Raw genomic sequence first — 56528 nt, 5'->3', positions numbered from 1 at the left:
CACCTCGATCTCGCTGTCATCCTTGACCTTGGAGACCTTGCCGATGAGGCCGCCTTGCGTCACCACCTGATCGCCCCGGCGCAGCGCGCCGATCATGGCCTTGTGCTCCTTGAGCTTCTTCTGTTGCGGACGGATCAGCAGGAAATACATGATCGCAAAGATCAGAATGAGCGGGATAAACTGGCCAAAGGCTTCCATGGGGTGTCCTCTATTTGGGGCGTGAACAGGGGTTCACGAATTGCCGGGGAACCTAGGCGCGAGGCGGGGCATTTGCAAGGCGCGAAAGCATGGCGCAGCCCCGGTTTCTGGTGCATAACGCCGCCCAAGCGATTCACAGTTAGGTTTGAGGACCAGCGCCATGCACGATATCCGCGCCATCCGCGAGACCCCCGATGCCTTTGACGCAGCCCTTGCGCGGCGCGGAATGGCCCCGGTCTCGCCCCAGATCCTCGCTCTAGACGAGGCGCGGCGCACCCGCATCCACGCGGCCGAAACCGCTCAGGCCGAGCAGAACCGCGCCAGCAAAGAGGCCGGCGCCGCCAAGGGCCGCGGCGACGAGGCCGAATTCGAACGCCTGCGCGCGCTGGTCTCTGCCAAAAAGGATGAAATGGCCGCGATGCAGGCCGAGGCCAAGGCGCTCGACACCCAACTCACCGACCTTCTGATGGCCCTGCCAAATCTGCCCTTTGACGACGTGCCCGATGGCGCGGACGAGAGCGGCAATGTCGAGATGCGCCGCTGGGGCACGCCCGCGCATTTCGATTTCCAGCCCAAAGAGCATTACGAGATCACCGGCGTTCAGCCGGGGATGGATTTCGAAACCGCGGCCAAACTCTCCGGCGCGCGCTTTGTCGTGCTCTCGGGCAGCATCGCCCGCCTGCACCGCGCCTTGGCGCAATTCATGCTCGACACCCATATCGAGGAAAACGGGTTGCAAGAAACCTGGACGCCCGTTCTGGTGCGCCCCGAGATGATGCTGGGCACCGGGCAATTGCCGAAATTCGGCGAGGACAGCTATGAAACCACCAATGGCTGGTGGCTGGTGCCCACCGCCGAGGTGACGCTGACCAATATCGTGCATGGCGAGACGGTCGATGCCGCCACCCTGCCGCGCCGCTACGTGGCCCACACCCAATGCTTCCGCTCCGAGGCCGGTAGCGCCGGGCGCGACACCGCCGGCATGCTGCGCCAGCACCAGTTCGAAAAGGTCGAGATGGTCTCGATCACCCACCCCGACGAGAGCCGAGCCGAGCTTGACCGCATGACCGCCTGCGCCGAAGGCATCCTGGAACGCCTTGGCCTGCCCTATCGCACCATCGTGCTCTGCACCGGCGACATGGGCTTTGGCGCGCGCCGCACCCATGACATCGAGGTCTGGCTGCCGGGGCAAAACACCTACCGCGAAATCTCCTCGGTCTCGGTCTGCGGCGATTTTCAGGCCCGCCGCATGAACGCCCGGTTCAAACCACAAGGCGGCGGCAAGCCCGAATTCCTGCACACGCTCAACGGCTCCGGCCTCGCCGTCGGCCGCTGCCTGATCGCGGTGCTGGAAAACGGCCAACAGGCCGACGGCTCCGTCCGCCTCCCCGACGCCCTCCACCCCTACCTGCGCGGCAAGACGATGCTCAAGGCAGACGGCAGTCTGGGCTAATGCACCTCGCGCCTGATCGCGGTCACATCGCCCCGGGCCTGCCCCGGGGCCTCCCCCTCCCGCATAGGCGAGGTCCCGGATCAAGTCCGGGACGGGTGTGGTTTCGATGGGGCGCAACACGCCCTACGCAGGGCTTTCATGTCGCCTTCGACGCCACGCGGGGGCAAACGCAGAGCAGTCAGGCAGTCTTTAGGCAAGGGCCTGGCACGACGGCTCCAGAACTCTACGTCCGAGACCGAGCGCGCGAAACTCCGTAGAGCGGGATGGAGTTGCACTTCGGCGCACCGGTGCCAACGGCCACTTTCGGGATATTACGTCTCCAACGGAAAGCACCATGGGGGGGATATATTCGATCGCCAAAAGCCCCAAGGCGTGGGACGGTGAGTGCCGTCCCGCTACAGGTGCCTGTAGGCTAACTTTCAGTCTCTCATCATTAGCGCGAAGGACTGCCTTCTAAAAACCGCGGTTCTGTGTAGAGGCCACAAAATCAATTATTTGAGAAGATTTTCCCAATCAGTTCGACGACGTTATCCATAATGACAGAAAGCCCATTCTCTACTCCCTTCGCTGCCACTTTTTTGCTAGTAGTAGCGATCGTTCCCTTTAGATTTTTCATATATCCGGCATCCACGACTGGCGATTTGATCATTGCGATCGCACCTTCCAACATCGCAATAACTGTGGTCCTTGTTAAATCATCCAAAGGACTGCCCGATCGGGTTAGAGTGTTAGTGTTGGAAAATCTGTTTACAAGTTCGGCTAAGGACTCATGTAAATCAATGATAAGCGTTTGGTTCAAGCTAGTTGACATAACAGGATTTGAAAGAAATCTATTCTCGCCCGCGTCCTCAATCATTTCAATTTCGCGCTTAACAACACTACCGACTTTATCAAGTAGTTGTTGACGGGCAGTCCAGTCGTTTCCCTTTCTCAGACTTGCTGACCAATAGATCCAGTCTGTCATCTCATCTCGGTCCAGTACCATTACACCCTCGACCGATCGAATATATGCACTGATGTCACGATCCGCTGAGGAAGGTACTTCTTCTAAATCTTGCAATGATGCACGTATCTTTTCGTTTTCCTTTAGCAAGGATTTGAGGACTGGAAGAACCCTGCTAGTCATAGCGTCTAACCTTTCAGTTTACCATTTCCCGAGAGTGGTCTCTCAACTATCTATCGCATACCCGCATCGGGTCATCCATTTCGATTATTATTGCATCGTAGGTCTTTAGTCCATTGGAACGGTGCTTTCCGGCGTAGCCAGGCGACAACTTGACATCCTTCTGCGGATGACGGCGGCTTCTTACCGATCAATCGCCATCCGCAGGGTATAAATTGCTGCGGGGCGCACCAACATCTGCAATGCGAGGTTCACGGGTTTTAATGCATCCTACAGCATTCGGTATTAGGGGCTCTTCCTAAACTTCTCCCTCACACAGCACGAATGTCCGATCTCACTTTTGCCTCAACGGTATGGCTTGAAAGCCAAATACCCGCCCCCCTACTCCGCCGCCACGATCCCCACCGCGTCGGCCTTCGGAAACGGCACCAGCCGCCCCGCGTCCTCATCCCAGAGCTTCAACCGGAAACTCCGGATCGCCTCGGGCCAGCGGATCACGTCATGGGCGCGCAATTCCTCCGGCAAATCCCTCTGACAGCGCCGCAGGTTATAGGACGGGATGCCGGGGTTGTAGTGATGCAGATCGTGATAGGCGATATTGCCCGTCCCCAGATCCCACAGCCACCCCAGATCGAGCGAGCTTGACCCCACGAGCGTCGCCTTGCGGAAATCGAGCGACGGCTTGCGGTCCCAATAGGTCTCTTCGAAATTGTGCTGGAGATAGACCAGAAACACCCCGATCACCCCTGCCAGCAGCGCGCTCAGGCCCCAGACCGCCAGTCCCACGGCCCCCAGCATGACCCAGATCAGCGCCAGATAGCCCGCCAGCATCAGGTTATGGGCAATCACCCCCCACACGCCCACCACAAGCGTATTGCGCGGCCAGCGATAGGCGATGAAATAGGCATAGATGCCCCCCAGCGACAGCATCACCACCGGATTGCGATAGAGCCGATACCACAACCGCCGGGGCCACGGGGCCACCTGCCATTCGGCCAGCGTCATCGTATAGACCTCGGTCGTCTCGCGGTGATCGAGATTGCCCAGATAGGCGTGATGCTGGTTGTGATTGTATTGCATGACCCGGTAGGGCGTCAGCGAAAACACCGACAGGATATATCCCGCCCCATCGTTCAGCCCCTTTCGCGCAAAGAGCGCGTGATGCCCGCAATCGTGCTGCAAGACATAGAGCCGGACCGAGGCAAAGGCGAGGACGACCACCATCGGCCCCGCCGCCGCCCACTGCCCCGCCTCTGCCAACCACGCGCCCAAGGCCAAGGTCGCCGCGTAAACCGCAAGCGTGGCCGCGAAGGACAGCGCCCCGCGCAGATCGCTTTTGGCGGTATAGGGCTTGAGAAAGGCGCGCAGCGCGGCCTGATCGGGGGTTTCGGTCACGTCAGCCTCCTTGCCACAGAGGGATAACAGTCTTGATGTGACGCAGATGTGACCTCGGCCCGCAGGAATGCAAGAGGGACCGCGCAGGAATCTGCACGGCCCCTGGCCGGCTTAGTCGCTCGCGCGGCCTGTCAGATGCTTGCGCAGGCTCGACGGCCCCGCCTTTTTCTTGCTCTTGTAGGGGTTGCGATCCGCCTGACTGCGGAAATACAGGCGGATGGGCGTGCCCGGCATGTCGAAATCGGCGCGCAGCCCGTTCACCAGATAGCGCGAATAGCTCTCAGGCAGTTTGTCGGGATGGCTGCACATGACCACGAATCCCGGTGGCCGCGTCTTGGCCTGCGTCATGTAACGCAGCTTGACCCGGCGACCGCCCGGCGCGGGCGGCGGATGCTGCTCCAGCATGCCGATCAGCCAGCGGTTCAATTGTGCCGTGGTCACGCGCCGGTTCCACACCTCATGCGCCTTGGCCACCGCATCGCGCAGCCGGTCCAGCCCCTTGCCGGTCTTGGCCGAGACCGTCACCAGAGGCGCGCCGCGCAACTGCGGCAAGAGCCGCTCGAAGGCCTCGCGCAATTCGCGGATCTTGTCGCTCTTGTCGGGCTCCATGTCCCATTTGTTGATCGCCACCACCACCGCGCGCCCCTCGCGCTCGGCCAGATCGGCGATCCGCAGATCCTGCTGCTCAAAGGGAATCGCAGCATCGAGCAGAACCACGACCACCTCGGCGAATTTGACCGCGCGCAGCCCGTCTGACACCGACAGCTTTTCCAGCTTGTCCTGAACCTTGGCCTTCTTGCGCATCCCCGCCGTGTCGAAAATCCGCACCGGCATCCCGTCCCAGTCGATGCGCAGCGAAATCGCATCGCGCGTGATCCCGGCCTCTGGCCCGGTCAAGAGCCGCTCTTCACCAAGGATCTTGTTGATCAGCGTCGATTTCCCGGCATTGGGCCGCCCCACGACCGCCACCTGCATCGGGCGCGCCTCGGTGGGCTTGCGATAGCTGACATCCTCGTCATCCTCGATATCCTCGTCGAGCATGACATCCACCTCCGGTGCCTCTGCCTCGGCGCGCGCCTCAAACGCATCGGACAGCGGCATCAGCTGCGAATAGAGGTCATTCAAACCCTCGCCATGCTCCGCCGACATGCGAATGGGCTCGCCCAGACCCAGTCCCCAGGCCTCGATCACCCCCGCGTCCGCCGCCGAACCTTCGGCCTTGTTGGCCGCAAGGATCACATGCGCCGAGCGTTTGCGCAGAATCTCAGCAAGGCTCTCATCCATGGGCGTCACGCCCGTCCGCGCATCAATCAGGAACAGGCAAACATCGGCCATATCAACCGCGCGCTCTGTCAATTTTCGCATACGGCCCTGCAGGCTCTCGTCGGTGGCATCTTCCAGACCCGCTGTATCAATCACCGTGAACCGCAGGTCACCCAAACGCGCCGCACCTTCACGCAGGTCACGCGTCACACCGGGCTGGTTGTCGACCAAGGCCAGCCGCTTGCCCACCAGACGGTTGAACAGCGTCGATTTGCCAACATTGGGACGGCCCACGATGGCGAGAGAAAAGGTCATGACTTAGGCTCCGATACGGATCAAGTCGCCCTGATACAGGAACACTGGATCAACGGAAAGCCAGCAATTGACCCTTTTTCGACACGACATAGAGCGTGTTGCCCGCAACCACCGGGTTGGACGTGGCCCCGCCCGGCAAATCGCGCGCGCCCGTCATCTGCCCCGAGGCCGGATCAAAGAACCGCAATTGCCCGTCGCCCGAGGCCAGGATCAACTGACCACCGGCCAGAATGGGGCCGAAATGGCCCACGATCTCGGCCTGCCGCTTGGGCTTGCGATCCGCAAAGAGCGGCAATTCATGCCCCCAGATGCGCGTCCCGTCCTCCGTGGCAAGCCGCACCAATTCGTTGCGATCCGTGACCATGAAAACCGAGTCGCCCGCAGGCCAGACCGGGTTCAGCGGGCCTTCTTCTGCGGTCCACAGACGCTTGCCGCTGCCGAGGCTCAGCGCCACCGTGCGCCCCGAGTGACTGCCGGTGTAGAGTCGGTCCCCCACGACCACCGGGTCGCCAGTGATGTCATCCACCCGCGCGCTCGCCACACCCAGACGCTCGCCCGCGACCTGCGCGTCCCAGAGGCGCAGACCGCCCCGACGGAATGCGCCCTGCAATTCCCCCGCACCAAAGGCAAAGACCACGTATTTGTCGGTGATGGCCGGGGCCGGACCGCCCAGAACATTGTGAATATCGGGTGTGCCGCTCAACTGCCAGGCAATGCGCCCGGTGTCGGTCTCGATCGCCCAAGCCACATCGTCGCCTGCCACCACATAGACCAACCCGTCAAGCACCGCTGGCGTGCCGCTGCCGGGCGCGCCCAGCTCCTGTTCCCAGATCACGCCGCCGCTGGCCGGGTCAATTGCTGTGAGCTTGCCAAAGGCCGAGGACACAAAGAGCTTGCCGTCGCCATAGGCCAGACCACCGCCGCTGGCATTGTTCGAGTTGTCATTGGCCGGGGTCAGATCCCGCGTCCAGAGCAGTTGCCCCGTGGTCGAGACCGCCGCCACCTTGGCCTCGGCATCCAGCGTAAAGATGCGCCCCTCAGCCACCACGGGGTCTGCGGTGATCCGCACCCGCCGCCCGTCGCCCTGCCCGATATTGACCGACCACGCCAGTTGCGGCGCGCGCGACAGCGCGGGATGCGTGCTGCGCGTCGCTGGCGATCCGATCCGCTGCCGCCACTCTGCGTTGACCGTCGCCGCAGGCAGCGAGACCGGCAGCACCCGGTTTTCCGGGGTCACGTTGGCCTGCGCTCGCGCCGCCTCGCTCTGGAGAACTTCGCGAATCCCCTGGCGTTCGCCGCTCAAAATCTGTGTCTTCTTTGTACAGGCCGTCAGCGCGAGGACTGCAACCAGCCCCAGAATCAATCCGTTCGGTTTCACTGCTCTTGCCCTCACTCTTCGCCTTTTACCGCCCTGTTGACCCGCTTGGGCCTTTGGCCTGGCGCGGCCTTCGTCATTCGCCCACCGACACGGCCCCTGTCACAGGCTCCGGAAGGTCGGGCAATTCTTCGCCCAAGGCCACAATCACTTGTGTCACCCGCCTGCGCAAGCCCATCGTGGCCTCGGCATCGCTGGCAATTGCCACAAGGCGCTCGAGAGCCGCCTCGCGGTTGCCTGTTTCAAGGTCGATCAGCGCCAGTTGCTCCTCGGCCAAGAGCCGCAGCACACCGCCACTCAGCGCCAAGCCGTTCAACCGACCACGCCGCGCCTCGGCATCCAGCCCCGAACCGGGCAGCATCACGGCCTTGAGCGTGGCAAGGTTGCGATAGACAGCCTCCACATCCGACCGATCCGCCAGCGCCAGCAAACGCTGCGCCGCCGCCTCAGGGTTATCCGCCGCTTCCTCTGCGGCCGCCAAGAGGGCAATCACAGACGCCGCCTGCGCGCCCGGTGCCGTGATCGCATCCAGTACCGCCGCCCGTGCCGCCCGATCCTCGGTCGCGAGGGCAGCCAGCACCGCATCGCCCAATGCCTGTGCGGCGGCGCGATCCTGCGCCTTGCGCCATTCGTTCCACGCGGCTCCGCCCACCAGCAACAGGATCGCCAGAACCGCGATCCAGCCATAGCGGCGCATCAACGCAAATAGCCTGTCGCGGCGCACCTCTTCGGTGACTTCGTCGATGAAACTGTCGGTGTTGCTCACGCCGCGCCCCCCTTGAATTTTGCCCCTCTTACCCCGAAGCCCTGTCCCTGCCAAGGGGCGGCGCGCCCGCGACGCAAGGGCGTGCTTGCAGCAGGCATCGGAAAAGATTAATCTGAACCGGTTGGTTTAGCATAAGTCGGTAATGGTGCGCCTGGGCCGTGTCCCGCAAGGTAGGCCCAAGCCCGGCCCAACGCCACGCCTCATGGCCCGAAGGTAGATAAATGCGGTTGCTTCCTGTTCTCATCGCCCTGGTGGTGTCTGCCTTGGTCTATGTGGTCGTTTTCGAGCATGACCGCTTTCTTCCCGCCCCCGACCCGCAAACCGCCGAACCGCTGCCCGAGACCGCCCCAGAGGCCGAAGCGATCATGCGCGTCGTGGCCCTGCATTCCCAAGCGCGCGAAGTCGACAGCGCCGTCGTCGTGCGCGGCCGCTCCGAGGCCGACCGCATCGTCGAATTGCGGGCCGAGACCTCGGGCCTCGTCATCAACGAGCCGCTGCGCAAAGGGCATATGGTATCCCAAGGCGACATTCTCTGCCGCCTTGATCCCGCCGCGCGCGAGGCCGCCTTGGCCGAGGCCCAAGCCCGCCTGTCCGAGGCCCAGACCCGCATCCCCGAGGCCGAGGCCCGCGCCAACGAGGCGCGCGCCCAACTCGAAGAGGCGCAAATCAATGCCAACGCCGCCGAAAACCTGATCGAGAGCGGCTTCGCCTCGCAAACCCGCGTCGCCGCCACCCGTGCCGCGGTCAGTTCCGCGCAGGCGGCGGTGCAATCGGCCACCTCCGGCCTTGAGGCCGCGCGCGCCGGGATCGAATCCGCCCATGCCGCCGTCGCCGCCGCCGAAACGGAAATCAATCGCCTCTCGATCATCGCGCCGTTCAATGGCGTGCTGGACACCGACACCGCCGAAATCGGCAGTCTGCTTCAACCCGGCGCGCTCTGCGCCACCGTGCTGCAACTCGACCCGATCACCATGGTCGGGTTCGTGTCCGAAATGCAGGTGGCGCGCGTGCAGATGAACGCCCCCGCGACAATCCGCATGGCCTCGGGGCGCATGGTCGAGGGGCGCGTGACCTTCGTGGCGCGCTCTGCCGATGACGTCACCCGCACCTTCCGCGTCGAAGTCACGGTGCCCAATACAGACCTCTCGCTGCGCGACGGGGAAACCGCCGAAATCCTGATTGGTGCCGCGGGCAAGCGCGCGCATCTCCTGCCCCAATCGGCCCTCACCCTCGATGACGAGGGCACCTTGGGACTGCGCATCGTCGGCCCCGAGAGCCGGGCGCAATTCGTCCCGGTCGAGCTTTTGCGCGACACGCCCTCGGGCGTCTGGATCACCGGCCTGCCCGACAACGCCGATGTGATCGTGATCGGACAGGATTACGTGACCGATGGCGTGCCGGTTGATCCCGTGTTTCAGGAGCTTGGCCAATGACCGGCCTCGTCGACTGGGCCGCCGCCCGCGCCCGGATGGTTCTGGCCTTTATCGTTCTTTCGGTCCTTGCCGGCACCATGGCCTATGTCAGCCTGCCCAAAGAGGGCGAGCCCGACATCGAGATCCCAGCCCTTTTCATCTCGGTCCCCTTCCCCGGCATCTCGGCCGAAGACAGCGAGAAACTGCTCGTCAAGGTGATGGAAACCGAACTGAGCGATCTGGACGGGCTCAAGAAGATGACCGGCACCGCCGCCGAGAATTACGGCGGCGTGGCGCTCGAATTCGAATTCGGCTGGGACAAGACCAAGACCCTCGCCGATGTGCGCGACGCGATGGACACCGCCGAGGCGGATTTCCCCGAAGGCGCCGAGAAATACACCCTGAACGAGGTGAATTTCAGCGAATTTCCGATCATCATCGTCAACCTCTCCGGCCCGGTGCCCGAACGCACCATGTCGCGGCTGGCCAAAGACCTCCAGGACACGCTCGAAGGGCTGGAGCCGGTGCTCGAGGCGGGCATCGCGGGCAATCGCGAGGAGATGCTCGAAGTCATCATCGACCCGCTGCGCCTTGAGGCCTATAACGTCACCGCGCTCGATCTCATCAATGTGGTGCAGAACAACAACCAACTGATCGCCGCGGGCGAGGTCGACACGGCCCAGGGCACTTTCGCGGTCAAGATTCCCTCTTCCTTTGAAGATACCAGCGATTTCTACAACCTGCCGGTCAAGACCAATGGCGACCGCATCGTGCGCCTTGGAGATCTGGCGACGATCAACCTCACCTTCGAGGACCGGCTTGGCACAGCGCGCTTCAACGGCGAGACGACCGTCGCGCTGCAGGTGGTCAAGCGCAAAGGCTTCAACATCATCGAGACCGCCGACCTTGTGCGCGCCGCCGTCGCCGAGGCGGAAAAGACCTGGCCCGAGGATTTGCAGGTCGCCGTCAGCGTCGGCACCTCGAACGATCAATCCAGCACCGTGGCCTCCATGGTCAGCCAGCTCGAAGGCTCGGTTCTCACCGCCATCGCATTGGTGATGGTCGTCACGCTGGCGGCCCTGGGCATCCGGCCCGCGCTCTTGGTGGGCTTTTCCATTCCCACCTCTTTCCTCCTCTGTTTCGCCCTTCTGGCTGTCATGGGCGTTGCCATCTCGAATATCGTGATGTTCGGCCTCATTCTGGCGGTGGGGATGCTGGTGGATGGGGCCATTGTCGTGGTGGAATACGCCGACAAGCGCATCGCAGAGGGCGAAGGCCCGATGCACGCCTATGTCGGGGCCGCCAAGCGGATGTTCTGGCCGGTCGTCAGCTCCACAGCCACCACGCTCTGCGCCTTTCTTCCGATGCTCTTCTGGCCCGGCATTCCGGGGCAGTTCATGGGCATGTTGCCGGTCACGCTGATTTTCGTGCTCTCCGCCTCTCTTCTCGTGGCGCTTGTCTACCTGCCAGTGCTGGGCGGCGTGACCGGGCGGCTGGAACGCTGGTTCAACACCCGCACCGACCAGATCGCAAGCGGCTTCTGGCTCTGGCATGTGCTGCTCTTTCCGGTGGCCATCGGCGCGGCCCTTCTGGCCGGTCAGATCGCTCCAACCCTGCTCAACGCCGTGAGCACGCAATTTTCCGGCATGGACGGTACGCGCATTCTAGGCTCGGTCGTGCCGGTGCTGGCAACGGTCTTTGGCCTCATGCTGGGGGTTTGCGTGCTGCTTGGGGTGGGTGTCTCGGGGGTTGCCGCCACACTCCTGGGCCTCTTGGCCATTCCGCGCCGCTTTGGCAAACTCATGAGTGCCGCGCGGCAGCGCTGGCTGCCCCCGCGCCGCGAACGTGTCCAGGGCGGCTACAAACGCTCGGCATTCGGCTGGGTGATCCACGCCATCGCGGGCAATCCGGTCATGCCGCTGGTGGCCTTTGGCGCGATTTTCGTGCTCGTGGGCTCTGTGCTCATGTTCTACATCAACAACAACAACGGCACCGAATTCTTCGTCGATAGCGAACCAGAGCGCGGCATCGTCTATGTGCGCGGGCGCGGCAACCTCTCGATTGACCAAAAGGACCAGTTGGTCAAACAGGTCGAGGACATCATTCGCGCCCATCCCGGTATCCAGACCGCTTTCGCCTTTGCCGGGGATGGCGGGCTCAATACGAATACCGGCGGCGCACAGCCCCCGCGCGATACGATCGGCCAGATTCAGTTTGAAACCATCGCCTGGGAGGATCGCCCGCAATCCATCGAGACCTGGTTCACCATTCCGCTTCTCGATCTGCCCGTGACCCGCCATGTAGTCGCGACGGAATTCGACGGCGATACCGTGATCTCCGAACTCAGCGCAGAGCTGGAAAACGTGCCCGGCATCAAGTTCGAGGTGCTCGCCCAATCCCGTGGCCCCGCCTCGGCCAAACCGGTTCATCTGCGCCTCAAAAGCGACAATTGGGACGATCTCATCGCCTTTACCGAGGTGGCCCGCCAGAAATTCGACGAAACCGAAGGTCTCCATCAGATCGAGGATACCTTGCCCCTCCCCGGCATCGACTGGCAGATCGACGTCGATGTCGAAAAGGCCGGGCGCTTTGGCGCCGATGTCGCCACCGTCGGTGCCATGGTGCAACTCGTGACGCGCGGCATCCTGCTCGACACCATGCGCGTCGACAGCAGCGACGAGGAAATCGAGATCCGGGTCCGCCTGCCCGATCAGGACCGCGTGCTCTCGACCCTCGACAGCCTCAAGGTGCGCACCGACGACGGGCTTGTGCCCCTATCGAATTTCGTCACCCGCAAACCGGTCAAGCAATTGGCCCAGATCGACCGCGTCGATCAGACCCGGTTCTTCGACATCAAGGCGGCGGTCAAGGACGGGGTATTCGTTACAGAATCCGCCTCAGACCTTACAGACCGTAAGGTTCCGATCACAGCGAACGAACGGATAACCCATCTCACCGAATGGCTCGAATCAGGCGTTCTGCCGCCCGGTATCAGCTACGAATGGACCGGCGACGCCGAGGATCAGGCAGAGTCCGGTGAATTTCTGCAAAAGGCATTTGCCGGGGCGCTTGGCCTGATGTTCATCATTCTGCTGGCGCAATTCAACAGCGTTTACAACGCGGTGCTGGTTCTCCTGGCGGTCGTGCTCTCGACCACGGGCGTGCTGATCGGCATGCTCGTGATGGATCAGCCCTTTTCGATCATCATGACCGGCACCGGCATCGTGGCCCTGGCGGGCATTGTGGTGAACAACAACATTGTTTTGATTGACACTTTTCAGGAATACGCCCGCTACATGCCCCAGATCGACGCCATCACCCGCACGGCGCAGGATCGTATCCGCCCCGTGCTCTTGACCACGATCACCACGATGGCGGGGCTTGCGCCGATGATGTTCGGGCTCAGCCTCGACTTCGTGAATGGCGGCTATGCCTTTGATAGTCCAACAGCTTTGTGGTGGAAACAGCTGGCCACCGCCGTGGTGTTCGGCCTTGGCATCGCCACCGTTCTCACGCTGGTCTTCACCCCTGCGATGCTGGCCCTGCGGGTATGGCTTGGCACCTACGCCCTCTGGGGGGCACAACTCTTGGCCAAGCTCTCGATGGGCCGCTCCAGCCGCGCCGCACGGGATTGGGCCCTCACCCGAGCCGCAAGCCGCCTTGCGCACTCGGAAATCATCTGGCCGGACGAACACGATGAGTCGCTTTCTAAAGCTATACAAACCACCGCGGCAGACGTGGAAGCGCCCGACTCAGCAGAAGGAATAAAAGGCCAACCCCTGCGCGCAGCAGAGTGATTCTCAACGGCTTATCAGGGCGCTAGCGCGCCGATCGGGTAAACTGCTCATCGTTTTGGCGTATCTTCTGTTGAACTTGGAAACAAAGCGCCCTTTCAATGCGGTTCGTTTCCAAATACCGGATTTTTGAGAGGGCAGCTTGAAATGTGTCGAAAATCTGGCATATCTTGGGAAAGAATTTGAACGTTAGATACAGCGGAGAGCATCCATGTTTGATTGGTTCTGGAATGGCTGGTACGGTGACACGACATCGGGCGGTGGCTCGGGCTCGACGTCCTCCGTACCGGAAATGGACGCCGCCAGTGGGACATTGGCCATTGCGGTTGTTCTCGCGGCCCTTGTCCTTGCTTGGGAAATCAAACGCCGTCGCGCGCGGAGCTGACCTCTACCGTCAGATCAGCGCCCAATCCCCCCTCCAAAGGGCGGCGGCTGCGATAACAGCATTGGCAACAGCATGGGCGGCCATGGCATCAGCCAGCCGCCCATTGCGCATGTAAACCAGAGAAAACACCACGCCCGCTAGGCCGGCCTCGATCCAGCGACCGTGGACAAGGGCGAAAAGTCCGGCTGAGATGGCAATCGCGATTATCCGGCTGACAAGGGTTCCCCGATCCAGCCGCGCTTGCACATAGCCCCGAAAAAACAGCTCTTCAATCACCGGCACAAGGGCTACCGTGCCAAGGATACGCATCCCTGCCCAAAGGGCAAAGGCCCCCGCCCCAAGCGACAAGAGTGCCTCAGAGGGGGGGTCTGCTGCGGGCGCGGTCACAATCCATGCCACCCCAACCACTCCCCCCGCGACCACCGACAGCGCCGACGGCCACGCCAGATGCTGCCGCACGGTGCCCCGCACCCACCAGAGCGCAGCCAGCATCATGCCCACCTGTACCGGATAGGCCAAGGCGGGCTCGCGCCAGAATGCCTGTGCGATCAGACCTGACAGAGCGAATACGATAAACGGCAGGATTCGCCCGGCCACATCATCCTCGGCCATTGGCGCCACGCTGCGCACCCGTGGCACTGCCGCCGCTTGCAACGCATAGCCACTGCGCCCCACTACCACCAACACACTGATGGACAGCGCCGTGAACATCAACCACCCGGCAAAGCTGTGAAAGCCATTGACCGCAAGCTCGGGCGAGACATACACCCCAATAAGGATCAATACCGTGATCCGCACCGCGTTGAACAGCCAGCTCACCAAGAGCGCGATAGGCCAGATCACAAGGCCAAAGCGGCGCAGGCGCAATTCGTCTCGGAAAAGCACGCCGTAAAGAGCGAGAAACGCGGTGATCAGCACCAACCCCTCAATCCCAGAACAGCTATCGGCCACCATGACCCGGAACTCCGGCGTGCCGATCACATAGGTCGCGGGATCCACAACCACATCCTCGACAAAAAGGCGCAACAAGAGAAATACCGCGATAAAGGTCACATCTGTGATCGCCTGCACACTCCACAATGGCCCTGCCAGAACCACCGCGCCCGGTAGGGCCGCCGCGAAGGCAGCAATGGCGACGAGCGACAAGGTGCGTCCTCGCAACCACGCAATCCAGGCTGACGGCCGCATGAGCCACAGCACCCCTCCCAAGGCCGCCATCAGCGCCCCCAAGGCCGCCAGCGGAAACACCCGCGCAAACTCTGCGCTCAAGGCCTCGGGCGCGACCAGAACCAGCGGCGCAAGCATCGCCAGAACGCCCGCCCCATGCAGCAACGCCCAAGGTACTCCCCCCGGCGCGGCGCTTGCCGTACTTGCGAACTCGGACCGCGCCACGGGGCGCGCCCAGAGATATACCCCGACCAAAGACCCCGCGCAAAGCAGCCACAGCGCCACGAACCGCAGCCCTCGGCACGCGGTTTCGATTCCGGTTGCGCGGCACTCAAGGTCACTCAAAACCTGGTAGAGCAGCACAAGCAGCACCATCTCGGCGACAAAGAGCGCGCCAAGAGAATAGGCCCGTCCAAGCGGGGAGAGACTGTCGGTGTCCTTGCTCATCCGTCCCGGCCTAGTGCATCCGCGCCGCCATAATATGGCAAGCCTGCGGCGATTTGCGGGAAACCGTCAAAGGCCAAGTTTGTCGCGCATGAAGGCCAGAGCAACCGATAGGCCGTCGGGCGCGATCCCATGGCCAGTGCCCTTCATGATATGGGCATAGACATCCTGCCAACCGGCCTCCTGCAAGGCCTCTGCCGCCTGCGGCAGCGACTGCACCGGCACCACCTCATCGGCGTCACCATGCACCAAAAGGACCGGCGGGCGGCTTTGCACTTCATCGCTCAGCAATTCCGGCGACAAGAGCCGCCCCGAAAAGGCCACGACCCCGCCAAGCGCATCCTCGCGCCGGGGGGCCACATGCAGCGCCATCATCGTGCCTTGGGAAAAGCCGAAGAGCACCACCTGTTCGGGCAAGAGATCTTCATCCACCATAAGCGCATCGAGAAAGGCGTTCAGATCCGCCGAGGCCGTCATCAGCCCGCGATGCGCCTCTTCCTCGCTCGATCCGTCAATCCACGGGATAGGAAACCATTGCAGGCCAAAGGGCATGCCGGGAATACTTTCGGGCGCATCGGGTGCTACAAAGAGCGTATCGGGCAAATGCTCCGCCAGCGGATCGGCCAGCCCCAGCAAATCTGCGCCATTGGCGCCGTATCCGTGCAGAAAGACCACGGCCGAGCGTGTCTCGCCCGACTGCGGTGCCTTGCGGCCTGCTTTCAAAACCCGTGTCATCTGATCCCTTCCCTGTCCTTGGCCACCCGGTAATAGGCCCACAAGAGCCGTGCCGCAACGGCGCGCCAGGGTGCCCAATCCTCGGCCATCTGCCGCAGCGCCCGTTCCTTGGGGCGTTCCGGCAGGTCGTAGAGCAGGCGCACCGCCTCTTGCAAGGCAAGATCGCCGGGCGCAAAGACATCCGCGCGCCCCAGACTGAACATCGCATAGATTTCCGCCGTCCAGACGCCGATACCGGGCACCTGCGTGAGCGTTGCAATGACCTCCGGCGTCGGTGCGTAGCGCAGGGCGGCATAGTCAATCCCCGCCTCCGCAAGCGCGCGGGCATAGCGCGCCTTTTGTCGGCTAAGGCCCACAGCGCGCAGGTCATCATCCGTGACTGCAGCAATGCGCTGAGGCTCGGTAAACCCGGCCTGTTCCATCCGCGACCAAATCGCATTGGCTGACGCAACACTGACCTGTTGGCTGACAATCGCGCTCAACAGCTCAGCGAACCCATCCGGGTTTCGCCGCAAGGGTAGCGGCCCGGTCAGACCATACGCATGGCGCAGGCGTGGACAGAGAGCGGCCAGATGCGCCGCACCTTCCTCCACATCCTCGGCATTTTCGATGATCCGTCCGGTCATAATGCGCGCACCCACTCCATTGCCGCCGCCACCGTCGCCACGCAGGGGGCCTCAGGCTGCGGCGGGCGGGCGATCATCGCAACGGGCAGCTTCAACGCCCGCGCCGCCGTCAATTTGCTCTCCGACGCCGCCCCGCCCGCGTTCTTGACTACCAGCCAATCAATGCCAAGCCGCGTGAAAAGGGAAATTTCATCATCCACGGAGAACGGCGGACGGCCAACGATATAGGTGCCATTTGCCATGGGAAAGGGTGCCTCGGGCGGATCGACCACACGGCAAATCAGGCGACGCCCGTCGAGATTGGCAAAGCGGCTCACGCCCTGCCGCCCGGTCGCAAGAAAGACCGTAGCCCCCTGCGGAATATGCGCCGCCGCCTCTTCTTCGGCGGCAATGTCCGTCCAGCGATCCTCTGCCACCGGCACCCATTCCGGGCGCAAAAGCTGGCAATAGGGCAGATCATGGGCCGCGCAGAGCCGCGCCGTCCGCGCAGAGATCTGCGCCGCAAAAGGATGGGTGGCATCGAGCACCGCCGTGATCCCCGCCTCGGCCACATAGGCAAGAAACCCTGCCTCACCGCCGAACCCTCCGATCCGAGTGGGCAGCCCCATGGCGCGCGGTGCCCGCGTCGCCCCGGCGAGCGAGGCCACCGCCGCGCGCCCCTCATCCGCCAGATGTCGCGCCAGCTGTTGCGCCTCCCCCGTACCCGCCAGCAGCAAGAGCGTCATACCACCCCCGCCCGCGCCAGCACCGTGCCTGCCCGGTCGATCACCACGGTATCCACCGCAACCCCGTCGGGCAGCATCGCCAACACCTTGGCGCGGCTTTCGCGCGCCACCCAATCCGCCAAGGTCTCCCCCGCCAAATCATAGGCTTGCAAGGCCGTATTCATGTATTTCAGCTCGGGCAGGCCAAGCGCCTCGGCAAGGCCCGCAAAATCCACCTGGCTGCGACCCGAATGAAGGTCACGCGCGCCCTGCGCCAGCTTGATCATCTTGCCGATACCACCCCCCACCGTCAGGCGCGGCACCGGATTCCGGGCCAGATACTTGAGCATCCCACCCGCGAAATCCCCCATATCGAGCATCGCGTGATCGGGCAAATCGTATAGCCCCTGAACGACCTTTTCGCTCGTGGCACCGGTGCAGCCTGCCACATGGGTCAACCCTGTCTCGCGCGCCACGTCGATGCCACGATGGATCGACGCGATCCAGGCCGCACAGGAAAACGGGCGCACAATCCCGGTGGTGCCCAGGATTGACAACCCGCCCTTGATACCCAGCCTCGGGTTCCACGTCTTTTGCGCGAGAGCTGCCCCACCCGGCACCGAAACGGTGATCTCTATATCCGGGCTTTCCGACAGGCGCTCGGCCATATCCTCGACCGTTTCGCGCATCATCTGGCGCGGCACCGGGTTGATCGCAGGCTCTCCCGGCGGAATCGGCAGGCCGGGCATGGTGACGCGTCCCACCCCCTCGCCCGCGCGAAACACCACGCCACCTTCTGAGCGCGCCACATGGGCGATGATCATCGCCCCATGGGTCACATCCGGGTCGTCGCCTGCGTCTTTGATCACCCCCGCCTCGGCCCAGTCCTCGCCACTGGCGTGATGCGCGATGTCAAACTCTGGTGTTTCGCCACGCGGCAGGGTGATTTGCACGCGCCGCACCTTGCCTTCGCCCCATAACAAACTCAGCGCCGCCCGCGTCGCGGCGGTGGCGCAAGCGCCCGTGGTCCAGCCACGGCGCAGAGGGGTGTCGGGTTTTCGGGTCATGTCCAAGCGCGACTATAGGCGCGCCGCGGTCCGAGGCCAAATGCCAAATCTACGGGCATGTGTCTGTGCGCCCCGCGACCTGCGCGGGGCGCATTCCATATCATTCCGCCGCGATATTCGCCGCTTCGACCTTGACCGCCGAAAACTTGAACTCGGGGATCTTGCCATAGGGATCGACCGCCGGGTTGGTCAGGATATTCGCCGCCGCCTCGACATAGGCAAAGGGCAGGAACACCATATCGGGGGCCACGGCGCGATCTGCCCGCGCCATGATCCGGATCGAGCCGCGCTTGGTGCTCAGGCGCACCATGCCGCCCGGCTCAACCCCCAGCTTGCGCAGAGTTGCGGGATGCATCGAGCAATTCGCCTCAGGCTCGACCGCATCAAGCACGCTGGCGCGCCGGGTCATCGACCCTGTGTGCCAATGCTCAAGCTGCCGCCCCGTGGTCAGGATCATCGGATAGTCCGCGTCAGGCACATCGTCTGGCGGGATGATCGCCGCCGGGGTGAATTTCGCCCGTCCTTCTGGACGCGGGAACCCGTTGCCAAACACCACCGCCTCGCCGGGCTGATCTGGGCCTTTACAAGGATAGGTCACAGCCCCTTCCCGCTCCAGCCGCTCCCATGTGATATTGTCGAGCGAGCGCATGTTGACCTTCATCTCGGCAAAGACATCCGCCGGGCTGTTGTAGGACCAATCGAGACCGATCCGCTTGGCCAGCTCTACGGTGATCGCCCAATCCTCACGCGCTTCTCCCGGCGGGGGCACGGCGGGGCGGCCCATCTGCACCTGACGATTGGTGTTTGTGACGGTGCCCGCTTTCTCATAAAAGGCCGAGGCAGGCAGGATCACATCGGCATAGTTCGCCGTTTCGGTGATGAAAATATCCTGCACCACCAGATGCTCCAGCTTGGCCAGAGCATCGCGGGCGTGCTCCACATCCGGGTCTGACATCGCCGGGTTCTCACCCAGGATATACATGCCCTTGATCTTGTCCTCGTGAACCGCATCCATGATCTCGGTCACGGTCAGGCCCTTCTGGTTCGAGAAGTCCCCCGATTGCCAGACTTCGGTAAAGGCACGGCGCACGCCGTCATCGGTCACTGTCTGATAGTCGGGCAGGAACATCGGCACGAGGCCCGCGTCAGACGCCCCCTGCACGTTGTTCTGGCCACGCAGCGGATGCAACCCGGTGCCCGGACGGCCCACATGGCCGCACATCAGCGCCAGCGAAATCAGGCAGCGCGAATTGTCTGTGCCGTGGATGTGCTGGCTGACGCCCATCCCCCAAAAGATCATCCCCGCCTTGGCCGTGGCAAAATCCCGCGCCACAGCGCGCAGGGTCTCCGCGGGCACGCCACAGATCGCTTCCATCTTCTCGGGCGGGAACTGCGCCAGATGCTTTTTCTCCGCCTCCCAATTCTCGGTGAAGGCTGCGATATACTGCTGGTCATACAGCCCCTCTTCCACGATCACGTGCATGATCGCGTTGAGCATCGAGACATCCGCACCGGGGCGGAATTGCAGCATATGGGTGGCAAAGCGCTTCATGCCCTGACCGCGAGGGTCCATGACGATGAGCTTGCCACCGCGCTTGGTGAACTGCTTGAAATAGGTCGCAGCAACGGGATGGTTTTCTAGCGGGTTGGCGCCGATGATGATCGCAACATCTGCGTTTTCAATCTGGTTGAAGGTCGCCGTGACGGCACCAGAGCCGACATTCTCGATCAGCGCCGCCACGGAGGAGGCGTGGCAGAGCCGCGTGCAGTGGTCGACGTTGTTGTGACCAAATCCCTGGCGGATGAATTTCTGAAAGAGATAAGCTTCTTCATTGGTGCATTTGGCGCTACCGAAGCCCGCCACGCTGGTCCCGCCATGGGTATCCTTGAGCCCCTTCAGCGCGCCCGCCGCCAGATCGAGCGCCTCGTCCCACTCGGCCTCGCGGAATACTTCCTGCCAATTGCCGGGATCGACATTCAGACCCTTGGCGGGCGCATCGTCGCGGCGAATGAGCGGTTTGGTCAGGCGGTGCGGGTGGTGGATATAGTCAAAACCGAACCGCCCCTTGACGCAGAGCCGCCCTTCGTTGGCAGGCCCATTGATGCCCTCGACATACTTGACCTTGCCATTCTTGACCTTGAGCGAGACCTGGCAGCCCACGCCGCAGAAGGGGCAGATGCTCTTGACCTCTTCGTCGAAATCCGCGCTGTCGCCCTGCTGCTGATCGTCAAGCACGGTGGCCGGCATCAAGGCCCCGGTCGGGCAGGCCTGCACACATTCGCCGCAGGCCACGCAGGTTGAGGCCCCCATCGGATCAGCCAGATCGAACACCGGATAGGCGTCGTGTCCTCGCCCTCCCATGCCAATCACGTCATTGACTTGCACCTCGCGGCAGGCGCGCACGCAAAGACCACACTGGATACAAGCATCCAGATTGACGCGCATGGCGATATGGGTGTCATCAAGAAGCGGGATCCGCTCTTTCTCGAGCTTGGGAAAGCGGCTGTGCGTCACGCCGTTGGCCTCGGCCATGTCCCAGAGGTGGCTCGAACGGTCATGCGATTGCGCCTGCTCGGGCTGATCGGCCAAGAGCATCTCGACCACCATCTTGCGCGCCGATTCCGCGCGCGCGGAATTCGTGGTCACCACCATACCCGCCTTGGCCTCGCGAATGCAGGAGGCGACCAGCGTGCGCTCGCCCTCAACCTCGACCATGCAGGCGCGGCAATTGCCATCGGGGCGATAGCCGGGTGCGGGCTTGTGGCAGAGATGCGGTATTTTCAGGCCGCGACCATTCGCAACTTCCCAAATCGTCTGACCGGCGTCTGCCTCGACCTCTTGGCCGTCCAATACGAATGTGATCTTGTCGGTCATCAGCGTGCCTCCCTGCTTTGGGCCTTTTTTAAGCATGCAGCTGCATCCCATAGGCCGTCAATCCCGACACCTCACCCTGCGTTTGCGCCACGAAAGGCAAAGAGCCATCGCTGAGGCCCCAATTCACATGCTGTCAAAGACGTGGCTGACGAACGAGAGGATTATTTCGCGCGCCACCTTTAACCCCGTCGCAACCGGCGCTAACGTCGCGCGGAATTCAGGGGAGGGAAACCTTGGCAGAGCTTATTCTGGTGCGGCACGGGCAGGCCAACAGCCATGCCACCGATGAGGCAGGCTATGACCGGCTGTCGCCTCTTGGCGTGCAGCAGGCCGAATGGCTGGGTGCGCATCTTGCCCGGACGAATCCCCATTTCGATCACGTAATCACAGGCACTCTAAACCGTCAGATCGGCACGGCCCGCGCCATGGGCTATGACATCACCGAGCGGGATCCGCGCCTTGACGAGTTGAGCTATTTCGCCCTCGCCCGCGCCATCGAAGTGCAACACGGCATTCCCGCTCCTGCCGATGCGACCGAGTTCGCCCGCTACCTGCCGCAGGTGATCGAACACTGGGCAAGGGGCGATCTTGACGATGTGCCCGAGACTTTCGAGCATTTCACAACCCGGATCACCAGCCTGATCGACGACATCTGTCACCATAACGGGCGCATCCTGATCGTCACCTCCGGCGGCGTGATCGGCATGGTCATGCGGCACGCCCTCGGCCTCGATATTCCGGGCATGTCCAAGGTCATGCTTCAAGTGATGAATTCTTCGCTGCACCGCCTCGAGCATGTGCACGACATGCTGATGCTGGGCACGTTCAACGCCACGCCCCATCTCGACACACCCGACCGGGCACATGCCCGCACCTTCATCTGACAGTCAAGAGGACCCGCCATGAAACTCTATTACGCCAAAGGCACCATCTCGATTGCAGTGGCCATCGCCCTGCACGAGGCCGGTCTCGACTTTGAACCGATGCGCCTCGATTTCCGGGCCGGGGAGCAATCAGGGGCTACCTATCTCGCGATCAATCCCAAAGGGCGCGTTCCGGCCCTTGTCACCGACAACGGCATTCTGACCGAAACCGGCGCGATCCTCGATTACATCGCCGACACTACGCCGCAGGCCGGATTACGCCCCACAGATCCCTATCAGGCCGCCAAGATGCGCGAAGCGATGTATTACATCGCCTCCACCATGCATGTGAACCACGCGCACAAAATGCGCGGCCACCGTTGGGCCGATCAGCAAAGCTCTTTTGACGATATGAAGGCCAAGTCGGTGCAGACCATGACCGACAGCGCCGCCTATGTGGAAAACCACGTACTCACCGGGCCTTTTGTGTTGGGCGAGACTGTCTCGCTCGCCGATGCCTATCTCTATGTTGCCTGTAGCTGGCTGGCAGGTGATGGGGTGGACGTGGCACAATTCCCCAAGATCACCGCCTTTGTGCAGGCAATGCGCGCGCGTGCTTCTGTGGCGCGCGTGATCGCGGACAACATGATCTGAGAGGTTGACATGACACATCTGTGGGTAAGGGCCGAGCAGCGGCCAAACGAGGAACGCGTCGGCCTGACGCCCGAGGGCGCGGCACAACTCATCGCCAAGGGCATCCGCGTGACGGTGGAAGAAAGCCACAACCGCGCCATTCCGATCGACGGCTACCGCGCGGCGGGCTGCACGATTGCACCCGAGAACACTTGGCCCTCCGCCCCCCGCCGACGCGATCATCTTCGGGCTCAAGGAACTGCCCGAAGACGGCACCCCCCTGCCGCATCGCCACATCATGTTCGGCCATGCCTTCAAGGGCCAGCATGCCGGACGACGCCTCTTGCAGCGGTTCAAGGCCGGGGGCGGCACGCTCTATGATCTCGAATATCTCGTCGATGAAACGGGCCGCCGCGTCGCCGCCTTTGGCTATTGGGCGGGCTATGCCGGGGCGGCGGTATCGCTCATGGCATGGGTGGCGCAACAGCGCGATGCGACCTGCCCCCCCGTCGACACCTATCCGGGGCGCGACGCGCTGCTGGCGGACCTCGGCGCGCGGCTCGATGCCACGGGCGCGCCGCGCCCCCGCGCCATCGTCATCGGGGCCTTGGGCCGCGTAGGCACCGGGGCGGCAGACCTTTGCGAGGCAATGGACGTGCCCGTCACCCGCTGGGACATGGCCGAGACCGCATCCGGCGGGCCTTTCCCGGAAATTCTCGCCCATGACATCTTTCTGAACTGCATCTTCGCGCGCCCCGGCACGCCGGTTTTCGTGCCGAAATCCGCGCTCGATCAGCCCCGCCAACTGACCGTGGTCGGCGATGTGGCCTGCGATCCTGACAGCGATTACAACCCGGTGCCTCTCTATGACGCGGCAACCTCCTGGGCGGCCCCCGTGCTGCGTGTGCATGACGCCCCGCCGCTCGACATCATGGCCATCGACAACCTGCCCTCGCTCTTGCCGGTGGAATCCTCGCAGGATTACGCGGGGCAGTTGCTGGCCTCCCTCCTGACCCTCGACACCTTGGATCAAGGGGTCTGGGCGCGGGCGTCAGAGACCTTTCACAGCCATATGACAGAGATCTGAATGGCGCCCTACGTCGGATATCTGGCCGCCTTTCTAGGCACGATCTGCTGGATTCCACAGGCGGTCAAGGCCTGGGCCACGCGCGACACCTCGGGCCTGTCGCTGCCGTCGAACCTGATCTTTCTGACCACCGTGTCGCTCTGGCTGGTTTACGGGCTCATGATCGGCGACTGGCCTCTCATTCTGGCCAATATCTGCGCCGTTCTGGCGATGCTGAGCATCGTCGCGGCGAAACTCCGTTACAAATAAAGGAGAGACGGACATGACAATCCACTGGTGCGGTACGGGCCTATCGGCCATTCCCGGTCTGCGGCGGCTGATCGAGGCAGGGCATGACGTGAGCGTCTGGAACCGCTCGACCGACAAGGCGCGCGCCGCCGTCGGTGATCTCACGGACAATATCCACGCCTTTGACAAGGACGCCCTCGCCAAGCTGCTCAAACCCGGCGATGTCGTAGTCTCGATGCTGCCCGGCGACTGGCATGTGCCGCTGGCCGAGCTTTGCCTCGGGACGGGCGTGCATTTCGTCTCCTCCTCCTACATCGCCCCCGAGATGCGCGCCCTGGACGAGGCGGCACGCGACAAGGGGCTGTGCTTTGTCAATGAAATCGGCCTCGATCCCGGCATTGACCACCTGATGGCGCATCATCTGGTGGCCGAATATCGCGCCTCCCCGGCCTTTGACGCAGGCAATGACCTGTCGTTCACCTCCTATTGCGGCGGCGTGCCGAAACTTCCCAACCCGTTTCGCTACAAGTTCAGCTGGTCGCCTCTGGGCGTGCTCAAGGCGCTGCGCTCGCCCTCGCGCTCGATCCGCGATTTCTCGGAACTCAGGGTGTCCCGGCCCTGGGACGCGATTTCCAGCTATGACGCGCCCCTGCCAACCCCGGAGACCTTCGAGGTGTATCCCAACCGCGATTCCATCCCCTTCATCGCCGATTACCGGTTCGATCCCGACTGGCGGATCAAAGACTTTGTGCGCGGCACGCTGCGCCTGAATGGCTGGTCCGAGGCCTGGAAGGAGGTCTTTGCCGAGATCGAAACGCTCGACGGTGCCGCGGGCGATGCCCGGCTCAAGGAGATGTCCGATCAGTTCTGGCAAGAGAACGCCTATGATGAGGGCGAACCGGACCGCGTCGTGCTCTGCGTCGATCTCAAGGCAGAAAAGGCCGGTAAACCAGTCTGGCACCAAAGCTATGTGATGGACGCCTGGGGCGATGCGCGCGGCACGGCGATGGCGCGGCTCGTGTCGATTCCGGTCTCGCTCGCGGTCGAGTCGGTGCTGGCGCGCGAAATCCCCGCAGGCGTCAGCGCAGCTCCCCATGATCCGAAACTGGTCGCGCGCTATCTGGCCGAGGTTAGCCGGCTGGCGCAGCATCTGACGGTCGTGGATCACCTCGGCTGATCGTTTCGACGCAAGGTCGGATTTGAGTATTTGCACCAAGAAGAAGCGACATCGGGTTTCTTCTAGGCAAAAATACTCAGATCCGCCGCTGGCCCCGCGTCAGAACGGCACGTCATCCGCGCCGGTGACAAAGCGCGCGACCACCTTCTTGGTGCCCGCCTTTTCAAAGGCGATTTCGAGCTTGTCACCCTCGATGGCGATGATCGCCCCATAGCCGAATTTCTGATGAAAGACGCGCTCGCCCACCATATGCGCGCTGGTGGCCTGAAGGTCGATCACGCTGTGCCGGGCCTCGCTTGGCTGGCTCATGGGCCGTTCGCCGCCGCGCGCCTGAAGCCGCCGCCAACCGGGGCTATTGTACACATTGGCCTCGGCGGCGCGGCTCTCGATGCCGGCTGAGGCCGCCGCCCCATACCCCCCGCCATAAAGCCCCGGAGGGGTGAGCACATCGACATGCGCCTCGGGCAATTCGTCGATGAAGCGCGAGGGCATTTGCGATTGCCACTGACCGTAAACGCGGCGATTGCCCGCGAACGAAATGGTGCAGACCTCTTCGGCGCGGGTGATGCCGACATAGGCCAGCCGCCGCTCTTCCTCGAGCCCGCGCACGCCGGTTTCGTCCATCGCTCGTTGCGACGGGAAAAGCCCATCCTCCCACCCCGGCAGGAACACGGCCGGAAACTCCAGCCCCTTGGCGGCGTGCAGGGTCATCAGCGTGACCTTCTCGCCCTCATCGCCCGACTCGTTGTCCATGATGAGGCTGACATGTTCCAGGAATCCTTGGAGATTCTCGAAGCCTTCCAGGGCCTTGACCAATTCCTTGAGATTCTCGAGCCGCCCCGGTGCCTCGGGCGTCTTGTCATTCTGCCACATGGCCGTGTAGCCGCTCTCGTCGAGGATCATCTCGGCCAGTTCGACATGGGTGATGTCGGCATCGTCCACCATGCGGCCCCAACGGGCCAGCCCGTCGATCAGCAGGCGCAACTCCCCCGCCGCCTTGCCGCCGATGCCCTTGTCGTCGAGCAAGAGCCGCGCCCCCTCGACCAGCGACACGCCATTCTGGCGCGCCGAGACCTGGATTTTCTGCTGCGCCTTGTCGCCAAGACCGCGTTTTGGGGTGTTGACGATCCGCTCGAACGCCAGATCATCCGCAGGCGAGACCACCAGCCGGAAATAGGCCATGGCGTCGCGAATTTCCAAACGCTCGTAGAATCGCGGACCGCCGATGACGCGATACGGCAGGCCGATGGTCAGGAACCGGTCCTCAAAGGCGCGCATCTGGTGCGAGGCGCGCACGAGAATTGCCATCTCGTCCAGCGAATAGGGCCGCATCTGCCGCGTGCCCCGCTGCATCGCGTCGATTTCCTCGCCGATCCAGCGGGCCTCTTCCTCGCCATCCCAATGGCCGATCAGGCGGACCTTTTCCCCCTCTTCGGTGGCGGTCCACAGCTCCTTGCCCAGCCGGTCGCGATTGCCCGCAATCACCCCCGACGCCGCCGCAAGGATATGCGGGGTCGAGCGGTAATTCTGCTCCAGCCGGATCACAGCCGCGCCCGGAAAATCCTTTTCGAACCGCAGGATATTGCCCACTTCGGCACCGCGCCAGCCATAGATGGACTGGTCGTCATCGCCCACGCAGCAGATGTTCTTGTGCCCCCCCGCCAAGAGGCGCAACCACAGATATTGCGCCACGTTGGTATCCTGATACTCGTCCACGAGGATATAGCGGAACCATCGCTGGTATTGCCTGAGCACATCGTCGTGCTTTTGAAAGATCGTGACCACATGCAAGAGCAGGTCGCCGAAATCGACCGCGTTCAGCTCGCGCAGGCGGGTCTGATACTGCCGATAGAGCGCCGCCCCCTTGCCGTCATAGGCGCTGCCCTCGCTGCTGGGCAGATTGTCGGGCGTCCAGGCGCGGTTCTTCCATTGGTCGATGATCCCGGCCAGCATCCGCGCGGGCCAGCGTTTGTCGTCGATGCCCGATGCCTGCACCAGTTGCTTGAGCAGGCGCAATTGGTCGTCTGTGTCCAGAATGGTGAAATTGGATTTCAGATCGACGAGTTCGGCGTGCCGGCGCAAGAGCTTGACACAGATCGAGTGAAACGTGCCGAGCCACGGCATGCCCTCCACCCGCTCGCCCATCAGGCGGCTGACGCGTTCCTTCATCTCGCGCGCGGCCTTGTTGGTAAAGGTCACGGCCAGAATATCGCCCGGCCCCGCGCGCCCGGTGTTCATCAGATGCGCGATGCGCGTGGTCAGCGCCTTGGTCTTGCCCGTGCCCGCCCCGGCCAGCATGAGCACCGGACCATCCAATGTCTCCGCCGCGCGGCGCTGCTCGGGGTTGAGGTCATCGAGATAGGGCGCGGGCCGCGCAGCCATCGCACGGGCCGAGAGGCTGGCCCCCTCGAAGGCATCGGATTCGTCAAATCTGTTCATGCACAGGACAATAGCGCGAGCACGCCCGGAGATAAAGAGATGTTCGGGGATTGTTCCGCCCCGATCTGCCCTCTGGACAAGCTCCTGAAAACCCGCGCAAATGCGCGCCATGACGCTGCATGCAACCTATCCCGCCCTGTCTGACCTGCGCGCCCGCGCGGCGCGCCGCATTCCGCATTTCGTCTGGGAATACCTTGACAGTGCCACCGGCACAGAGGCCACCAAGGCGCGCAACCGCCTGATGCTCGATCAGGTGCGGCTCAGCCCGTCGATCCTGCATGGCGAGTTCACAGCCGACATCACCGCCCCCCTCTTTGGGCAGACCCATGCCCTGCCGGTGGGCATCGCGCCCGTGGGCATGTCCGGCCTCATCTGGCCCGATGCCGAGCGTCTGTTGGCACGGGCCGCTACGCAGGTGGGGATACCTTATGGCCTCTCCACCGTGGCGAGCCAGACGCCCGAGGTCGTGGGCCCGCATCTGAACGGCAATGGCTGGTTCCAGATGTATCCGCCGCGCGACACCGGCATTCGCATGGACATGCTGAACCGCGCGCGCAACGCCGGGTTCTCGGTGCTCGTGCTGACCGTCGACGTGCCCGTGGGCAGCCGCCGCGAGCGGCAGGTGCGGTCTGGGCTTACTCAGCCGCCCAAGCTGACGCCGCGCCTTCTGGCGCAGGTGGCACGCTGCCCGGCCTGGGCGCTTGGCACCGCGCGGCTCGGCATGCCGCGCATGCGGCTGATTGACGATTACGCAGGCCAGACCAAGGGCTTGCCCTCGAACAAGCACGCCGGATACCTGCTGCGCACCTCGCCCGACTGGGACTACCTGCGTTGGCTGCGCGATGCTTGGGACGGACCGCTTGTTGTCAAGGGCGTGCTGCGCGCCGACGATGCCACCGCGCTCGAGAAAGAGGGAGTGGACGCGATCTGGATCTCGAACCACGCAGGTCGACAGTTCGACGCCGCCCCCGCCACCATCGAAGCGCTGCCGCAGGTACGCGCCGCAACCACCCTGCCGGTGATCATGGACGGCGGCATCGAAGGCGGGCTCGACGTGCTGCGCGCCATCGCCCTTGGAGCGGATTTCGTCATGTTGGGGCGCGGCTGGCACTACGCGCTTGGGGCCTTGGGCGAGAGCGGCCCGGCGCATCTCGCGGATATCCTGGCCGAGGATCTGCGCGCCAACATGGGCCAGTTGGGCACGCACACGCTTTGGGATGTGCGCGCACGCTTGATCCCCTCCGGGTAGGGCCACCCACCCGTCGGGACAGGAAATTTCCCTTGCCGGGGAATACCCAGTTTGCCGGATTGCACAAACCTTTCACAAATCCTACAAGGATGCAGCGCTGCAATGCGGCATAGACGGCCGCGCCGCCAGAACTGATAAACCGGGGGACAGGCATGGCCGACTTCAAAAAAATTCTCATCGCCAACCGGGGCGAAATCGCCATCCGCATCATGCGGGCTGCCAATGAAATGGGCAAGAAAACCGTCGCTGTCTTTGCCGAAGAGGACAAGCTCGGGCTGCACCGCTTCAAGGCGGACGAGGCATATCGCATCGGCGAAGGCATGGGGCCGGTTCAGGCCTATCTGTCGATCGAGGAAATCATCCGCGTGGCCAAGCTCTCGGGCGCAGATGCGATCCATCCCGGCTATGGCCTCCTGTCCGAGAATCCGGCCTTTGTCGATGCTTGCGACGCGGCGGGGATCACCTTTATCGGCCCGCGTGCCGAAACCATGCGCGCGCTTGGCGACAAGGCGAGCGCGCGGCGCGTGGCCATCGAGGCGGGCGTGCCCGTCATCCCCGCGACCGAAGTTCTGGGCGATGACATCAAGGAAATCCGCAAGCAGGCCAAGGAGATCGGCTATCCCCTGATGCTCAAGGCGTCTTGGGGTGGTGGCGGGCGTGGCATGCGCCCCATCGAAAACGAGAGCGAGCTTGAGGATAAGGTCCGCGAGGGCCGCCGCGAGGCCGAGGCAGCATTCGGCAATGGCGAGGGCTATCTTGAAAAGATGATCCTGCGCGCGCGCCACGTCGAGGTCCAGATCCTGGGCGACAAGCATGGCAATATGTATCACCTCTTCGAGCGCGACTGCTCGGTGCAGCGCCGAAATCAAAAGGTGGTGGAACGCGCCCCCGCCCCTTACCTGTCAGAGACGCAGCGCGAGGAAATCTGCCAGCTTGGCTACAAGATCTGCAAGCATGTGAATTACGAATGTGCCGGCACCGTCGAATTCCTGATGGATATGGACAGTGGCAAGTTTTATTTCATCGAAGTAAATCCCCGCGTGCAGGTCGAGCATACCGTGACCGAGGAAGTCACCGGCATCGACATCGTGCAGGCCCAGATCAAGATCGCCGAGGGCAAGAGCCTGATGGAGGCCACCGGCAAGGCCAGCCAGTATGACATCACCCTGCATGGCCACGCGCTCCAGACGCGGATCACCACCGAAGACCCGCTCAACAACTTTATCCCCGATTATGGCCGCATCACCGCCTATCGCTCGGCCACGGGCATGGGCATCCGTCTGGATGGCGGCACCGCCTACGCGGGGGGCGTGATCACCCGCTATTACGACAGCCTTCTGACCAAGGTCACGGCCTGGGCACCCACGCCCGAGCAGGCGATTGCCCGCATGGACCGCGCCCTGCGCGAATTCCGTATTCGCGGCGTGAGCACGAATATCGCCTTTGTCGAAAACCTGCTCAAGCATCCGACCTTTCTCAACAATACCTACACAACCAAATTCATCGACACGACGCCCGAGCTGTTCAAATTCGCCAAGCGACGGGACCGTGGCACGCGCGTTCTGAGCTATATCGCCGACATCACGGTCAACGGCCATCCCGAGGTCGAAGGGCGCACTCGCCCGCCTGCCGACCTCAAGCTGCCGCGCGCCCCGCGCCCCGCCAACCCTGAAATCAAGGACGGCCCGAAACAGATCCTTGAGCGCAAGGGCGCGCAGGCGGTGGCCGACTGGATGGCCGCGCAAAAGCAGCTTTTGATCACCGACACCACCATGCGCGACAGCCATCAGTCGCTCTTGGCCACACGCATGCGCTCGATCGACATGATCGGCATCGCCCCCAATTACGCCCATGACCTGCCCGGCCTCCTCTCGGTCGAATGCTGGGGCGGCGCGACCTTTGACGTGGCCTATCGCTTTCTCGACGAATGTCCCTGGCAGCGGTTGCGCGACATTCGCGCGGCCATGCCCAACCTGCTCACGCAAATGCTTTTGCGCGGCTCGAACGGGGTGGGCTATACCAACTATCCCGACAACGTGGTCGCGGCCTTCGTCAAACAGGCCGCCGAGAGCGGGGTGGATATCTTCCGCGTCTTCGATCCGCTGAACTGGGCCGAGAACATGCGCGTGTCGATGGATGCCGTGCTCGAGTCGGGCAAGGTGCTTGAGGCGGCGATCTGCTACACCGGCGATATTCTCGATCCCGCGCGCTCGAAATACGACCTCAAATACTACCTCTCCATGGCCAAGGAGCTGAAGGCCGCCGGCACGCATATCCTCTGTCTCAAGGATATGGGCGGGCTGATGAAACCGGCCACGGCAAGCGTGCTCTTCAAGGCGCTCAAGGAAGAGGTGGGGCTACCGCTGCATTTCCATACCCATGACACGGCGGGCATTGCCGGGGCCACGATCCTTGCGGCCTCCGAGGCCGGGGTGGATGCGGTCGACTGCGCGATGGATTCGCTCTCGGGCAATACCAGCCAAGCCACGCTTGGAACCATTGTCGAGGCGCTGCGCCATACGCCGCGCGACACCGGGCTCGACATCGGGGCCATCCGTCAAATCTCGAACTACTGGGAATCGGTGCGCAATCACTACGCCGCCTTCGAGAGCGGCATGCAATCGCCCACCTCCGAAGTCTACCTGCACGAGATGCCCGGCGGCCAGTTCACCAATCTCAAGGCGCAGGCGCGCTCTATGGGGATGGAGGACCGCTGGCACGACATCGCGCGCACCTATGCCGATGTGAACCAGATGTTCGGCGACGTCATCAAGGTGACACCGATTGCCAAGACCGTGGGCGATCTGGCGCTGATGATGGTCAGCCAGGGCCTCACCTGCGAGGACGTGCTCGACCCCGCGACCGAGGTCAGCTTTCCGGACTCGGTGATCACGCTGATGAAGGGCTATGTGGGCCAAGCCCCCGGCGGCTTCCCCCCCGCCATCGTCAAGAAGGTGCTCAAGGGCGAAGAGCCCATCACCGTGCGCCCCGGCACGCTCTTGCCGCCCGAGGATCTGGACGCGCGGCTTGCCGAACTGACCGAGCGTTTCGGCAAGAAGATCGACAACGAGGACCTGATGGGCAGCTTGATGTATCCCAAGGTCTTTGCCGATTACATGGAACGGCACGCGCAATTCGGCCCCGTGCGCACCCTGCCCACCCGCACCTTCTTTTACGGGATGGAGACAGGCGAAGAGATCACCGCCGAAATCGACCCGGGCAAGACGCTGGAAATCCGGCTGGTCGCTGTAAGCGAAACCCAAGAGGACGGCGAGGCGCGGGTGTTCTTCGAACTCAACGGCCAGCCGCGCACCGTGCGCGTGCCCGACCGGCGGATCAAGAGCACAGTGGCGGCCCGGCCCAAGGCGGAACTGGGCAACGCCAACCACATCGGCGCGCCCATGCCCGGTGCCGTGGCCACGGTCGCGGTCAAGGCCGGACAAAAGATCAAGGCGGGCGACCTCTTGCTCACCATCGAGGCAATGAAGATGGAAACCGGCCTGCACGCAGAGCGTGACGCGACCGTGAAGGCGGTGCATGTTCAACCCGGCAGCCAGATTGACGCCAAGGATCTGCTGGTCGAACTGGAATAACACCCCCCGCCCCCCTTGGGACCTGACCCAAGGGGGGCGACTTCCATTCCCGGAATACGCTTTCCCAACCGCCTCACTTGCGCCATGCTGCGCGGCATAGCCCAATGACAGGCCGCGCCATGCAGAAAATTCTTGTCTTCACCGACATTCACATCGTGGCCCAGGGCCAGACCATCATCGGCCTTGATCCCTATGCCCGCTTTACCCAGGGGCTGAGCCACGCGCTTGCGCGCCACCCCGATGCCGCGCGCATCGTGCTCTGCGGCGACCTGACACATCGAGCCAAGCCAGAGGAATACGCCCGTCTGCGCGGGGCCCTGGCCGACTGCCCCCTGCCCGTCAGCCTCATGCTTGGCAATCACGACCGCCGCGCGCCCTTTCTCGACACCTTTCCCGAGGCCGCACGGATGGAAACGGGGCATATTCAGCACCACGCCGACATCGGGGCGCATCGGCTGATCTGTCTCGACACGCTGGACGAAACCGCCCCGGACCTGCATTCAGGCTACCTCTGCCCCGCGCGACTTGACTGGTTGGAGCAGCGTTTGACCGGGGCCGGTACGGGGCCGGTCATCGTCTTTACCCATCACCCGCCCATCGACACGGGCTTTGCCGGGATGGATGCCATCGGGCTTCGCAATCGCGCTGAGTTCATCGCACGCCTCAGGGCGGCGGGAAATGTCGTGCAGATCGTATCGGGCCATGTGCACCGCACGGTTCAGGGATCGGCGGGGGGCATCCCCACAGCCATCCTCAAGAGCCCCTGCCACCAGATGCCCATGGCGCTCGACGCAGAGGATACCAGCCTCTCTATCGACGAACCCGGCGCCTATGGCCTCTTGCTGCTGACCGATACAGGGGTGGTTGTCCATACCGAGGATTTTACCCTGCCGCCGACCCGTTCGGCCACCTATTCCTGAGCAGAAAGCACATCGCATGTCCCTTGCTATCGCCCCTCTTTACGCGGGCCTCATCGGCCTTCTCTTCGTCCTCCTGAGCGTGCTGGTCATTGCCGCGCGCTTCAAGACCAATGTCTCCATCGGTGACGGCGGCAAGGATCTCCTGATCCGCCGCATCCGGGTGCAGGCCAATTGCGCCGAATACGCGCCGCTTGGCCTGATCTTGCTGGGTATGGCCGAACTTCAGGGCGCGCCGGGATGGGTGGTGCATGTGCTGGGCCTGATGCTTCTGGCAGGGCGGGTGCTGCATGCCGCCGGATTTGGCCGGGTGCCGGAAATCATGCCGATGCGCAGCGCCGGAATGGTGCTGACCTTTGCCATGCTGATTCTCACCGCGCTCGCCAATATCGGCCACGCGCTGTTCTGACAGACCGCCCCGCGCAGGCGGGCACGGTGCAGAAGGCTTCCCCTGCTGGCAAAAATCGTCCATCATCCTAAAACGTACTGAGATCCGCGCCGCGCGCCCCCGCCGTGGCCCGGATGAGGGAGGACCTGATCATGTGTCGAATCTTTGCCGGGCAAGACCCCGACCGTTACGCGCTTGTAACCCGCCGCATGCGCCTCAATGGCCAGAGCACAAGCATCCGTCTCGAAAAATCCTTTTGGGGTATCCTCGACGAAATCGCCGAGAGCGAAGGGCTGACGACCCCCGGTTTCGTGTCGAAACTTCATGCCGAGGTGCTGGAACTGCACGGCGAGCCCGCCAATTTCACCTCGCTCCTGCGCTGCACCTGCCTTGTCCACCGCGAAAACCCGCTCGAGGCGGACGCGCGGCAGATGGCGGCGGAGTGAGACAAATCAAGGCGTAGTATCCCCTTACTACCCGCCCCCGCCCCGCTTTGGTAACTTTTCCGAACCAAATACAGGTTTCGGAGGGCATGATGGCCAAAGCCATTCACAGCATGATTCGCGTTCTCGACGAGGCGCGGTCGGTCGATTTCTATTCTCGCGCCTTTGGGCTGCGCGTGGCGGACCGGCTCGATTTCGAGAAATTCACCCTTGTCTACATGTCGAATGACGAAAGCCCGTTCGAGGTGGAACTGACCATCAACAAGGGTCGGACCGAACCCTATGATCGCGGCGATGGCTATGGTCATCTGGCCGTTCTGGTCGAAGATCTCGCGGCGGAACATGCGCGGTTCGAGGCCGAGGGCCTCAATCCCCGCAAGATGGTGGAATTCGCCCCCGACGGCGAACTCGTGGGCAAGTTTTTCTTTGTCGCCGATCCTGACGGCTATGAAATCGAAGTTCTGGAACGCGGTGGGCGTTTCAAATGAGAGCAGGCGCGCGTCCTCACGGGGGTGCGCGCATTCATTCTATGGGAGGAGAACCAATGACTGACACCAATGCCCGCAAAGGGCTGACCCGGCGCGAGTTGCTCTCGCGCTCAATCGCGGCGGGCGCAAGTTTCGTCGTGGGGGCCGGCTTTGTCGCCAGCACCGATGCCGCCTGGGCGCTTGAGACGCAGGCACTCAAGCCCGAGACCATGGCCACGCTGATCCAGATGGCGCGCGACATCTATCCGCATGACCATCTGGCCGATGAATACTACGCCATCGCGGTCAAGGGCTATGACACCGCCGATGCCGCCGAAGCCGTCGAGGCCGGGATCGCTGGCCTCAACGCCGCGGCGCAGGGAAAGGGCCATGCCGATTACCTGAGCATCGGCTGGGAGCGTGACCGCGTCGACATCCTGCGCGGCATCGAGGACAGCCCCTTCTTTCAGCAGGTACGCGGCGGGCTGGTGACCGGCCTTTATAACCAAAAGGCGGTCTGGCCCCTCTTCGGCTACGAGGGCGAGTCCTTCAGCCAAGGCGGTTACATCAACCGCGGCTTTGACGACATCAACTGGCTTTAGGCCATAGCCATCTAGGGAGGAAAGACTATGGCTGCACCTTTTGATCATAACGACGACACGGTGATCGTTGTCATCGGCACCGGCGCGGGCGGCGGCGTGCTGTCCAACGAACTGGCACAACGCGGCATTTCCGTCGTGGCACTCGAAGCCGGCGGGCGCTATCTGCCCGAGGATTACATCAACGACGAATGGGAAAGCTTTGGCCAGCTGGCCTGGCTCGACCCGCGCACCACATCGGGCGACTGGCGCGTGGCGCGCGATTTTTCCGGCCTGCCTGCCTGGATCGTCAAGGCGGTGGGCGGCACCACGACCCATTGGGCCGGGGCTTCGATCCGCTTTCAGGACCACGAATGGAAGGCCGCAACCACCTACGGCCCGGTGCAGGGCGCAAACCTGCTCGATTGGCCCATCGACGGGGCGGAAATGGCCCCCTGGTATGATCTGGCCGAGAAAAAGCTGGGCGTGACGCGCACCAACAATCTCGCGGGCCTGCCGGGCAACAACAATTACAAGGTGTTCGAGGCCGGTGCCAAGGCGCTTGGGTATAAAGAGGTCCACACCGGCCGCATGGCCATCAACTCCGAGGAATATGACGGGCGCATGGCCTGCCAGCAGACCGGTTTCTGCTTTCAGGGCTGCAAATGGGGCGCCAAATGGTCCGCGGCCTATACCGACATCCCGCGCGGCGAGGCCACGGGCAATCTCGAAGTGCGCTCCAAGGCGCATGTCGCGCGCATCCTGCATGACGACAGCGGCAAGGTGACGGGGGTCGAGTATTTCGACGAGGCGGGCAATCTCCAGATGCAAAAGGCGCGCGCCGTTTGCGTTGCGGGCAACTCCTTTGAATCGCCTCGCCTGTTGCTCAATTCCGCATCGTCGATGTTCCCGGACGGTCTGGCCAATTCCTCGGGTCAGGTGGGGCGCAACTACATGCGCCACATGACCGGCTCGGTTTACGGCGTGTTCGACAAGCCGGTAAAGATGTGGCGCGGCACGACCATGGCGGGCATCATTCAGGACGAAGCACGGCACGACCCCTCGCGCGGCTTTGTCGGCGGCTACGAGCTGGAAACGCTCTCGCTCGGCCTGCCCTTCATGGCGGCGTTCCTCGATCCCGGTTCCTGGGGCCGCGAATTCACCACCGCGCTCGACGCTTACGAAAACATGGCCGGCATGTGGATCGTGGGCGAAGACATGCCGCAAGAGACCAACCGCGTCACCCTCAACCATGACGTCAAGGATCAGTGGGGCCTTCCGGTCGCCAATGTGCATTTCTCGGATCACCCCAATGACATCGCGATGCGCAACCATGCCTACAGCCGGGGCACGGCGGTCTACGAGGCGGTCGGGGCCACCCGCACCTTCCCGACACCGCCCTACCCCTCAACCCACAATCTCGGAACCAACCGCATGTCCGAAAACCCGCGCGACGGGGTCGTGAACAAATGGGGCCAGACCCATGACATTCCCAACCTCTTTGTCTCGGATGGCTCGCAGTTCACCACCGGGGCGGCGGAAAATCCGACGCTGACCATCGTGGCCCTGGCCATCCGTCAGGCCGATCACATTGCGGGTGAACTCTCACGCGGCAACCTCTGATCGGTTGCCCCGTCCCTCCCCCGGCGCCTCAAACTCTCCCCGAGGTGCCGGGGGACATGGGCCAAAGGGCCGTTATTCGGATTTGAAATCCGCCGCGATGCGCAATTCGCGCAGCGGCCGGACAAGGGCTATGCACTCGGCATAGATCGGATCGGCCTTGTAGGCGGCAAGTGCAGCCTCATCCGTGAATTCCGCATAGACCACCAGATCGACCTGCGCCCCGGCAATGGCATCGCTCTGGAGATTGCGCCCCACCTCGAAATGCGAGGAATGGGGTATCCGCGACAGCATCATCAGCCCGTCGCGGATGCGCTCGATATCGTCCGGGTTGGCGGCGGAAAAGAATACAATATGGCGGATCATGTCTCAGTCTTTCGAGCGGGAGGCTTTTTCTGTCAGGCCAGAGGTGCCCTGACGGCGGGCAAGTTCGGCCATGACGTCAGATAGGGCGACATCGCGGGATTGCAGCATTACCAACAGGTGAAAGAGCACGTCCGCCGCCTCCGAGGTCAGGCGCGCCCGGTCGCCCTTGACCGCCTCGATGATCGCCTCGATGGCCTCTTCCCCGAATTTCTCGGCGCACTTCTCCGGCCCTTTGGCCAGCAATTTTGCCGTCCAGCTACTCTCAGGGTCGGTGCCTGCGCGCGCGGCGATGATACGGGCCAAATCGTCAAGCGTCATGCGGCCAACCTCATCGGGATGCCTGCCGCGGCCATATGCGCCTTGGCCTCGGCGATCGTGTAGGTGCCGAAGTGAAAGATCGAGGCGGCAAGCACAGCCGAGGCATGCCCTTCGATGACCCCTTCGACCAGATGGTCGAGCGTGCCCACACCGCCCGAGGCAATGACCGGAATATCCACCGCATCGGCAATGGCCCGCGTCAGCGGCAGGTTGAACCCCGCCCGCGTGCCGTCGCGATCCATCGAAGTCAGCAGGATTTCCCCCGCCCCCTTCTGGGCCACCAGCCGCGCGAAATCCACCGCGTCGATGCCCGTAGGCTTGCGCCCGCCATGGGTAAAAATCTCCCACTTGCCGGGGCTTACCGTCTTGGCGTCGATGGCTACAACGATGCACTGGCTGCCAAACTGATCGGCGGCACGTGCCACCACATCGGGATCGGCAACAGCGGCGGAATTGAAGCTGACCTTGTCCGCTCCGGCGAGCAGCAGCGCGCGCACATCCTGCGCGCTGCGTACGCCACCGCCCACGGTCAGCGGGATGTAACAGGCCTCGGCGGTGCGGCGCACCACGTCGAACATCGTGCCCCGATTCTCATGCGTGGCGTGAATGTCGAGGAAACACAGCTCATCCGCCCCCGCCGCATCATAGGCCCGCGCGGCATCCACCGGATCGCCCGCGTCGCGCAGATCGACAAAATTCACGCCCTTGACCACACGGCCATCGGCGACATCGAGACAGGGGATGATACGGGTCTTGAGCATAGTGTCGCTGTTACAGGAATTTCACGCCGTTGTTTATGGGCAAATCGGTTAACATGCCAGAGGATAAGACCCATATTAGCGTTGCAAATGAAGGAGTTTACCATGAAGCGTTTTCTTGTCGCAGCCGCGATGACCCTGACCGCCCTGCCCGCCCTCGCCAGTGACGACGATATCATCAAGGTCAAATCCACCTCCGATGTGGCCACGACCATGGACCGGCTCGAAGCAGCCGTAACCGGGGCTGGGGCCACTGTCTTTGCGCGCGTGGATCACGCTGCGGGCGCGGCCAGCGTGGATCTGGCGCTCGATCCCTCTCAAGTGCTGATCTTCGGCAACCCCAAGATGGGCACGGCCGCGATGCAGGATGACCCACTGGCGGGGTTGTTCCTGCCGATGAAAGTGCTGGTCTATCAGGATGGCGCGGGCGCGACATGGCTCGCCTATCAGGACCCTGAGGATATGTTCGACGACACCGGCATCAATGACGACGCCGACTACATCAAGAGGATGACCGGCGCGCTTGGCAAGCTGACGGGCGTGGCCGCTGGACAATAAGCGCTCTGGCCGCGCTCAGCCCCTGAGCGCGGCCAAGGCCGCCCCAAGATCGAGCGCCCCGTCATAGAGTGCGCGCCCCGAGATCGCCCCATCGAGCGCCACGCCACAATCGCGCAGCGCAATGAGATCCTCCAGCGACGATACCCCGCCCGAGGCGATCACAGGAATACTGACCGCACGGGCAAGCGCCGCAGTCGCCTCGATATTCGGGCCCTGCATGGCCCCATCCCGGTTGATATCTGTATAGATGATCGCCGCCACCCCGGCATCCTCAAAGGATTTCGCGAGGTCGGTCGCTTCCACATCGGTCTCGGTGGCCCAGCCCTTGGTCGCCACGCGGCCACCCCGCGCGTCGATGCCAACCGCCACCTGCCCCGGAAAGGCGCGCGCCGCCTCGCGCACGAGCGCCGGATTTTCCACCGCCACCGTGCCGAGAATCACCCGCGCCAGCCCCTTGGCCAGCCACCCTTCGATGGTGGCCATATCCCGAATACCCCCGCCCAATTGCGCGGGCACCCGGCACGCTGCCAAAATCGCCTCGACCGGGGCCGCGTTGACCGGCGCCCCGGCAAAGGCCCCGTTCAGATCCACCAGATGCAGCCATTCACAGCCCGCCGCCACAAACTCCATCGCTTGGGCCGCCGGGTCCTCGTTGAACACCGTCGCGCGGTCCATATCGCCGCGCAAAAGACGCACGGCCTTGCCGTCCTTGAGGTCAATGGCAGGATAAAGGATCATCGCGACGGCCTTTCATGTAGATGTCCCGCGCGCTTTGGCATGCACGCGCGCGAAATGCAACGCGACCCCACGTCAGACTTGATTTGTAGCACCTCCGTGGCACAGGATTTTCACGAATGTCAGGGAGGATCAGACATGCGTAAACTGTTGATGATGACGGCGGTGTTCACAATGGGGGCCGGGATGGCGATGGCAGAGCCGCTCCTGGGCACATGGCGCACCGCAAAGGATGACAATGGCCATTCCGGCCTGATCGAAGTGGCGCCCTGCGGCGCGAAACTTTGCGGCACGCTGGTCAAATCCTTCGATGAGAACGGCAAGGAAATGCAGAGCAAGAATATCGGCCGCAAAATCATTTCCGAAACCGCCCCCACGGGCGGTGGTGAATACAAGGGTAAGGTCTATTCGCCCGACCGCGACAAGACCTATAACTCCAAGCTGCAACTCTCAGGTAATACGCTCAAGGTCAGCGGCTGCGTGTTTGGCATCTGCCGCGACGGCGGCACCTGGCAAAAGGTCAAGTAAGCGCCGAGTAGCATGACATTTGCGAGGGGACGGTTTGGTCTGAGGGGCATCTGCAGTATGGTGGTGCCATGACGGATCAAGACCTTCCCTTCGCCGCACCGCCAGCCGAACTTCTTGAGGCGGCCCTCTACGTGCCGGATATTGACTCGGCTGAGCGGTTTTATGGCGGTATCCTCGGGCTTGATCCGATCGTGCGGGTCGGAAACCGCCATGTTTTTTACCGAGTGGGTGCAGGTATCTTGTTGATATTCAACCCCGAAGAAACGTGTAAACCACCAAACAATCCCGAACTGCCCGTCCCGTCGCATGGCGCCCATGGGCAGGGTCACTTCTGCTTTGCGGTTGAGGGGCTGGCGCTCGATGACTGGCGCGCGCGGCTTGAGGCGGCGGGTGTCGAAATCGAGGCCGATTTTCACTGGCCGAATGGGGCGCGATCCATCTACTTTCGCGATCCGGCGGGGAACTCCATTGAAATGGCAGAGCCGAGATTGTGGGAGAGATAGGCGTTAAGTGACTGACTTTTGAGATTGGCCCCTATCTGTCGGTCTGCCGAGTGTCGGGCCCGAAAACCGACCAGCCGATACGCGTGGTCAAGCGCTCCATCGCCTCGGTGCCCAGCTTGGAATTGCCAAAGTGGTTGAGCCCAGGAGACCAGACCGCGATCGCGGCCACGCCCGGCACGATGGACAGAATGCCGCCCCCCACCCCGCTCTTGCCCGGCAGCCCCACGCGAAAGGCATAATCGCCCGACCCGTCATAATGCCCGCAGGTCATCATCAGCGCATTGATGCGGCGAATCCGTGCCCGTGACACAAGACGCGGCACGCCCGGTGCCCCCACCAGAAACAACCCTGCATTGGCCAGTTGCGCACAGGTCATCTCGACCGCGCATTGGTGGAAATAGGTGCCAAGGGTCAGGTCCGGCGGGTTCTTGAGGTTACCATGCGACAAGAGGTAATGCGCGAGGGCGAAATTCCGGTGGCCTGTCGCGATTTCGGACCGCGCCACACGGTCGTTGATATGGATCGCCTCATCCCCCGCCGCCGCCCGGATGAACCGTAAGAGCGCGCCAAGGGTTTCGCGCGGGCTGGAGCCTTGCAGCACCGCATCGGTGGTCACAATCGCGCCCGCATTGATGAACGGATTGCGCGGATAGCCTTTCTCCAACTCCAGCAGCAGCATCGAATCAAACGAATGACCCGAGGGCTCGCGCCCCACCCGCGACCAGAGCCGGTCGCCCAATTTGCCAAGCGCCAGGGCCAGCATGAAGACCTTGGACACGGATTGAATCGAAAACGGCACCTGTGCATCGCCCGCCATCACCGTTGGCAGGCCGGGGCGCGCAATGGCGATACCAAACTGGTTCAGGTCCACGTCTGCCAGTTCGGGGATGTAATCCGCCACCTTGCCCCGGTCCTCCGAGGCGCGGGCAATCTCCGTGATCTCGTCCAGCACCGGCTGGAGCGGGGGCAGCGTCTCCGCCATCAGGGGTTCCAGCGCAGGAAATTCGCGATCATGCGCAGGCCGGTCTTTTGGCTTTTCTCGGGGTGAAACTGGGTGCCCACCATCGTGTCGCGCCCGACGACTGCGGTGATCGCCCCGGCATAGTCGACATGCGCCAGAAGATGCGCGGGATCATCCACCCGGAACTGATAGGAATGGACGAAATAGGCGTGATCGCCCGTGCTGATCCCATCCAGCACCGGATGGGCATGGTCGATCACCAGATCATTCCAGCCCATATGCGGCACCTTGAGCGACGGGTCCGAGGGGGTGATCGGCCCGACCGTGCCACCGATCCAGTCGAAGCCCGGCGGTTTCCTCATATTCCAGCCCGCGCGTGGCCAGCATCTGCATCCCGATGCAAATCCCCATGAAGGGGCGCGCAAGGGTGATCACCGCCTCTTCGATGGCCTCGAACACGCCGCGATGGTCATAAAGCGCGCGACGACAGGCCGGAAAGGCCCCATCCCCCGGCAGCACGATCCGCGCGGCCGCGCGGATGGTCTCGGGGTCCGAGGTCACGATCACCGCCCCTGCCCCGGTCTCTTGCGCCATGCGCTCGAACGCCTTTTGCGCCGAGTGCAGATTGCCGCTCTCGTAATCAACAATGACGGTGGTCATGGGTCAAAGACTGCCCTTGGTCGAGGGAATCGCATCCGCCTTGCGCGGGTCGGTCTCGACCGCTTCGCGCAGGGCGCGCGCCACCGCCTTGAACGCCGCTTCGGCCATGTGGTGGCTGTTGATCCCGTGCAGCGCGTCGACATGGCATGTAATTCCGCCATGGGTGCTGAGCGCCTGAAAGAACTCCCGCACCAATTCGGTGTCGAACGTGCCGATTTTCTGCGTGGGCAGGTCCATGTTCCACACCAGATAGGGCCGCCCCGAAAGGTCAAGCGCGGCACGCACCAGCGCATCATCCATGGGCAAGAGGCACGCGCCATAGCGGCGTATGCCGCGCTTGTCGCCAAGCGCCTGTGTCAGCGCCTGCCCCAATGCGATTCCCACATCCTCGACCGTGTGGTGATCGTCGATATGCAGATCGCCCGCGCAGCGCACGGTCATGTCGATCAGCGAATGCCGCGCGAGTTGATCCAGCATGTGATCAAAGAACCCGACCCCGGTCTGATTGTCATACCGACCAGTGCCATCAAGATTGACGGTCACACTAATGTCGGTTTCGGCGGTCTTACGGGTGATTGTGGCGCTGCGCATGGGGCCTCCGCTCGGGTTTCTCGGCGGTGTATAGTCCGCGCAAGGCCGCGCGCCAAGGCCCAAGCGGCAAAGGGGCGCGCACCGCGATGCGACTGTTGCCTGTTAATTGCGGCCAGACATGACCCCGCCATCGACGTCCCAGATGGCTCCAGTGACCCAAGCCGCCTGATCAGACAGTAAAAAGTCGATGGTCGCGGCGACATCGTGGGGCGTGCCGATGCGTCCGATTGGGTGGAAGGCGTCGAACCCATCATGCAGCGTCGTACTGATCTGCTCCGGCTCTATGAATGCACCGTAGATTGGTGTCTCAACCACAGCAGGGGCCACGGCGTTGACACGGATGCCGTGTTCACCCAGCTCCATGGCCAGATGTTGCGTGAGGGCATGAAGCCCCGCTTTGGCCATGGAATAGGCCGAAGACGGCGTGGCCTTGACCGCCTGATGGGCCCACATCGAGCCGATATTGACAATGGCCCCACCGCCATGGGCGACCATGTTGCGGGCAACCGCTTGGGTAATGCGGAACGTGGCGCTGTTGAGCCTGTGATAATGGTCGAAATCGGCCTCTTGATGATCGAGAAACGGCTTGGGGCTAAATGTGCCCGCAGCATTTACCAACATCGAAATATGGCGGTCGCGCTCTGCAATGGCGTCCAGCGCATGCTGCAAAGAGGTTGGGTGAGTGAGGTCCACGGCAAAGCTGTGGACTGTGCCAAGCTCGCGCAGCCGGTCTGTGGCAGCGTCAAGCTTTTCACCGGCACGTGCCATCAGGCCGACGTGGACGCCACGCTGAAGCAGCCGCTCGGCGGTTGCATACCCCATGCCGGACGAACCGCCGACAACAAGAGCAAGGGGGGGATATGTCATGTCATTCTCCATTTATCTATCAGTAGATAGATGTGAGGATTATCGAGCATACACTCGAACGTCAACGACTATCTATCGAAAGGTAGGCAAGACGAACGCACCAAGAGAGGTTGACTTGATCGCCGGTGGCTTGCCGTCTATCCCTCGATAGAGAGAGGGACCGCCATGACAGCACAAGACATGAAAGAAACCATCCTCAAAGCAGCAGAGAAAATGATCCGAAGCAGGGGCTATAACGGCTTCAGCTTTCGTGAAATCGCCGATGCGGTCGGAGTAAAGAGCGCGAGTGTGCACTATCATTTCCCCACCAAAGGTGCGCTTGGCGCCGCCGTGGCACGGCGCTACAGCGACGATTTTCTGTCGTCGCTCGGCCCGGTGGATGAGGCTCCGATGGACGCAGTCGGGGTGCAGAAGCGCCTGCATGACCTTTCGCGACGGTCTCTGGTTGAGGAGAATCTGATGTGCCTATGTGGCATGCTCGGGGCGGAAGTGGCTGATCTGCCCGGCGAAGTGGCAGCAGAAGTGCGTGTGTTCTTTGAGCGTTCAGTCGCGTGGACAGAGGCCGCCTTGGCACGCACAGAGTGGGGAACGCGTGTCGGACAAACGCGCCGACGCAAGCTGGCACTTAGCACGCTGGCAACGTCTGAGGGGGCACTCGTTCTCGCACGCAGCATGGGCGACATCTCGGTATTCGACGAAATTGACCTACCCGCGCCAGATTGACCCGTTTTCAAGCGACCACGCCGAAAACACAAAACGCGGGCTAATGCCCGCGTTTTGTGTTTTGCTTCGGAAACCCATCCGAAGAAAATTGGAGCGGGCGAGGCGATTCGAACGCCCGACCCTAACCTTGGCAAGGTTATGCTCTACCCCTGAGCTACGCCCGCATCCTTGGGTGAGGCGTGATCTATAAACTCTGGCGGGCGGCTGCAAGAGGAAAATTCGCAGTGCCCGGAAAATTTTTGCGCAACGGCAGCGCGGCGCGGTTGCGACCTAAGTAGGAGCCTCAAATTGCTCGGCCCCGGCGCAGGTCGTGCTAGGCTCTGGGGGCGTTGGGCCATGGGGATGGTGGCCAGTCACATCAGGAGGAAACGCATGCCAGCCTATCTTATCGCACAGGTCAAGATCACCGACGATGCCTGGGTCCCCGGTTACGCGGCCCGGACACATGACATCGCCGCCAAACACGGCGGGCGCTATCTTTCGCGCAGCGCCAATATCGCGACACTGGAAGGCACAGCGCCCGACACCACCCTGATTGCCCTGATCGAGTTTCCCTCGGCCGATGCCGCCCGCGCCTTTGCCAATGATCCCGACTATGCGCCGCTGGCACAGGCGCGTCAGGCAGGCAGCGAAGGGCATTTCTGGGTGATCGACGACACCGATGCCGCAGGCTCGATTCCCTATCTGCCCAAGGGCTAAGGGCTGTTACCCCGGCAATCTGTCGTCGCGCGGAGCCGCCGCGCGGCGTAAACGGTCATTGATGGCGCGACCAAGCCCAATTTCGGGAATGGGCGATACCGCGATCGGTGACCCCCGCGAATCAAGCGCGTGCAGATGACCAAAGAGATTGGCCGCCGCCTCGACCAGATCGCCGGAGGGCGACAGGTTCAGGTCCGCGTCCACCGTCCCGAATCCCAAGAGCAGCTCTCCAGCCCGCCGCTCTTGGGCATTAAGGCGCACCGGCGCACCGGGCGCGTAATGCGATTGCATCTGGCCGGGGGCCACCAGCGGATCCCCCGCCGTGTGCTTCGTCAGCGCCCTGCCCAATGCAGCCTCGAGCGCCTCAATCGGCACACCGCCGGGCCGCAAGACGCTGGCCTGATCCGCCAGCCCCACGATGGTGGATTCCACCCCCACCGCACAGGCACCGCCCTCGATCACCGCCTCGATCCGCCCGGACAGCCCCGCCAGAACATGCGCCGCCGTGGTCGGACTGATCCGCCCCGAGGGATTGGCCGAGGGGGCCGCCACCGGGCCGCCAAACTCGGTCAAAAGGCCCTGCGCCACGGGATGCGCAGGCACGCGGATGGCCAGCGTCGGCAACTCCGCCGTCACAAGAGGCGAGAGACCGGAATCTGCGCGCAGCGGCAGCACAAGGGTCAGAGGACCGGGCCAAAAAGCAGAGGCCAGGATTTCTGCCTCATCCGACCAGTCGACATAGCGCCGGGCCGCCTCCACACTTGCGACATGCACGATCAGCGGATTGAAGCGGGGCCGCCCTTTGGCTTCGAATATCCGCGCCACCGCTCGATCGTTGCGGGCATCGGCCCCCAGACCATAGACGGTCTCGGTTGGAAACGCGACCAGACCACCGGCAGACCAAATCGAAGAGGCCGCTGCATAACCGGCGGCGTCCGCTTGCAATAATTCGGTTGCATTTGCCATATACGTCCCCTGACCTGACGCGGCGTTTTGGTTGCCGCCGCTGTGCCTTCGGCTAGTCTGACTGTCAAACCCGGATCACTACAGGCCTTCCTTGCGGATGCCAAGCGACGCCGACGAGATGAAAAGGAAAACGGAACATGCCCTATCGCGCTCCTGTTGATGAGTATCGCTTTCTGTTCGATCAAGTTGTCGGCCTGTCCCAAGTGGTCGACACTGACCGATTTGCCGAGGCCACACCCGACATGACAGCAGCGATTCTCGCTGAGGCCGCGCGCCTGTGCGAAGAGGTTCTCTATCCGCTGCAACGCAATGGCGATCTGAGTCCCGCCAAGCTGGAGAATGGGGTCGTGCGCACCTCCCCCGGCTATGCCGAGGGCTATCGCGCGATTGCCGACGGTGGCTGGGTGTCGATCAGCGCACATCCCGATCACGGCGGCATGGGGCTTCCGATGACGGTGACGACCGCCGTCAACGAAATGATGTCCTCGGCCTGCCTCTCGCTGCAACTCAATCCACTGATGACCCAAGGCCAGATCGAGGCGCTGGAGCATCATGCCTCGGACGACCTCAAGGCGATCTACCTGCCCAAACTTGTCAGCGGCGCATGGGCGGGCACCATGAACCTGACCGAGCCGCAAGCCGGGTCCGACGTTGGCGCGCTGCGTACCAAGGCCGAACCAAATGGCGACGGCACCTATGCCGTAACCGGGCAGAAAATCTATATTTCTTGGGGCGATAACGACTTTACCGAGAATGTCTGCCACCTCGTTCTCGCCCGCCTGCCCGATGGCGTGCCGGGCACCAAGGGGATCAGCCTCTTTCTCGTGCCCAAGTTCATCCCCGATGAGAACGGCAACCCCGGCAAGCGCAACAGCCTCAAGGTCGTGAGCCTCGAGCACAAGATGGGCCTGCACGGCAGCCCCACAGCGGTCATGCAATACGATGGTGCGACCGGCTGGTTGGTGGGCAAGCCCCATGATGGCATGCGCGCCATGTTCACCATGATGAACAACGCTCGGCTTGGTGTGGGCGGTCAGGGTATCGGCGTGGCCGAAGGCGCCTACCAGCACGCGCTGGCCTATGCGCTGGATCGCAAACAGGGCCGCACCCCGGTTGATGGCGGATCAGGCAGCATCATCGACCATGCCGATGTGCGCCGGATGCTGGCCACGATGAAGGCCGACATCTTTGCCGCCCGCGCCATCGCGCTGGCCTGTGCGCAGGCGATCGACATGCAGACCGCGACCGGCAATGCCAATTGGGCCGCGCGCGCGGCCTTCCTAACCCCGATTGCCAAGGCTTTTGGCACCGATACCGGGATCGCGGTGGCGGAAATGGGCGTGCAGGTGCATGGCGGCATGGGGTTCATCGAGGAAACGGGCGCCGCGCAATATTCCCGCGACGTGCGCGTCACTGCGATCTACGAGGGCACCAACGGCATTCAGGCCATGGACCTTGCGGCGCGGAAATTGATGGATGGCGGCGAGGCGGCCTATGCCCTGCTCGACGAGATCGAGGCGCAGGCCGAAGCCGCCCGCGCCAGCCTGCCCGCATTGGCCGAACCGGTCTGGCAGGCCACCGAGAGCCTGCGCGAAGCGGTCGAGTGGATGCTGGGGCAAAAAGACCTCAACCAACGGTTCGCCGGGGCTGCGCCGTTTCTGCGCGGCTTTGCGCGGGTCTTGGGGGGGCATTTCCACCTCAAGGCGGCCTTGGCCGAAGGCGGGAACGGGCCGCGCACGCGGCTTGCGCGCTTCTACATCACGCGCCTCTTGCCGGAACACGCGGGCCTCTTGGCCCATGCCACCCAAGGGGCAACCGATCTCTATGCCCTCACGCCCGAGGATTTCGCGGCCTGATGGATGGCGGCCCGATCATAGCCACGCCCTGGGACACGCCGCCCGAAACCGGTGCCGCGACCGAGGTGGCCCCCGGCGTGCTCTGGCTGCGCCTGCCGCTGCCCATGGTGCTCGATCACGTCAATATCTACGCATTGGATGAGGGGGATAGCTGGACCATCGTCGACACCGGCATCCATTCCAAGCGCAGCGTTGCGCTATGGGAGGATATCTTGTCAGGCCCATTGCAAGGCCGCCCGGTCCGCCGCGTGATCCTGACCCATCATCACCCCGACCATATCGGCATGGCGGGTTGGCTGATGGCGCGCTTTGGTGCGGAGCTTTGGGCCTCGCGCACAAGTTGGCTCATGGCGCGAATGCTGATCCTCGATGTCGAAGACAGCCCGACACCACAGGCTCTCGCCTTTTCGCGGGCGGGTGGGATGGACCCGGAGATTTACGAGGCCCGCAAATCCGAGCGCCCCTATAATTTCTCTGATATCTGCGTCCCCATCCCGGTGGGCTATACCCGCATCCAGGAAGGCGACGTGATCCGCGCGGGCGGCTACGACTGGGATGTGCGCATGGGCGGCGGGCACGCGCCCGAACATGTCACGCTCTGGTCACGCGATGCAAACCTGGTGATCGCCGGCGATCAGATACTGCCCGGCATCAGCCCCAATATCGGCGTCTACCCGACCGAACCAGAGGCCGATCCGCTGGCCGACTGGCTGGCCGCCTGCGACCGTTTAGCGGCCCATGCCAGCGACACGCATCTCGTCTTGCCGGGGCACAAGCTGCCGTTCACCGGCCTGCCCTTTCGCATGCAGCAGTTGCGCGACAATCATCACGGCGCACTCGACCGACTGCGCACGTTCCTTGCGACACCGCGTACCGCAGCCGAGTGTTTCCCCCTGCTCTTCAAGCGTCAGATCGACCGGGGCACTTACGGGTTGGCGCTGGTCGAGGCCATTGCGCATCTCAACCACTTGTTGCACGCTGGCGAGGTGACACGCTGGCGGCGTGCCGACGAGGCATGGCTCTGGCAGATCAAGGATCGCTGACAAGGGGGGCAGGCCCATGGACCCGACCATCCACACCACCGCCGAAGCCGCAGAGGCCGACGCCATGCCGCGCGCCCATGAGGTACATTCCGATCCCAACCAGCCCTGCATCGAAACAGCCGCGCAATCCCTCTCCAACGACGCAGGCACGACCAAGAGTCCGGCACAATGGGCCTATGAACGGCTGATTCTCTATATCCAGAACTTTGAAAAGACACTCGACGAGGCGCATGAGGTGGCGATGGGCTTTGCCGGCAGCGACAGTGGCGTGATCCGCATCGAAGGCATGGGATATTTCGAGCCCGACATTCTGACCTTTTATGGACAAGACCAGATGGGCATGCGCACGCAACTGATCCAGCATGTCGGACAACTCAGCGTCATGTTGCGCGCCCTGCCCAAACAGGTCGAGACAGCCGAGCCCAACCGAATCGGATTTCGCCTCGCACAAGACCTCAACAAAGCCTGAAGCCGCGACAGCTTGGGTGGTGACAGCCCCTGTCAAATGGGCTATCCAACGCCGGAATTTGAACGGAAGTCAGCAAGGGACACACGCGACATGGCCGAGCACAAGCATGGTGAAATGAATATCGACGTTCAGCAAAAGACCTTTGACGGGTTTATCAAGGCGGTCACATATGTCGCCGTCGGCTGCATTGCGCTGTTGCTCTTTATCGCAGCGGTTAACGGCTGAACACGCGGTCGCTATTCCGCGCTGAGGGTATGTAATGCGGTCATTGGTTTTGGCGCTTGCCGCCTCACTTACGCTGGCGGGATGCGCGGCGGAATCGGTGTGGGCACCCGACGAAGAGGTGGCGCGCGCCGCCTATCGCCATGATGGGCCGCCGCGCTTGACCCTTTATACAATGATCAACAACAACAATGGCTCGGGCGCGCATACCTCGCTGATGGTGAATGGGTCACAACGGGTGATTTTCGACCCCGCCGGATCATTCAACAAAGCTGGACACCTGCCCGAGCGCAATGATGTGCTTTTTGGGATCAATCCTCAGGTCGAGGATGTCTATACCCGCTACCATGCGCGCCAGACATACCGCGTGCAGATTCAGCAACTCGACGTATCGCCGGAATTGGCGGAACGCGCGCTGCAACTGGTCAAAGCCAATGGCCCTGTGCCGCAGGCGCAATGCTCGTTTGCAACCTCACGCATCCTGTCAGAGCTGTTTCCGGGTCAGATCGGCACCTCCTGGTATCCGCGCAAGACGGCTGAGGCTTTTGGCAAGCTTCCCGGCGTTTCCGAGCAAACGCTTTACGAGTATGACAGCGACGACAATTCCAATGTTCTCGCGGCATGGGATCCGCAGCGCGCCAAGGCGCAATGACGAACTCGGGGATTTGCCTTGCACAGGACATTGCTTGTGCAAGCCGCAAAAGACCCCTGACAAAGACCCGCCCCGCCCTTGAAAGCAAAAACCCCGCCCGCACAAGGCGGACGAGGTTGTGATTACGTGGCATTGAGCCTCGGGTTTATTCCGGCTGACCCTCTGCCATCACAGACAAACCACGCAGGATGTCTATGGCATAGGCCAGTTGATAGTCGTCTTCCCGCAGTTTTGCCGCCAGTTCGGCCCGCGCCCGATCCTCTTCGATCTGTTTGATCTCATCCTCGGTCAGGCTGTCGTTGCTCAGACGTCCGCGTAGATCCGCCTCGGACCGATCTGGCCGTTTGGTGGCTTCGTTCTCCTCGGTCTGCGGCACGCGCGGCGGCTGCTCGACTAGAATATCAGGGCTGACGCCAAGGGCCTGAATTGACCGGCCCGACGGCGTGTAATACCGCGAGGTGGTCAGGCGCATCGCGCCATTGCCCCGGAGCGGCATGACCGTCTGCACCGACCCTTTGCCAAAGCTCTTGGTGCCGACCACGATGGCCCGGTGATGATCCTGCAATGCCCCCGCCACGATTTCCGACGCGCTGGCAGACCCGCCGTTGATCAAAACAACAATGGGCTTGCCATTCGCCAGATCGCCCGGCGTGGCGTTGAAGCGCTCGCCATCCTGCGGATTGCGGCCCCGTGTGCTCACGATCTCGCCCTTGTCGAGGAACGCGTCAGAAACCTTGATCGCCTGCGTCAGAAGGCCACCGGGATTGTTGCGCAGGTCAAGCACGATCCCGCTCATCTTGTCCTCGCCACCCAATTCCTCGATCTTTTCCGCCAGACCGCTTTCAAGATTTGCATAGGTCTGATCATTGAACGTGGTCACGCGCAGCACGACCGCATCTTGCTCCGCTCGGGCCCGCACCGCCGTCAGCTTGATCGTATCGCGAATGATCGACACGTCAAACGGCTCCGGCGAGCCCTCGCGCACCACGGTGATGATGATCTCGCTGCCCACCGGCCCGCGCATCAGATCCACGGCCTCATCAAGCGTAAGGCCCAGAACACTCGCCCCGTCCACATGGGTGATAAAATCACCCGACTCGATGCCCGCCTGATCCGCCGGGGTGCCATCCATGGGCGAGACCACCTTGACGAAGCCGTCTTCTTGCGTGACCTCGATCCCGAGCCCGCCGAATTCACCGCGCGTCTGCACCTGCATATTCTCGGCGTCATCGGGCGAGAGATAGCTGGAATGGGGATCAAGCGAGGTCAACATACCATTGATAGCCGCCTCGATCAGGTCCTTGGTTTCGACTTCTTCAACATATTGCGCCCGAATCCGCTCGAAAATATCTCCAAAGAGATCAAGCTGTTCGTAGACGTTGCTGGTCGTCTCGGCCTCCTGCGCCAATAGCGGGGCGGCCACCTGTGTCGTCACCACAGCGCCGGTCAGAATGCCGGCAGAGGCGGCCATCAGGAATTTTTTCATATCTCAACCATCCTTATCGGTCTTGAACCACGTGAGCGGGTCCACTGGAGAATTGTCTTGCCGCACCTCAATATAGAGCGTCTGTGTGCGTCTGGCACCCGTATCCTGCGCATCGGCGGCAAGTAGCAGATCACCTTCGCTCCCTGCTCCTCCCATCAGCCCCACCGGACTGCCACCCGGCAGAACCTGCCCTGCCTGACCATAAACAACATCGAGACCCGCAAACACCAGCAAAATCCCCGCTTGCGGTTCCAGAATGATCACATTTCCGTAGTCGAGCAAGGGCCCGCGATAGCGGACTGTGGCCGCGCTGGGCGCGGTGACAAGCGCCCGGGGACGCGTGGCCAGTAGAATGCCGGGGCGCGCGACCCCGGCGGCATCCGCCTCACCCGCGCGGCGCAGGATAACCCCCTCGGCAGGCAGCGGCAATGCCCCCTTGCGCGCCGTAATGTCGGGCAAGCTGCCCGGTGCCTCATCCACCGCAATCTCGCTCAGTCCACTGGCGAATCCCTCCAGCGTCTCGGTCGATGCGATGAGCAACGCGGTCCTGACCGGATCCTCGGTAAAGCGGCGCGGCAAGTCGGTGCGCTCGGCTATGGCGGTGCTGAGCGCGGTGCGCGCCTCTTGGACACCCTCCAACCCCTCTTGCAACTTGTCCGCAGCACTTTGCTGGAGCACGCGCAGCACACTCAACTCTTGCACCTTGTCGCGCAGTTCAAGCGCTCGGGCGTCCAGCGCCGGGGCCACTTCGGATAGGATCATCCCGGCCCGCGCCGTGCCGACAGGCCCCGACGGATGCATCAAGAGCACCGGAACAGGGGCATTGCCCATGGTCGAGAGCACGCCAAGCAATTGTGCAATCTCGGCCTCGCGCGCCTGCAATTCCGCGCCAAGCGCCTGTTCGCGCAGCGACGCCCGGCGCAGCCCGTCGCGCATCGCCTCTAGCCCATCCTCATAGCCGGCGATGACTTGGGTCAACGCCTTGACCCGGTTCTGCGCGCCATCTGCCTCTGCCAACGCCTCTGCCGCAAGGCTTAGCTGTTCACTCGCCGCGCGCGCTGCTGACGCCGGATCTTGCGCCATAACCGGCGCAACTCCACCGCAGAGCCACAAAAGCGCGCAACAGGTGGGCAATAGCCTCATGTCAGCAGGGTCTCCCCAGTCATTTCCAGCGGTTTTTCCAGCCCCATCAGTTGTAGCACCGTCGGCGCCAGATCGGCCAGCCGCCCGCCCGCCCGCAAGTCGGCCCCCTCTGGCCCACCCAACAGGATAACCGGCACTGGGTTGAGCGTGTGGGCGGTATGCGGCCCACCTGTTTCGGGATCGACCATAACCTCGCAATTGCCGTGATCTGCCGTGACGATCATCGTGCCGCCCACTTCTTCCAGCGCCGAAACGACCCGTCCAAGACCTTGGTCCACCGCCTCACAGGCGGCCATCGCCGCCTTGAGATCGCCGGTATGGCCGACCATGTCGGGATTGGCGTAATTGACCACGATCAGGTCATACCGCCCCCGGATCGCCGCGACGAGCCGGGTCGTGACCTCCTCGGCGGACATTTCAGGTTTGAGATCATAGGTCGCCACATTCGGCGAGGGAGCCATGTAGCGATCTTCGCCTATCTCGGGCTGTTCCTTGCCGCCGTTGAGAAAAAAGGTCACATGCGGATATTTTTCAGTCTCGGCCAAGTGAAACTGGCGCAAGCCATGCTGCGCCACCCATTCGGCAAGGGTGTTGACGATATCGCGCGAGGGGAAAACCGTTTCGAACCACGCATTATGGACCTCGGAATATTCCACCATCCCGAGCAGCGCCGCCCATTTTGGGCAAGACCCCCGCTCAAACGCCGCAAACGCAGGATCGGCAATGGCCTGCAGGATTTCGCGGGCGCGGTCGGCGCGAAAGTTGAGACAAAAGAGACCGTCGCCATCCTGCGCGCCGGCATAATCCCCGATCACGGTCGCGGTTATGAATTCGTCGGTCTCGGAGCGGGCATAGGCATTGGTGATCGCCATGCGTGGATCGGGGCAACGCAGGCCACGCCCGGCGACGATCGCCTCATAGGCCTCTTCTACGCGCGACCAGCGGTTGTCGCGGTCCATGGCAAAATAGCGCCCCGTGACGGTCGCGATACGGACCTCGGGCGGCATCATTTCACGCAGTGCCTCCAACTGCACCCGCGCCGATTTCGGGGCAACGTCGCGCCCGTCGGTCAGCGCATGCAGCAGCACCGGCACCCCAGCGTCGGTCAGCGCCCGCGCAGCCGCCGCGATGTGATTGAGATGCCCATGCACCCCGCCATCGGACATCAACCCCAAGAGATGCGCCCGCCCGCCACTGGCCTTCATCTTGGTTACAAAGCTCTGCAAGGCGCTGTTTTCAAAGAAAGAGCCTTCTTCTATGGCAAGGTCGATCTGGCCCAGGTCCATCGCCACAACGCGACCCGCGCCGATATTGGTATGCCCCACCTCGGAATTGCCCATCTGGCCGCGCGGAAGGCCCACATCGGGCCCATGGGTGATCAGTGTGGCATGGGGGCAATTGGCCATCAGCCGGTCGAAAACAGGTGTTCGCGCCAGATGCGGCGCGTTGGCATCGGGGCTGTCGCTCAGCCCCCAACCATCGAGGATGCACAGGACGACGGGTTTCGGCATGCTCTCTCCTGACCTTCGTGTTGCCGCCTTCTAGCCTGTCGGGACCGTAGGGTGAAGCGGCTTTGAGGTCGCGCCGCAATCCAGCGGTTTCCTGTCGCGCCCTGCAGGGTCGCTGCCCGGCCCGCGTTTTATGACGCTGCTATCGCGCGGTGTTTCGCGACGCAGCTGTCAGGGCGCTTGCGAAGAGAGCGGAATTCCGCTTGAACGGGCCTGCGGACAAGGAAAGGCACGAGATGACGACTTGGATCACCATTTGCGACACCTGCAAGCGCGAGGATTGGGACGCCGCCACGCACACGCGCCCGCATGGCGAGAATCTCGCAGCACTTGTCGAACGCGCCGCAGAGGGGTGTGCGACGGTCCGCACACGGCGGGTGGCCTGTCTCATGGGTTGTGGAAAGGGCTGCAACGTGGCCATTCAGGGCGCAGGCAAACTGGCCTATACCTTGGGCGATTTCACACCTGACGCCGCCGCCGCCGAGGCCATTGTCGCTTATGCCGCCCTCCATTCCGAGAGCGCGACAGGACAGGTGCCCTACAAACAATGGCCGCAGGGGGTAAAGGGGCATTTCGTGACCCGCCATCCCCCCTTGCCCTCTGACACCGAGGCGTGACGCGCATGCACCGGGACCATGGCGGCGGGATCGACGCGGCGCGGGCTGCGCATGGCGGAGAGCGAACCGATTGGATTGATCTCTCGACGGGGATCAACCCCCTGCCCTATCCGGTGGGCGAAATCACACCCGAGGCTTGGACCGCCCTGCCCGACCGCGCCGCGCAAGAGGCGCTCATTCGCGCCGCGCGGCACTTCTGGCAGGTGCCAGATGGGGCCGCCGTGCTGGCCGCCCCCGGGGCCTCGGCGCTTATTGCACGGCTGCCGGGCCTGCTTGCACCCGGAACGGTGCATATCCCCGGCCCCACCTACAATGAACACGCCGCCAGCTTTCGCGCTCATGGCTGGCAGGTGATCGACACCCGTACTGCGGATACGCACGTGGACGCGCGGGTCATCGTGCATCCCAACAACCCCACGGGACAGTTTTACGGGGCGCAAGACCTGGACGCCTCCCTGACCATCGTAGACGAAAGCTTTTGCGATGTGGCCCCAGACCGCTCACTGCTGCCCCATGCGCTAACGCCGGGCCTGATCGTGCTCAAGAGCTTTGGCAAGTTCTGGGGGCTGGCCGGGCTGCGGCTTGGCTTTGCCGTAGGTGCGCGCGCAGAGGTGGAGCGCTTGGCCGACATGCTTGGACCATGGCCGATCTCTGGCCCGGCACTGGAAATCGGGGCAAGGGCACTTAACGATCCCGACTGGGCGCGCGAGACGCGGGTGCGCCTCAATGAAGAAGCAGCGCGGCTCGACGCGCTGATGTGGCGCGCGGGCGCCGAGGCGGTGGGGGGCTGTGCCCTCTTCCGGCTTTACCGGGTCAAATCCGCCGCGGCGTGGCAGGCGCGTCTGGCCGAACGCCGGATTCTCATCCGAGTGTTCCCCTATGCGGATGATCTGATCCGGCTGGGCCTGCCGGGGCCAGAGGGTTGGGCACGCCTCGAGGCGGCGCTGTGACCCTCGTCCTGGCAATGCTGCTCGATGCCGCCTTGGGCGAGCCGCGCTGGCTCTGGGATCGGTTGCCGCATCCGGCGGTTCTGATGGGGCGCGCCGTGGGCTGGTGCGACCGGGTGCTCAATCGTGGCGCGGCACGGCGTGCACGGGGCATCGCGACGATGACGGGCCTTGGGATTTTGGCCATTGGGCTGGGCTGGGTCCTCTCGCAACTGGGTCCGGTGGTCGAGGTTATCGTTGCGGCAATCCTCTTGGCACAGCGCTCGCTTGTCGATCACGTGGCGGCGGTGGCGCGCGATCTGCGGATATCCTTGGGCGACGGACGGCGCGCGGTGGCACAGATCGTGGGGCGCGATACGACAGCAATGCAATCCTCGGACGTGGCGCGCGCGGCCATCGAATCAGCCGCCGAAAACCTCAGCGACGGGGTGATCGCCCCCGCCTTCTGGTTTCTCATCGGCGGTCTGCCGGGTCTCATGCTCTACAAGATCACCAACACCGCCGACAGCATGATCGGCTATCGCACACCGCGCCACGAGGCCTTTGGCTGGGCTGCCGCGCGATTCGACGACC

The 56528-nt window shown here is 63.0% G+C and carries 53 protein-coding genes, 1 tRNA gene and 2 pseudogenes (2 of these 56 cut by a window edge); 30 read left to right on the top strand and 26 right to left on the bottom strand.

The annotated features are described in order from the left end of the window. Positions 1 to 198 carry the 5' portion of a preprotein translocase subunit YajC gene (gene yajC, locus ROSMUC_RS02530; RefSeq protein ID WP_037269181.1) on the bottom strand. The gene continues 84 nt to the left of window position 1, outside the view, so the window shows 198 of its 282 coding nt (coding positions 1-198); it begins with the start codon at positions 196 to 198; its stop codon lies beyond the left edge, outside the window. Positions 199 to 358: 160 nt separating this feature from the next. On the opposite strand from yajC, the gene serS reads away from it, so the two are divergent. Then, positions 359 to 1651 carry a serine--tRNA ligase gene (gene serS / locus ROSMUC_RS02525; RefSeq protein WP_037269179.1) on the top strand — a complete coding sequence of 431 codons (1293 nt, stop codon included), beginning with the start codon at positions 359 to 361 and terminating at the stop codon, positions 1649 to 1651. A 487-nt stretch (positions 1652 to 2138) separates the two neighbouring features. Here the strand turns inward: serS and ROSMUC_RS02520 are convergent, their stop codons facing one another. From ROSMUC_RS02520 to ROSMUC_RS02500, 5 genes are all read right to left on the bottom strand, one after another. Next, positions 2139 to 2777, bottom strand: a complete 639-nt coding sequence (locus tag ROSMUC_RS02520) for a hypothetical protein (RefSeq protein ID WP_102105834.1) — start codon at positions 2775 to 2777, stop codon at positions 2139 to 2141. 378 nt (positions 2778 to 3155) lie between these two features. After that, positions 3156 to 4169: a fatty acid desaturase gene (locus ROSMUC_RS02515; RefSeq protein WP_102105833.1), complete on the bottom strand. Its 1014-nt coding sequence runs from the start codon at positions 4167 to 4169 to the stop codon at positions 3156 to 3158. A gap of 111 nt (positions 4170 to 4280) precedes the next feature. Further along, positions 4281 to 5747, bottom strand: coding sequence for a ribosome biogenesis GTPase Der (gene der, locus ROSMUC_RS02510; RefSeq protein ID WP_037269174.1), 1467 nt, complete (start codon positions 5745 to 5747; stop codon positions 4281 to 4283). A 49-nt stretch (positions 5748 to 5796) separates the two neighbouring features. Then, positions 5797 to 7050, bottom strand: a complete 1254-nt coding sequence (locus ROSMUC_RS02505; RefSeq protein ID WP_245875095.1) for a PQQ-like beta-propeller repeat protein — start codon at positions 7048 to 7050, stop codon at positions 5797 to 5799. 148 nt (positions 7051 to 7198) lie between these two features. Continuing rightward, positions 7199 to 7888: a hypothetical protein gene (locus tag ROSMUC_RS02500; RefSeq protein WP_037269171.1), complete on the bottom strand. Its 690-nt coding sequence runs from the start codon at positions 7886 to 7888 to the stop codon at positions 7199 to 7201. Positions 7889 to 8109: 221 nt separating this feature from the next. On the opposite strand from ROSMUC_RS02500, the gene ROSMUC_RS02495 reads away from it, so the two are divergent. From ROSMUC_RS02495 to ROSMUC_RS02485, 3 genes are all read left to right on the top strand, one after another. Beyond that, positions 8110 to 9321 (top strand): efflux RND transporter periplasmic adaptor subunit, encoded by a 1212-nt coding sequence (locus ROSMUC_RS02495; RefSeq protein ID WP_037269168.1) that lies wholly within the window; start codon positions 8110 to 8112, stop codon positions 9319 to 9321. Then, on the top strand, positions 9318 to 13097 hold the full coding sequence (locus ROSMUC_RS02490) for an efflux RND transporter permease subunit (protein ID WP_037269165.1): 3780 nt from the start codon (positions 9318 to 9320) through the stop codon (positions 13095 to 13097). Before ROSMUC_RS02495 ends, ROSMUC_RS02490 begins: the two co-directional genes overlap by 4 nt. A 208-nt stretch (positions 13098 to 13305) precedes the next feature. Then, complete coding sequence (locus ROSMUC_RS02485) at positions 13306 to 13479, top strand: VPEID-CTERM sorting domain-containing protein (RefSeq protein WP_075571699.1); 174 nt, start codon at positions 13306 to 13308, stop codon at positions 13477 to 13479. Positions 13480 to 13488: 9 nt separating this feature from the next. Here ROSMUC_RS02485 and xrtE read toward each other — a convergent pair whose 3' ends face one another. The 6 genes from xrtE to fdhF form a co-directional block, all read right to left on the bottom strand. Beyond that, positions 13489 to 15093, bottom strand: a complete 1605-nt coding sequence (gene xrtE, locus ROSMUC_RS02480) for an exosortase E/protease, VPEID-CTERM system (RefSeq protein ID WP_037269162.1) — start codon at positions 15091 to 15093, stop codon at positions 13489 to 13491. 66 nt (positions 15094 to 15159) lie between these two features. Then, positions 15160 to 15825, bottom strand: coding sequence for an alpha/beta hydrolase (locus ROSMUC_RS02475; protein WP_037269159.1), 666 nt, complete (start codon positions 15823 to 15825; stop codon positions 15160 to 15162). Continuing rightward, positions 15822 to 16451, bottom strand: coding sequence for a DNA-3-methyladenine glycosylase family protein (locus ROSMUC_RS02470; protein WP_037269157.1), 630 nt, complete (start codon positions 16449 to 16451; stop codon positions 15822 to 15824). Before ROSMUC_RS02470 ends, ROSMUC_RS02475 begins: the two co-directional genes overlap by 4 nt. Beyond that, positions 16448 to 17176 (bottom strand): cobalt-precorrin-6A reductase, encoded by a 729-nt coding sequence (locus ROSMUC_RS02465; protein ID WP_037269156.1) that lies wholly within the window; start codon positions 17174 to 17176, stop codon positions 16448 to 16450. Before ROSMUC_RS02465 ends, ROSMUC_RS02470 begins: the two co-directional genes overlap by 4 nt. Further along, entirely contained in the window at positions 17173 to 18222 is a 1050-nt protein-coding gene (locus ROSMUC_RS02460; protein WP_037269154.1) for a cobalt-precorrin-5B (C(1))-methyltransferase, read from the bottom strand. The genes ROSMUC_RS02465 and ROSMUC_RS02460 overlap by 4 nt, the downstream gene beginning before the upstream one ends. A gap of 100 nt (positions 18223 to 18322) precedes the next feature. Then, positions 18323 to 21097 (bottom strand): formate dehydrogenase subunit alpha, encoded by a 2775-nt coding sequence (fdhF, locus tag ROSMUC_RS02455; RefSeq protein WP_037269856.1) that lies wholly within the window; start codon positions 21095 to 21097, stop codon positions 18323 to 18325. A 233-nt stretch (positions 21098 to 21330) separates the two neighbouring features. Here fdhF and ROSMUC_RS02450 point away from each other — a divergent pair, with 233 nt between their 5' ends. From ROSMUC_RS02450 to ROSMUC_RS02430, 5 genes and pseudogenes are all read left to right on the top strand, one after another. After that, on the top strand, positions 21331 to 21981 hold the full coding sequence (locus tag ROSMUC_RS02450) for a histidine phosphatase family protein (RefSeq protein WP_037269152.1): 651 nt from the start codon (positions 21331 to 21333) through the stop codon (positions 21979 to 21981). A gap of 18 nt (positions 21982 to 21999) precedes the next feature. After that, complete coding sequence (locus ROSMUC_RS02445; protein ID WP_037269149.1) at positions 22000 to 22614, top strand: glutathione S-transferase family protein; 615 nt, start codon at positions 22000 to 22002, stop codon at positions 22612 to 22614. A gap of 9 nt (positions 22615 to 22623) precedes the next feature. Next, positions 22624 to 23680 (top strand): annotated as a pseudogene (locus tag ROSMUC_RS02440) (saccharopine dehydrogenase). Further along, complete coding sequence (locus ROSMUC_RS02435) at positions 23681 to 23929, top strand: SemiSWEET family sugar transporter (RefSeq protein WP_037269146.1); 249 nt, start codon at positions 23681 to 23683, stop codon at positions 23927 to 23929. 13 nt (positions 23930 to 23942) lie between these two features. Then, entirely contained in the window at positions 23943 to 25085 is a 1143-nt protein-coding gene (locus tag ROSMUC_RS02430; RefSeq protein WP_037269143.1) for a saccharopine dehydrogenase family protein, read from the top strand. A 99-nt stretch (positions 25086 to 25184) separates the two neighbouring features. On the opposite strand, the gene ROSMUC_RS02425 is transcribed toward ROSMUC_RS02430, so the two are convergent. Further along, positions 25185 to 27524, bottom strand: coding sequence for an ATP-dependent helicase (locus tag ROSMUC_RS02425; RefSeq protein WP_037269140.1), 2340 nt, complete (start codon positions 27522 to 27524; stop codon positions 25185 to 25187). Between the two features lie 109 nt (positions 27525 to 27633). Here ROSMUC_RS02425 and ROSMUC_RS02420 point away from each other — a divergent pair, with 109 nt between their 5' ends. From ROSMUC_RS02420 to ROSMUC_RS02385, 8 genes are all read left to right on the top strand, one after another. Further along, positions 27634 to 28773, top strand: coding sequence for an alpha-hydroxy acid oxidase (locus ROSMUC_RS02420; protein WP_206018418.1), 1140 nt, complete (start codon positions 27634 to 27636; stop codon positions 28771 to 28773). 152 nt (positions 28774 to 28925) lie between these two features. After that, a complete protein-coding gene (pyc, locus tag ROSMUC_RS02415) occupies positions 28926 to 32366 on the top strand; it encodes a pyruvate carboxylase (protein ID WP_037269137.1) in 3441 nt (1146 codons plus the stop codon). 119 nt (positions 32367 to 32485) lie between these two features. Continuing rightward, on the top strand, positions 32486 to 33286 hold the full coding sequence (locus ROSMUC_RS02410) for a phosphodiesterase (protein ID WP_037269854.1): 801 nt from the start codon (positions 32486 to 32488) through the stop codon (positions 33284 to 33286). A 16-nt stretch (positions 33287 to 33302) separates the two neighbouring features. After that, complete coding sequence (locus ROSMUC_RS02405; protein ID WP_037269136.1) at positions 33303 to 33692, top strand: MAPEG family protein; 390 nt, start codon at positions 33303 to 33305, stop codon at positions 33690 to 33692. A gap of 131 nt (positions 33693 to 33823) precedes the next feature. Then, a complete protein-coding gene (locus ROSMUC_RS02400) occupies positions 33824 to 34117 on the top strand; it encodes a ribbon-helix-helix domain-containing protein (RefSeq protein WP_206018417.1) in 294 nt (97 codons plus the stop codon). Between the two features lie 89 nt (positions 34118 to 34206). Continuing rightward, on the top strand, positions 34207 to 34602 hold the full coding sequence (locus ROSMUC_RS02395) for a VOC family protein (protein ID WP_037269852.1): 396 nt from the start codon (positions 34207 to 34209) through the stop codon (positions 34600 to 34602). Positions 34603 to 34658: 56 nt separating this feature from the next. Next, a complete protein-coding gene (locus ROSMUC_RS02390; RefSeq protein ID WP_037269133.1) occupies positions 34659 to 35183 on the top strand; it encodes a twin-arginine translocation pathway signal in 525 nt (174 codons plus the stop codon). 27 nt (positions 35184 to 35210) lie between these two features. Next, positions 35211 to 36782: a GMC family oxidoreductase gene (locus tag ROSMUC_RS02385; RefSeq protein WP_037269130.1), complete on the top strand. Its 1572-nt coding sequence runs from the start codon at positions 35211 to 35213 to the stop codon at positions 36780 to 36782. Positions 36783 to 36854: 72 nt separating this feature from the next. On the opposite strand, the gene ROSMUC_RS02380 is transcribed toward ROSMUC_RS02385, so the two are convergent. The 3 genes from ROSMUC_RS02380 to hisF are packed head-to-tail and all read right to left on the bottom strand — an operon-like array spanning position 36855 to position 38224. Further along, positions 36855 to 37145 (bottom strand): Dabb family protein, encoded by a 291-nt coding sequence (locus ROSMUC_RS02380; RefSeq protein WP_037269127.1) that lies wholly within the window; start codon positions 37143 to 37145, stop codon positions 36855 to 36857. Positions 37146 to 37148: 3 nt separating this feature from the next. Further along, positions 37149 to 37463, bottom strand: coding sequence for a phosphoribosyl-ATP diphosphatase (locus tag ROSMUC_RS02375; protein WP_037269124.1), 315 nt, complete (start codon positions 37461 to 37463; stop codon positions 37149 to 37151). After that, entirely contained in the window at positions 37460 to 38224 is a 765-nt protein-coding gene (hisF, locus tag ROSMUC_RS02370; RefSeq protein ID WP_037269122.1) for an imidazole glycerol phosphate synthase subunit HisF, read from the bottom strand. Before hisF ends, ROSMUC_RS02375 begins: the two co-directional genes overlap by 4 nt. Positions 38225 to 38326: 102 nt before the next feature. Here hisF and ROSMUC_RS02365 point away from each other — a divergent pair, with 102 nt between their 5' ends. After that, positions 38327 to 38779 carry a DUF302 domain-containing protein gene (locus ROSMUC_RS02365; RefSeq protein ID WP_052115244.1) on the top strand — a complete coding sequence of 151 codons (453 nt, stop codon included), beginning with the start codon at positions 38327 to 38329 and terminating at the stop codon, positions 38777 to 38779. A 15-nt stretch (positions 38780 to 38794) separates the two neighbouring features. Here the strand turns inward: ROSMUC_RS02365 and hisA are convergent, their stop codons facing one another. Then, entirely contained in the window at positions 38795 to 39517 is a 723-nt protein-coding gene (hisA, locus tag ROSMUC_RS02360; RefSeq protein ID WP_037269120.1) for a 1-(5-phosphoribosyl)-5-[(5-phosphoribosylamino)methylideneamino]imidazole-4-carboxamide isomerase, read from the bottom strand. A 135-nt stretch (positions 39518 to 39652) separates the two neighbouring features. On the opposite strand from hisA, the gene ROSMUC_RS02355 reads away from it, so the two are divergent. After that, positions 39653 to 40042, top strand: coding sequence for a DUF2147 domain-containing protein (locus tag ROSMUC_RS02355; RefSeq protein WP_037269848.1), 390 nt, complete (start codon positions 39653 to 39655; stop codon positions 40040 to 40042). A gap of 68 nt (positions 40043 to 40110) precedes the next feature. Next, a complete protein-coding gene (locus ROSMUC_RS02350) occupies positions 40111 to 40545 on the top strand; it encodes a VOC family protein (RefSeq protein ID WP_037269117.1) in 435 nt (144 codons plus the stop codon). A gap of 31 nt (positions 40546 to 40576) precedes the next feature. On the opposite strand, the gene ROSMUC_RS02345 is transcribed toward ROSMUC_RS02350, so the two are convergent. From ROSMUC_RS02345 to ROSMUC_RS02330, 4 genes and pseudogenes are all read right to left on the bottom strand, one after another. Next, on the bottom strand, positions 40577 to 41527 hold the full coding sequence (locus ROSMUC_RS02345) for a glutaminase (RefSeq protein ID WP_037269115.1): 951 nt from the start codon (positions 41525 to 41527) through the stop codon (positions 40577 to 40579). Beyond that, a pseudogene (gene hisH / locus ROSMUC_RS02340) lies at positions 41527 to 42166 on the bottom strand (imidazole glycerol phosphate synthase subunit HisH). Before hisH ends, ROSMUC_RS02345 begins: the two are co-directional and overlap by 1 nt. Before the next feature lie 3 nt (positions 42167 to 42169). Then, positions 42170 to 42757: an imidazoleglycerol-phosphate dehydratase HisB gene (gene hisB, locus ROSMUC_RS02335; protein WP_037269112.1), complete on the bottom strand. Its 588-nt coding sequence runs from the start codon at positions 42755 to 42757 to the stop codon at positions 42170 to 42172. A 102-nt stretch (positions 42758 to 42859) separates the two neighbouring features. Then, a complete protein-coding gene (locus ROSMUC_RS02330) occupies positions 42860 to 43624 on the bottom strand; it encodes an SDR family NAD(P)-dependent oxidoreductase (protein WP_037269846.1) in 765 nt (254 codons plus the stop codon). Positions 43625 to 43804: 180 nt separating this feature from the next. Here ROSMUC_RS02330 and ROSMUC_RS02325 point away from each other — a divergent pair, with 180 nt between their 5' ends. Beyond that, entirely contained in the window at positions 43805 to 44347 is a 543-nt protein-coding gene (locus ROSMUC_RS02325; protein ID WP_206018416.1) for a TetR/AcrR family transcriptional regulator, read from the top strand. Positions 44348 to 44436: 89 nt separating this feature from the next. Here the strand turns inward: ROSMUC_RS02325 and ROSMUC_RS02320 are convergent. Next, a tRNA-Gly gene (locus ROSMUC_RS02320) sits at positions 44437 to 44511 on the bottom strand. 208 nt (positions 44512 to 44719) lie between these two features. Between ROSMUC_RS02320 and ROSMUC_RS02315 the strand changes: the two genes are divergently transcribed. Then, a complete protein-coding gene (locus ROSMUC_RS02315) occupies positions 44720 to 45046 on the top strand; it encodes a DUF1330 domain-containing protein (RefSeq protein WP_037269106.1) in 327 nt (108 codons plus the stop codon). 6 nt (positions 45047 to 45052) lie between these two features. Here the strand turns inward: ROSMUC_RS02315 and ROSMUC_RS02310 are convergent, their stop codons facing one another. Next, on the bottom strand, positions 45053 to 46012 hold the full coding sequence (locus ROSMUC_RS02310) for an L-threonylcarbamoyladenylate synthase (protein WP_037269103.1): 960 nt from the start codon (positions 46010 to 46012) through the stop codon (positions 45053 to 45055). Between the two features lie 137 nt (positions 46013 to 46149). On the opposite strand from ROSMUC_RS02310, the gene ROSMUC_RS02305 reads away from it, so the two are divergent. The 5 genes from ROSMUC_RS02305 (at position 46150) to ROSMUC_RS02285 (ending at position 50254) form a co-directional block, all read left to right on the top strand. Beyond that, positions 46150 to 47868 (top strand): acyl-CoA dehydrogenase, encoded by a 1719-nt coding sequence (locus tag ROSMUC_RS02305; RefSeq protein WP_037269100.1) that lies wholly within the window; start codon positions 46150 to 46152, stop codon positions 47866 to 47868. Further along, complete coding sequence (locus ROSMUC_RS02300) at positions 47868 to 48911, top strand: MBL fold metallo-hydrolase (RefSeq protein WP_037269096.1); 1044 nt, start codon at positions 47868 to 47870, stop codon at positions 48909 to 48911. The genes ROSMUC_RS02305 and ROSMUC_RS02300 overlap by 1 nt, the downstream gene beginning before the upstream one ends. 16 nt (positions 48912 to 48927) lie before the next feature. Beyond that, positions 48928 to 49380 (top strand): hypothetical protein, encoded by a 453-nt coding sequence (locus ROSMUC_RS20950; RefSeq protein WP_037269094.1) that lies wholly within the window; start codon positions 48928 to 48930, stop codon positions 49378 to 49380. 90 nt (positions 49381 to 49470) lie between these two features. Further along, the gene (locus tag ROSMUC_RS02290; RefSeq protein WP_075571698.1) at positions 49471 to 49605 is read left to right on the top strand and encodes an aa3-type cytochrome c oxidase subunit IV; all 135 of its coding nucleotides are present in this window, start codon (positions 49471 to 49473) and stop codon (positions 49603 to 49605) included. Between the two features lie 34 nt (positions 49606 to 49639). After that, complete coding sequence (locus tag ROSMUC_RS02285; protein WP_037269090.1) at positions 49640 to 50254, top strand: hypothetical protein; 615 nt, start codon at positions 49640 to 49642, stop codon at positions 50252 to 50254. 145 nt (positions 50255 to 50399) lie between these two features. Here ROSMUC_RS02285 and ROSMUC_RS02280 read toward each other — a convergent pair whose 3' ends face one another. Genes ROSMUC_RS02280 through gpmI form a run of 3 tightly spaced genes read right to left on the bottom strand, consistent with a single transcriptional unit; the run spans position 50400 to position 54394 of the window. After that, positions 50400 to 51740, bottom strand: coding sequence for a S41 family peptidase (locus tag ROSMUC_RS02280; RefSeq protein WP_037269087.1), 1341 nt, complete (start codon positions 51738 to 51740; stop codon positions 50400 to 50402). Between the two features lie 3 nt (positions 51741 to 51743). After that, complete coding sequence (locus ROSMUC_RS02275; protein ID WP_037269084.1) at positions 51744 to 52883, bottom strand: murein hydrolase activator EnvC family protein; 1140 nt, start codon at positions 52881 to 52883, stop codon at positions 51744 to 51746. Next, a complete protein-coding gene (gpmI, locus tag ROSMUC_RS02270) occupies positions 52880 to 54394 on the bottom strand; it encodes a 2,3-bisphosphoglycerate-independent phosphoglycerate mutase (protein WP_037269082.1) in 1515 nt (504 codons plus the stop codon). Before gpmI ends, ROSMUC_RS02275 begins: the two co-directional genes overlap by 4 nt. Positions 54395 to 54627: 233 nt before the next feature. On the opposite strand from gpmI, the gene ROSMUC_RS02265 reads away from it, so the two are divergent. The 3 genes in view from ROSMUC_RS02265 to cbiB are tightly spaced (at most 14 nt apart) and all read left to right on the top strand, a layout consistent with a single transcriptional unit that may run on beyond the window. Beyond that, on the top strand, positions 54628 to 55008 hold the full coding sequence (locus tag ROSMUC_RS02265; RefSeq protein ID WP_037269079.1) for a DUF1636 family protein: 381 nt from the start codon (positions 54628 to 54630) through the stop codon (positions 55006 to 55008). Between the two features lie 5 nt (positions 55009 to 55013). Then, positions 55014 to 55958, top strand: a complete 945-nt coding sequence (gene cobD, locus ROSMUC_RS02260; protein ID WP_037269077.1) for a threonine-phosphate decarboxylase CobD — start codon at positions 55014 to 55016, stop codon at positions 55956 to 55958. 14 nt (positions 55959 to 55972) lie between these two features. Further along, positions 55973 to 56528: the 5' portion of an adenosylcobinamide-phosphate synthase CbiB gene (gene cbiB, locus ROSMUC_RS02255; RefSeq protein WP_037269074.1), read on the top strand. The gene runs 326 nt beyond the window's last position; 556 of the gene's 882 nt are visible here — the first part of the coding sequence; its start codon is at positions 55973 to 55975; its stop codon lies beyond the right edge, outside the window.

It is taken from the genome of Roseovarius mucosus DSM 17069 (assembly GCF_000768555.3).
GTDB classification, from domain to species: Bacteria; Pseudomonadota; Alphaproteobacteria; order Rhodobacterales; family Rhodobacteraceae; genus Roseovarius; species Roseovarius mucosus.
Note: the sequence above shows the minus strand (reverse complement) of the source record. Positions and strands in the feature narration are given on the sequence as shown.

Coding starts and splice junctions, on each gene's coding strand:
- serS (WP_037269179.1), top strand. CDS start 359: ATGCACGATATCCGCGCCATCCGCGAGACCCCCGATGCCTTTGACGCA.
- ROSMUC_RS02520 (WP_102105834.1), bottom strand. CDS start 2,777: ATGACTAGCAGGGTTCTTCCAGTCCTCAAATCCTTGCTAAAGGAAAAC.
- der (WP_037269174.1), bottom strand. CDS start 5,747: ATGACCTTTTCTCTCGCCATCGTGGGCCGTCCCAATGTTGGCAAATCG.
- ROSMUC_RS02495 (WP_037269168.1), top strand. CDS start 8,110: ATGCGGTTGCTTCCTGTTCTCATCGCCCTGGTGGTGTCTGCCTTGGTC.
- ROSMUC_RS02490 (WP_037269165.1), top strand. CDS start 9,318: ATGACCGGCCTCGTCGACTGGGCCGCCGCCCGCGCCCGGATGGTTCTG.
- ROSMUC_RS02485 (WP_075571699.1), top strand. CDS start 13,306: ATGTTTGATTGGTTCTGGAATGGCTGGTACGGTGACACGACATCGGGC.
- xrtE (WP_037269162.1), bottom strand. CDS start 15,093: ATGAGCAAGGACACCGACAGTCTCTCCCCGCTTGGACGGGCCTATTCT.
- ROSMUC_RS02475 (WP_037269159.1), bottom strand. CDS start 15,825: ATGACACGGGTTTTGAAAGCAGGCCGCAAGGCACCGCAGTCGGGCGAG.
- ROSMUC_RS02470 (WP_037269157.1), bottom strand. CDS start 16,451: ATGACCGGACGGATCATCGAAAATGCCGAGGATGTGGAGGAAGGTGCG.
- ROSMUC_RS02465 (WP_037269156.1), bottom strand. CDS start 17,176: ATGACGCTCTTGCTGCTGGCGGGTACGGGGGAGGCGCAACAGCTGGCG.
- ROSMUC_RS02460 (WP_037269154.1), bottom strand. CDS start 18,222: ATGACCCGAAAACCCGACACCCCTCTGCGCCGTGGCTGGACCACGGGC.
- fdhF (WP_037269856.1), bottom strand. CDS start 21,097: ATGACCGACAAGATCACATTCGTATTGGACGGCCAAGAGGTCGAGGCA.
- ROSMUC_RS02445 (WP_037269149.1), top strand. CDS start 22,000: ATGAAACTCTATTACGCCAAAGGCACCATCTCGATTGCAGTGGCCATC.
- ROSMUC_RS02435 (WP_037269146.1), top strand. CDS start 23,681: ATGGCGCCCTACGTCGGATATCTGGCCGCCTTTCTAGGCACGATCTGC.
- ROSMUC_RS02430 (WP_037269143.1), top strand. CDS start 23,943: ATGACAATCCACTGGTGCGGTACGGGCCTATCGGCCATTCCCGGTCTG.
- ROSMUC_RS02425 (WP_037269140.1), bottom strand. CDS start 27,524: ATGAACAGATTTGACGAATCCGATGCCTTCGAGGGGGCCAGCCTCTCG.
- ROSMUC_RS02420 (WP_206018418.1), top strand. CDS start 27,634: ATGACGCTGCATGCAACCTATCCCGCCCTGTCTGACCTGCGCGCCCGC.
- pyc (WP_037269137.1), top strand. CDS start 28,926: ATGGCCGACTTCAAAAAAATTCTCATCGCCAACCGGGGCGAAATCGCC.
- ROSMUC_RS02410 (WP_037269854.1), top strand. CDS start 32,486: ATGCAGAAAATTCTTGTCTTCACCGACATTCACATCGTGGCCCAGGGC.
- ROSMUC_RS02405 (WP_037269136.1), top strand. CDS start 33,303: ATGTCCCTTGCTATCGCCCCTCTTTACGCGGGCCTCATCGGCCTTCTC.
- ROSMUC_RS02400 (WP_206018417.1), top strand. CDS start 33,824: ATGTGTCGAATCTTTGCCGGGCAAGACCCCGACCGTTACGCGCTTGTA.
- ROSMUC_RS02395 (WP_037269852.1), top strand. CDS start 34,207: ATGGCCAAAGCCATTCACAGCATGATTCGCGTTCTCGACGAGGCGCGG.
- ROSMUC_RS02390 (WP_037269133.1), top strand. CDS start 34,659: ATGACTGACACCAATGCCCGCAAAGGGCTGACCCGGCGCGAGTTGCTC.
- ROSMUC_RS02385 (WP_037269130.1), top strand. CDS start 35,211: ATGGCTGCACCTTTTGATCATAACGACGACACGGTGATCGTTGTCATC.
- ROSMUC_RS02380 (WP_037269127.1), bottom strand. CDS start 37,145: ATGATCCGCCATATTGTATTCTTTTCCGCCGCCAACCCGGACGATATC.
- ROSMUC_RS02375 (WP_037269124.1), bottom strand. CDS start 37,463: ATGACGCTTGACGATTTGGCCCGTATCATCGCCGCGCGCGCAGGCACC.
- hisF (WP_037269122.1), bottom strand. CDS start 38,224: ATGCTCAAGACCCGTATCATCCCCTGTCTCGATGTCGCCGATGGCCGT.
- ROSMUC_RS02365 (WP_052115244.1), top strand. CDS start 38,327: ATGAAGCGTTTTCTTGTCGCAGCCGCGATGACCCTGACCGCCCTGCCC.
- hisA (WP_037269120.1), bottom strand. CDS start 39,517: ATGATCCTTTATCCTGCCATTGACCTCAAGGACGGCAAGGCCGTGCGT.
- ROSMUC_RS02355 (WP_037269848.1), top strand. CDS start 39,653: ATGCGTAAACTGTTGATGATGACGGCGGTGTTCACAATGGGGGCCGGG.
- ROSMUC_RS02350 (WP_037269117.1), top strand. CDS start 40,111: ATGACGGATCAAGACCTTCCCTTCGCCGCACCGCCAGCCGAACTTCTT.
- ROSMUC_RS02345 (WP_037269115.1), bottom strand. CDS start 41,527: ATGGCGGAGACGCTGCCCCCGCTCCAGCCGGTGCTGGACGAGATCACG.
- hisB (WP_037269112.1), bottom strand. CDS start 42,757: ATGCGCAGCGCCACAATCACCCGTAAGACCGCCGAAACCGACATTAGT.
- ROSMUC_RS02330 (WP_037269846.1), bottom strand. CDS start 43,624: ATGACATATCCCCCCCTTGCTCTTGTTGTCGGCGGTTCGTCCGGCATG.
- ROSMUC_RS02325 (WP_206018416.1), top strand. CDS start 43,805: ATGAAAGAAACCATCCTCAAAGCAGCAGAGAAAATGATCCGAAGCAGG.
- ROSMUC_RS02315 (WP_037269106.1), top strand. CDS start 44,720: ATGCCAGCCTATCTTATCGCACAGGTCAAGATCACCGACGATGCCTGG.
- ROSMUC_RS02310 (WP_037269103.1), bottom strand. CDS start 46,012: ATGGCAAATGCAACCGAATTATTGCAAGCGGACGCCGCCGGTTATGCA.
- ROSMUC_RS02305 (WP_037269100.1), top strand. CDS start 46,150: ATGCCCTATCGCGCTCCTGTTGATGAGTATCGCTTTCTGTTCGATCAA.
- ROSMUC_RS02300 (WP_037269096.1), top strand. CDS start 47,868: ATGGATGGCGGCCCGATCATAGCCACGCCCTGGGACACGCCGCCCGAA.
- ROSMUC_RS20950 (WP_037269094.1), top strand. CDS start 48,928: ATGGACCCGACCATCCACACCACCGCCGAAGCCGCAGAGGCCGACGCC.
- ROSMUC_RS02290 (WP_075571698.1), top strand. CDS start 49,471: ATGGCCGAGCACAAGCATGGTGAAATGAATATCGACGTTCAGCAAAAG.
- ROSMUC_RS02285 (WP_037269090.1), top strand. CDS start 49,640: ATGCGGTCATTGGTTTTGGCGCTTGCCGCCTCACTTACGCTGGCGGGA.
- ROSMUC_RS02280 (WP_037269087.1), bottom strand. CDS start 51,740: ATGAAAAAATTCCTGATGGCCGCCTCTGCCGGCATTCTGACCGGCGCT.
- ROSMUC_RS02275 (WP_037269084.1), bottom strand. CDS start 52,883: ATGAGGCTATTGCCCACCTGTTGCGCGCTTTTGTGGCTCTGCGGTGGA.
- gpmI (WP_037269082.1), bottom strand. CDS start 54,394: ATGCCGAAACCCGTCGTCCTGTGCATCCTCGATGGTTGGGGGCTGAGC.
- ROSMUC_RS02265 (WP_037269079.1), top strand. CDS start 54,628: ATGACGACTTGGATCACCATTTGCGACACCTGCAAGCGCGAGGATTGG.
- cobD (WP_037269077.1), top strand. CDS start 55,014: ATGCACCGGGACCATGGCGGCGGGATCGACGCGGCGCGGGCTGCGCAT.